The sequence below is a fragment of the Amycolatopsis sp. NPDC024027 genome (genome assembly GCF_040638975.1).
Lineage (GTDB): Bacteria > Actinomycetota > Actinomycetes > Mycobacteriales > Pseudonocardiaceae > Amycolatopsis.
Genome location: NZ_JBEZYY010000015.1, coordinates 1 through 55548 on the forward strand (window position 1 = coordinate 1; position 55548 = coordinate 55548).

The window sequence follows — 55548 nt, forward strand, 5'->3', positions numbered from 1 at the left end:
GGCTGCGGGCCCATCGAGTCCAGCGAACCGGGCGCGGACCCCTGCGGCAGCTGCGAACACGCCGGGCCGAACACGTCGGCGTTGGTGGTCACGCCGTTGGCGGCACCGGAAGCCATGCTGGACGACGGCGCCGGCACCGAGGACGACGGCATCGAGCTGCTGGAACTGCCCGACGAAGCGGTGTCGCTACCGCTGCACGCGGTCAGCGAAAGGGCGGCGACGGCGGCAACGCCGATACCGGCGACACGGAGCTTGGTCACAAAAATCACTCCCATAAAGCGGCTGAGAACTGCTTCTTACTTTGGATTCGGAACTACGGAGAAACCGGATTGCCCCCATTCGGGTGATCCGGGTCACCGGGCTGTGAAAGCGATCTTGTGCCCAGCCGATGGCGCCGTCGGGGACGGTTCCGACCCGCATTTCGACCTGCGTGTAAACGCTTTCCAGCCGCCTTTCAGCCAATACGCCTGCCGCGCCCCCAGGGGCGACTTCGAGGTGGCTCGCGAACGCACCGAGATCGGGCCTGCCAGCGACCCCGGCAAGCGCCTGCTAGGCAAGGGAAATCCTGGTGATGGCGGGGGTCGTCGGGCCGGCCGAACCGCCGGCGGGCTCGACGGTGATCCCGATCCGGTCGACGTCGGACGGGAGCTCGGCCACGAGCATCCGCTGCGACGCCTCGGACGTCATCAGCCCGGCCGACCGCGCGCCGCCGCGGCCGATCAGCCACACCTGGTAGACGTGGCCGGCGTCGAGGGCGGGCAGGTCCGACGCGAGCAGCACGGCCTGGTTCCGGCTGCGCGAGACGACGAGCGTGGCGTGCCCCTCGCCGGCCCCCTGGATCGCGGACGCGTCCGGCGCGCTCAGCACCGAGTCGACGGGCGCGGGCGTCCTCGCGACGCCGAGCACGACCGCCGCCACGGCCGCGGCGGCCGCACCGGCCAGCGAGATGCGCAGCTGCCAGGTCTTGGCCCGGCTCAGCCGGCGGACGACCGGCAGCTTCGGCGGCAGCTGGCGGGTGCGGGCCACGTCGGCGAGCACCACCAGCTTCAGCTGCGGCGGCGGCTCCACCGCGGCGGCCACGGCCAGCCGTGCGCCGGTCGCCCGCAGCTCCGCCACTTCTTCCTGGCAGGCGGCGCATTCGCCGAGGTGGCGTTCGAATTCGGCGCGGTCCACATCGGACACCGCGTCCAGGGCGTATGCCCCGGTCAGCATGTGCAGCTCGGCGGTCATCGGTCCACCCCCAAGCAGTCGCGCAGGCGGATCAGGCCGTCGCGGATGCGGGTCTTGACGGTGCCGGGCGCGACCTTCAGCACCTCGGCGACCTCGGGGTAGGTGTAGCCGTTGTAGTAGGCCAGCACGATCGACTCGCGCTGCAGGTCGGTCAGCGCGGCCAGGCACTGCCGCACCCGCTGCTGCTCCAGGCCGGCCAAAGTGGACTCGGTCACCTCGTCGAACGGCCGCCGCACGTCCATCAGGCCGGCCCGCTCTTCCCGGTCGACCCCGGCCTGGTGCGAGCGCACGCGGTCCACGGCCCGGCGGTGGGCGATGGTCAGCACCCACGACAGGGCGCTGCCGCGGTCCGGCTCGTACCTCGTGGCCTTGCGCCACACCTCCACCAGCACCTCCTGCGCCACTTCCTCGGCCTGCGCGTGACTGCGCAGCACGCGCGTCGCGAGGCCGAGCACCGGACCGGCGACGAGGTCGTAGAGCGACGCGAACGCCGTCTCGTCGCCCGCAGCCACCCGCCGGAGCAGTTCTTCGGCGCTCGGCGCGAGCGCCGGCGCCTCGTCCGGTTGCAGCCGCAACCGCCCACGCTCACCCATGCCCGGCAACCCTCCACCTCATCCCGTTTCCCATCCGGGGTTCGAGGCCGGACGGGGCACCGGACTGGTGTGCGGTGCCCCGTCCCACCCGGACGGCGCAACTCCGGGGCCGGGACCCATCCGGCGGCGCCGCGGCTCCGAAATCCCCGCCCGAAGGTCGCGAATGACTCATTCGGGACCTCGGAGGTCCCGAATGAGTCATTCGCGGCAGCCGCGGCCGCGGTGCTCAGTGACGAACGCTCACCATGCGTGAGGAGACTGCCCTTTCGGCCACGCGGAAGGTGACCTCGGACACTTCTTGATCACCCTGGCGTGTGAAAGTTTTTCGGATCGCTGGGCGTTGAACTCACCATGGGTTATCCCTGGAACGAGAGCGAACCCGACCGACGAGTAGCAAAGGGGCCACCATGGCCGACCCGAACACCGTGACCACCGCCCGCATCGACTTCGCCCTCCGCACCTTCGGGGCCGGACCGCGGCCGGTGCCGGCCGAGCTGGAGTACGACACCCTCGACCCGTACGCGGTCGCCGTGGTGCTGCACGCCGGCCCGAGCGCGGTGCGGTGGCTCTTCGGCCGCGACCTGCTCGCCGACGGCCTGCTCGCCCGCTGCGGCGACGGCGACGTGCGGATCGGGCCCGCCGGCGACCCCGCGCTGGTCGTCGTGGAGCTGAGCTCCCCCGACGGCGCGGCGGTGCTCGAAGCGCCCGCCAAGGAGATCGCGGCCTTCCTCGACCGCACGTACGACGTCATCCCGGCCGGGAGCGAGAGCGACTGGTTCGACTTCGACGAGGAATTGGCGAAGCTTTCCTACCAGGACTGAGTACCGTCCCGGAGCGTGAGCTTCTTCCTGACGAAGGTCCTCGCCGCGCTCGACGACGGCGGTGACCGCGTCCTGTTCCACTCCGGCGACGGCGTCACCACCAGCTACCACCAGGCCCGCGACCAGCTGCGTCGCCTGCACGGCGGGCTGGGCGACGTCGAAACGCTCGCCGTCGACCTGCGCAACCGGCCCGAGACGGTCCTCGTCCAGCTGGCGGCCCTCCTGCGCGGCGCGACCGTGCTCATGGTCCCGGCCTCGGCGCCGGCCCGCGACCGGCTCGCCGCGGCGAGCGGCGCCACCGTCGTCACCGACCGCCCGCACGATTGGCCCGCGGGTGACGTCCGCACCCTCGAGGACCTGGACGGTGTCCCCGAGCCGCTGAACCCGCCGGAGACCGTCCGCCTGCTCTTCCCCACCGGCGGCACCACCGGCACCCCGAAGCTGATCCGCCACAGCGGCATCTACGACGGCATGGCGTACATCTTCACGCCGTCACCGGACGGCCCGGGCCGCACGCTGCTGGTCGCCCCGATGACGCACATGACCGGCAACGCCACCGTGCTCGGCGCGCTGCTGCGGCTGGACACCGTGGTGGTCCACGACGGCTTCGACGCAGGAGCCGTCCTTGACGCGATCCAGGCGCACCGGATCGACACGCTCTCGCTGACTCCGCCGCGGCTGGCCGCGCTCCTCGACCACCCGAAGCGCCCGGAAACCGACCTCGGCAGCGTCCGTTCGCTCTCCCTCGGCGCCGCGCCGCTGCCGCCGCACCGGCTCGCGCAGGCCCTCGACGTCTTCGGCCCGGTCGTCGGCCAGGGTTACGGCCTCACCGAGGCGCCGATGATCGCGAGCATCTCCGCCGCCGAGCTGCTCGACCGGCCGGAGCGGCTGGGTTCGGTCGGCCGGATCGTGCCGGGCATGGAGGCGCGCATCACCGACGGCGAGGTCGAGGTGCGCGGACTGTCCATGATGGACGGCTATCTCGGTGGCCCGGAGGTCGGCGCGGGCTGGCTGCGCACCGGCGATCTCGGCCGCTTCGACGACGAGGGCTACCTCTACCTGCTCGACCGCGCGGACGACGTCGTCGTGGTCGGCGAGCACGGCACGAAGGTCGCCACCACCGCCGTCGAACACGCCCTCGCCACGCACCCCGCGGTGCGGAGCGCGGCCGTCTTCGGCGTCCCGAGCGAGGACGGCCGGCTGCTGCACGCCGTGGTCGTCACCCGTGCGCCACTGACTCCCGAAGAAGTCCGCGAGCACGCGCGAAACGCCTTCGGCCAGGAGCACTACGTCCCGGCCGGTGTGGACTTCGTGGAGGCGTTGCCGCTCACGAGTGTCGGGAAGATCGACAAACGCGCGCTGCGAGCCGCGTTCAGCTCGTGACAGCGCCGTCCGAAGACGACTTCACGAGCTTCACGTACTTGCCGAGCACGCCCTCCGGGAACTTGGTCGGCAGCGGCTCCCAGCCCGCCCGGCGGGAAGCCAGCTCGGCCGCGTCGACCAGCAGGTCGATGCTGCGCGCCTTGATGTCGACGGCGATCCGGTCGCCGGTGCGGACGAACGCGATCGGCCCGCCGTCGACCGCCTCGGGCGCGACGTGGCCGATGCACAGCCCGGTGGTGCCGCCGGAGAACCGCCCGTCGGTCAGCAGCAGGACGTCCTTGCCGAGCCCGGCGCCCTTGATCGCCGCGGTGATCGCGAGCATCTCGCGCATCCCCGGGCCGCCCTTGGGCCCTTCGTAGCGGATGACGACGACGTCGCCGGCCGAAATCCAGCCTTCGTTCAGCGCGGCCATCGCCTCCTGCTCGCGCTCGAACACGCGCGCCGGGCCTTCGAAGTTCGCCGTGTCGAAGCCCGCGGACTTCACGACCGCGCCCTCGGGCGCGAGCGAGCCGCGCAGGATGGTGATGCCGCCGGTCGGGTGCAGCGGGTTGTCCAGGGTGCGCAGCACTTCGCCGTCGATCGGGTCCGGGTCGAGCGCGGCGAGGTTCTCGGCCACCGTCCGCCCGGTCACCGTGAGCGCGTCGCCGTGGATCAGCCCCTCGTCCAGCAGGGCCTTCATCAGCACCGGGATGCCGCCGTGGCGGTCGATGTCGTTCATGACGTACTTGCCGAACGGCTTCAGGTCGCCCAGGTGCGGGACGCGGTCGCCGACGGTGTTGAAGTCGTCGAGGGTCAGCTCGACCTTGGCCTCGTGCGCGATGGCCAGCAGGTGCAGCACGGCGTTGGTCGAACCACCCAGGGCCATGACCACAGTGATGGCGTTCTCGAACGCCTCCCGCGTGAGGATGTCCCGCGCGGTGATGCCCTTTTCCAGCAGGCCGACGACGGCTTCCCCGGACAGGTGGGCGTAGTGGTCGCGACGGCGGTCCGCGGACGGCGGCGCGGCCGACCCCGGCATGCTCATCCCCATCGCTTCGGCCGCCGACGCCATCGTGTTCGCGGTGTACATCCCGCCGCAGGCACCTTCGCCGGGGCAGATCGCACGTTCGATCCGGTCCAGGTCGTCGGTCCCGAGCTTGCCCGCCCGGCACGCGCCGACCGCCTCGAAGGCGTCGATGAGCGTGACGTCCTTCTCGGTGCCGTCGGTGAGCTTCACCCAGCCGGGGGCGATCGTGCCCGCGTAGAGGAACACCGACGCCAGGTCGAGGCGCGCGGCGGCCATCAGCATGCCCGGCAGCGACTTGTCGCAGCCGGCCAGCAGGATCGAGCCGTCGAGCCGCTCGGCCTGCATCACCGTCTCGACCGAGTCGGCGATGACCTCGCGGGAGACCAGCGAGAAGTGCATGCCGTCGTGGCCCATGGAGATGCCGTCGGACACCGAGATGGTGCCGAACTGCAGCGGGTAGCCGCCGCCGGCGTGCACGCCCTCCTTGGCCGCCTGGGCCAGCCGGTCCAGGGACAGGTTGCACGGCGTGATCTCGTTCCACGAACTGGCGACGCCGATGATCGGTTTCTTCCAGTCGCCGTCGCCCATCCCGACGGCGCGGAGCATGCCGCGCGCGGGCGCGGCCTCGATCCCGTCGGTCACCGTGCGGCTGCGGGGCTTCGGGTCGATCGTCATCGCGGGCCTCCGGATTACGACGTTCGGGCGCTGGTCATGTTACCAACGGGCGCGCGGTCCGCTGGCCGGAACGGTTTCCTGTCCGCGCCCCGGGCGACCGGCGAAAACTCGGCCGCATGATCGCCACAGTGGTGTGGGGCACGGGCAACGTCGGCCGTGCGGCAATCCGGGCCGTCGACGCCCACCCGGCGCTGAAGCTCACCGCGGTGCTCGTCCACGACAGAGCGAAGGTCGGCAAGGACGCCGGGGAGCTGGCCGGAGCCGGTGTGCTGGGTGTCGCCGCGACGGACGACATCGACGCCGTCCTGGCCGCGAGCCCGCGCGCGATCGTGTACGCCGCATCAGGGGACGTCCGGTTCGACGACGCGCTCGCCGACATCGTGCGGGCGGTCCAGGCGGGCGCGGTCGTCGTGACGCCCGCCCTGTACCCCCTCTACGACCAGCGGAACGCGCCCCCGGAGCTGCGCGACCCGGTGCTCGCCGCGATCAAGGAGGGCGGCGGCTCGCTGTTCGTCTCCGGCGTCGACCCCGGCTGGGGCAACGACGTGCTGCCGCTGCTGATCAGCGGGCTCGGCACGGACGTCGACGTGGTCCGCTGCCAGGAGATCTTCGACTACTCGACGTACGAGCAGCCCGACGCCGTCCGGTACCTGGTCGGTATGGGCCAGCCGATGGACTACGCCCCGCCGATGCTGATGACCGGCGTGCCGTCGATGGTCTGGGGCGGCCAGGCCCGGCTGATCGCGCGCGGCCTCGGCGTCGAAGTGACCGAGCTGCGCGAGACCCTGGAGCGCCGTCCTTTGGAACACTCCGTCACCACTCGGACCATGGGCGAGTTCGAACAGGGCACGCAGGGCGCCGTGCGGTTCGAGGTGCAGGGCATCGTCGACGGAGAGCCGCGGATCGTCATCGAACACGTCACCCGCATCCACCCGTCGTGCGCGCCGGACTGGCCCACGCCGCCCAGCGGTGACGGCGCCCACCGCGTGATCATCGAAGGCCGGCCGCGCATCGAAGTCACCGTCGAAGCGACCGACGAAGGCGAAAACCGGTCGGCGGGCGGCAACGCCACCGCCGTCGGCCGCCTGGTCGGCGCGATCGACTGGCTGGCCGCGGCGGAACCCGGCCTCTACGACGCACTCGACGTCCCGCTGCGCCCGGCAGCCGGCAAGCTCGGAAGGAGCCGTTCGTGAACATCGACATCCCCGCGGGCAAAGACCCGATCGGGTACGTCTGGGGCGAGATGGTGCCCGGCATCGGCATCGCCGCGTCGAAGTTCTCGCTGGCGGTGTACGAGCACACGACGCTGGGGCTGCGGGAGTTCGAGGCCGCGCGGCTGCGGATCGCGCAGCTCAACGGCTGCGTCTTCTGCCTCGACTGGCGCACCGAACGCGACGGGCAGAAGGTCGAGGCGGAGTTCGCCGACGCCGTCCTCGACTGGCGCACGACCGACCGCTTCGACGACCGCACGCGGCTGGCGGCGGAGTACGCCGAGCGGTACGCGACCGACCACCACAATCTCGACGACGAGTTCTGGAAGCGGATGGCCGAGCACTACACGCAGCAGGAAGTCGTCGAGCTCAGCATGAGCCTCGGCGCCTGGCTGGCCTTCGGACGGCTCAACCACGTCCTCGGCCTCGACACCGCCTGCGTGCTGCCGTCCCACCGGTAGTGAGGGGCGGACGCGCCCCTCACCACCCGCGGGCTCAGAAGTCCTGCGCGATGATCTTCTCGATGTTGCGTTCCGCCAGTGCGGTGATGGTGACGAACGGGTTGACGCTGGTGTTGCCCGGGATCAGCGAGCCGTCGATCGCGTACAGGCCCTGGTAACCGGCCAGCCTGCCGTAGTTGTCGGTCGCCTTGCCGAGCACCGCGCCGCCGAGCGGGTGGTAGGTGAGATGGTCGCCCCAGATCTTGTACGTGCCGAAGAGGTCGGTCCGGTAGATCGTGCCCTCGGTCGAGTTGATCTTGTCGAAGATGGTCTTCGCCATGTCGATCCCCGGCTGCTTCCACGCCGTCTGCCAGTTCAGGTCCACCGCGCGCGACGCCGGGTTCCAGGTGAACTGCGCGCGGTTCGGGTTCTTCGTGATCGACAGGTAGAACGACGCCCACGTCTCGATCCCGGTCGGCAGCGGCGCGACCTCCGCGAAGGCACCGCCCGCGGCCCAGTTGTCGATGCCGCCGCACGGGATGGTCGACTGGGAGGCTCCCGTCGGGTCCCAGATCTGGTTGGCGCGCCCGACCATCACGTTCCCGTTGTCGCCCCAGCCCTTTCCGACTTCGCCGTTGAGGTTCGGCAGCGCGCCGGTCGCCTTCAGCTTCACCAGCAGCTTGCTCGTGCCGACGCTGCCCGCGGCGAAGAACACCTTGTCCGCCGTGACGGTCTTGATCGCGGACACCGCGCCGTCGGTGGTGAGCTGCTCGATGGTCACGGTGTAGCCGCCGCCGGACGCCGGCACCACCTGCGTCACGCGGTGCAGCGGCGAGATCGTGACCCGGCCGGTCGCGGCGATCTTCGGCAGGTAGGTCTTCTGCAGCGACTTCTTGCCGTAGTTGTTGCCGAACAGGATTTCGCCGCCCAGCGCCGACTTCGTGGCGGTGCCCGCCGCCTCCCGCTCCATGTAGTCCCAGTCGTACACGTCCGGCACGAACACGAACGGGAAACCGGACCGCTGGGCCTGTTTCCGGCCGACGCGGGCGAACTGGTACCAGTCGGTGCTCTCGAACCAGGCCGGGCGGATGCCGGCGACGCCGAGCCCGGCGTTGGCGCGCGGGTAGTAGACGTCGTACATCTCGTTCGCGTCGACCGTCGGCAGGATCGCGCCGAAGTTCTCCCGCTTCGGCGTGACGGCCATGCCGCCGTTGACGAGCGAGCCGCCGCCGACGCCGCGGCCCTGGTACACGGTGATCCCGCTGAACTCCTCGGCGTCGAGGATGCCCGTGTAGCGCGGGATGTCCTTGTCGATCGGGAACCCGAGGAAGTTGGACAACGGCTGTTTCGTCCGGGTGCGCAACCAGAACGACCGCTGGTCCGGGTTGGGCGTGGTGCAGAAGATCTTGCCGTCCGCGCCCGGGGTGTCCCAGGCCATGCCCATCTCGATCATCTGCACGTCGACGCCGGCCTGGGCGAGCCGGAGCGCGGCGACCGAGCCGCCGTAACCGGAGCCGATCACCAGCGCGGGCACGCGGGCGCCGTCGGCGACGGCGGCCTGCCGCGGCGACGCGGCCGTGGCCCGCCCGGCCAGCGCGGCACTCGCCAATATAGAACCAGTTCCAGCAATGAAGAGACGACGGGATACGGAGCCAGAAGTTGTTCTCCACACGGGTTCGTCACTCATTTGGTGTTCCTCACCGTTGAGGTATTTAGAACAAGTTATAGCTGCGTGGTGCAGACAAGTCGACAAGTACTCACGAGTAACCTGGCGGGGTTGCGGGCCAGTGCCGCTGAATGGGCCATGATGGACGACTGTGGAGTCCACCCGAGTGGACCGCTGGCTCTGGGCGGTCCGGCTGACGAAGACGCGCCCGGACGCGGCGGCGGCCTGCCGCGGCGGCCACGTGCGCGTCAACGACAAACCGGCCAAGCCGGCGACCACGGTCGTCCCGGGCGACGAAGTGCGCTACCGCGTCGGCGGGACGACGAAGGTCCTCGACGTGGTCAGGGTGATCCAGAAGCGCGTGGGCGCCCCGGACGCGGCGACGTGCTACGTGGACCGCACCCCGAAGCCGCCGCCCGAAGCGGCGATCCCGGTCGCCCGCCGTGACCGCGGCGCGGGCCGGCCGACCAAAAGGGAGCGTCGCGTGCTGGACGCGTTCCGGTCCTCGCCGGAGCCTTAGGCCTTCAGGCAGCGTGCCCGCCGCCTTCCCCGCGTCCAGCAGCAGCGTGATGGCCGCACACACCGGCTCGTAGTACTCACCGGACAGGTCGGCGCGGGTGGCCGCCTCGACGGCCTGGGCCACGCCGTGCTTGATGCGGCCGTACGCCGCCAGGCGCTCGAACCACCGGCGGAGCGCCTCTTCGGGCGCGTGTTCACCGAGCAGCACCGGTGCCGCGTCGACGAGTTCGTCGAGGTCGTGGCGGTAGAGCGTGCCTGGCCGAACCCGGCCGCCTTCGCGATCGACTGCAGGGCGCCGGCCAGTTCGTGCAGACGGACTCGACCGCGGCGTACCGGACCGCGCCGACGATGGCGGTGTACGCGACCACGAAGACGGCGGTCCGCACGATCTCCGAAGGACTGCGCCAGGAGGCGGGCCCGGACCTGCGGCTGGAGTGGGGACGGCAGCTGCGATCAGCCGTCCCGGCCGCGCCTTCGCAGCGGTCGCGATCGGCCCGTTTGCGAGCGGTTTGATGGCGACCCGGCGCAAGGCCGGCCCGGACCGAACCGCGACCGGCGCCGAGCAGGCAGGCGGTCCCGGGCCAGGCCGCGGCCGGCGGGGCACCTGGACCCGCCGCCGCCCGCCGCACCGGCCACCCGTCTTCGACGACCCGGCGGGCCGGCCGCACAGGCCTGGGTCATCCGCCCCGTCGATCAACGGATCGTCGCCCTCCGCACGCCCTCCCCGGAAATAGCCGGGAATCCGCCGCGGGCAGGTCGGTCCGGGCGGAATGCGGGTAGTCCCCTGCCCGGAGGGAAGCCATGACGACCAGCACCACCCCGGACCACCTGCTCACCGCGGCGCGGCCACTCGTGGAGCGCTACTGCCGCGACCGGCTGGACCCGGACTCGGCCGACGATGTCGCCCAGGACGTCTGCGTGGCGCTGCTCAAGGCCCTGCCGCGGCGGCCACCGGAACGGCCCTTCCCGGACTTCGTCTGCGGCATCGCCCGTACCAAGGTCGCCGCCGCGCGGAAGGCGGCCGCGCGGCAGGACGAGCCGGTCGCCGAACTGCCCGACGAGCCCGACTCGTCGCTGGGGCCGGAACACCAGGCGCTCCGGCGCGAACTCCGCGAGCGGGTGGCGGAGCTGCTGCGGGTGCTGCCGCGCAAACAGCGGGAAATCGTGGTGCTGCGGGTGGTCGTCGGCCTGTCGGCGGAGGAGACGGCGGCCGCGGTGGGCTCGACGCCGGGTGCGGTGCGGGTGGCCCAGCACCGGGCGCTCGGCCAGTTGCGCAAGGTCGTGACCAGCGCGTAACGGCTACCCTGGCCAGGTGAGCGACAGCGAGAATTTCGAAGGGCGCGACGTCGGGTCCGGAGTCTCGGTCATCCGCGAAAGCACGGACGTCGTCGGCTCCGGGCCGCGGCTGCACCGGCATCCGTACACCGAGACGTTCGTCATCATCCGCGGGCGGGCGCGGTTCACCGTCGGCGACGAACAGCGCGACGGCGGCGCCGGGGACGTGCTCGTCGTCCCGGCCGGCACGCCGCACAAGTTCGCCGTGCTCGGCCCCGGGGTCTACGAGGCCGTGCACATCCACGAAAGCGACCACTTCATCACCGAATGGCTGGAGTGACGCTTCAGAGACCACCGGCCCCGATCATGCCGCGCAGCTTCGTCAGCGCGCGGTACTGCGTGATGCGGACGTTGCCGGCGGAGATGCCCAGCGCCTCCGCCGTCTCGTTCGCCGACAGGCCGGCGACGATCCGCAGCGACAGGATTTCCTGGTGCAGCGGCGGCAGGGACGCCAGCAACCGGCCCAGGCGGGCGCCGAGGTCGAGTTCGAGGACGTGGTTCTCCGGCTCGTTGCCCCCCAGCGGCCGGTCCGGCAGCTCCGGCACCGGCTTCGACCGGTCCCTGGCCACCGAGCGGAACGCGTCGGCGACCTTGTTCGCCGCGATCGCCCGCACCAGGTACAGGAACGAGCCCCCGCGGTCCTGGTAGTTCGGCAGCACCTTCAGCACCGCCAGGCACACCTCCTGGGCGACGTCGTCGGCCGAGAGGTACGACAGGTCCCGGCCGCCGATCCGCGCCCGGCAGTAGCGCACGACCGTCGGCTTGATGAGCCGCAGCAGCGCCTGGACGGCGTCGGGGTCGCCGTCGCGCGCCGCCGCCACCACCGGGTCGAGCTGCTCCTTCGCCAGGCCGCCTTCCGGCCTCGGCGAATCCGCCGGCACGGTGTAGCCGTCGACGGCCGCCGACGCCTCCGCGATCATGGTCTCCACGGGCCCTCCTCGTGTCCGCCACCGGGGCCGACGTCCGTCCACAACGGACAGTGTGGTGCCTCGACGTTCCCGGTTCGACATAGGCGTTATCGAGGTGCTGACCAGCAGCGTTGCAGCATGGTGTGGGTTGTCCAGCTATTGTCCGTTAACCGTTCACGACCCGACCGGAACAGCCGCCGGGCACCGGCGGAAGGCCGGACAAATCGTGGACAGATCCGGGAAAATCAGGTCCAGCGGATTCCGTACGCGAAGCCGGGAGCGAGGTTCCGGAACCGGACGTGCACCTCGCCGGCGTCGTCGGCCACCAGTGCGGTCCCGGTTCGCGACCGGTCTTCCACGCCGGCCGGGGAAACCTTTTCCTGGCGCACGATCCGATTCGGCACCCGTTCACCGAACCGGACGTGCAGATCGAAAAAATCGCACGGGTGCCGCGGTACGCAGACGTAACGGTGTTCGCGCAGGTTCGCCCGGAATCTCAGCCCGACCTCGTGCCGCGCGCCCCGGCGCAACGGCTCCGGCAACCGCAACGCGAGCCCGATCCGGTCACTCGATTCCCGCACCCGCCCGGCGAGCACCCCGCCGTGGAACACGTCGACGCCGAGATCCGGCTCGCGCGCCGAATCGCCCGATTCGCCGGTGACCGGCAACGTCAGCGCCAGGTCGAGCACGGCGATTTCGTCGGCGTCGGCGACCACTCGCCGGAATTCGAACGCCTCCGGCACCGGCTGGTCGAGGGCCAGCGTGACGCGCAGTTCTTCGGTGTGCCAGCCGCGCCCCGGATACAGCCGGGGCGCCGGCACGGCCGCCGCGACGGCCAGCGCGGCGATCTGCTCGATCCCCTCGTCGATCCGCCGCCGGACCGTCCGGTCGTCGCGGTCGAGCGTGATCGCCGCCCAGTGCACCCGCTCCTGGTAGAACGGTTTCCGCGCGCGCTCGTCGAGCGCGAATGCGGCGAGCAGGGCGATCTTCAGATCGTCCGGCAACGACTCCACCAGCGGGCGCAATCGATCGGACAGCTTGCGCCGCATCTCCACGGTTCCGTCTTCTTCGACAATGCCGCAAGCGGAACGCAATGCGGGGCCGATCCGGTCCGCGAGCGGTGTCGTGAAAATTGCCCTCCCTTTGCGCAGGGCCTTGAGTTCGCCGACCACGTCCGCCGCACTGAGACTCACCATCCCCTCCCCTTCCACGCACGGGGGTCAATGTTCGTCAGCGCCACCGCCGATGTCCAGTCGATCACGCTCCGGCAAACGGATCGTTATCCCGCGGTTTCCTTTTCCGCCATTCGGGTAATCGCCGATACTTGTTGGCGTTGTGTTGACAACGACCGCATTGCGCCGCAACGATTTCGCGCCGGAAACTCACGCGACGCAACCTGTCGAACGTGTCGAAATGACGAACGCGGGTTCGCCGCCGCACCGCGCTTTCCGGCGCGGCACGTTCACCCGGGCGGCGCACCACTCCCGCGGGTGAACGTGCCCGGGCCGTGGCCCGGCACGGGTTGGCGGCGGCCCGCCGCGGGTACTTGTTGATCATGAGCCCGAGGATGTGGCGCCTGCTGATCTCGGGGTCGCTGCGGCTGTTCCTGATCAGCGCCGTGCCGGCCACCGTGCACCTGTCCGTGCTCGCCGGGCTGGCGGCGGGGGTGATCGCGTTCCTCGTGCCGGCCCCGCGCAGCCGGCACGACGACCGCGCCGGCCCCGGCGGTTAGCGACCCCTCACCCGTCCTGCCACCGGTGGAGCTTCTCGGGGTTCCGCACCGCCCAGATCCGCCGGACCGAGTCGCCCGCCACCTCGAACGCGATGACGGCCACGACCGCGCCGCCCCGCCGCGCGAGCAGCCCCGGCCGCCCGTTGACGGTGGTCTCCTCGAGCGTCAGCGCCGGGATCCGGCCCGTCAGGTCCACGGCGTAGCGCGCTACCCGCTCGCCTCCCTCGATCGGGCGGCGAACCGCACTGGCGAGCCCGCCGCCGTCCGCGACGACCGTCGCTTCCGGATCGAGGATGCCGACCAGCCGCTCGATGTCCCCCGCCTCCCAAGCCAGCTTGAAGGCGCGGACCACCTCGGTACTCACCCGGGCCGGCGCCGGGGCGCGGGCGGCCCGGACGCGGCGCCGGGCGGAGGACGCCAGCTGGCGGCACGCGGCGGACGTCCGGCCGAGGACCGCCCCCACCTCGGCGAAGGGGTAGCCGAAGACGTCGTGCAGGACGAAGGCCACGCGCTCGGCCGGCGTCATGGACTCCAGCACGACGAGGAACGCCATCGTGATCGACTCGTCCCGCGTGACGCGGTCGGCCGGGTCGGCGAGCGCACCCGCCGCCCCGGGCAGTGGCTCCGGGAGCCACTCGCCGACGTAGCTTTCCCGCCGCACGCGGGCCGAGCCGAGCAGGTCGAGGCAGATGCGGCCGGCGACCGTCGTCAGCCACGCCCCCGGCGACTCGATCGCGTCCCGTTGCGGCCCGGACAGGGCGTACCACCGGCCGTACGCCTCCTGGACGACGTCTTCGGCGTCGCTCATCGAGCCCAGGAGCCGGTAGGCGAGGCCGGTCAGCTGCCGCCGCTCGGCCGTGATCGTGCCGGTCATGATCCCCCTCGGTCCGCGTTCGTCACCCCGGTGACGAATCCCGGGGGCGGACTGTGACACCTCGTGCTCACCCGCGGCGCCGCACGCACCGGCCGCGCAGCACCACCGCCGCCGGATCGGCCAGCTGGTCCGGGTCCGCCCGGGGATCCCGGTCGTAGACCACCGCGTCCGCCGGCGCTCCCGGCTCCAGACCACCCAGCCCCAGGTACTCCCGTGCGCTCCACGACGCCGCCGCCAGGGCTTCGTGGGGGCGCACGCCCGCGGCCACCAGCGCCCGGATCTCGGCGACGATTCCGCCGTGCGGCAGGGAATCCGTGCCCGCCAGCACGCGCACCCCGGCTTCCGCCGCGGCCGCCGTCAGCGCACCGTGCACCCGCGCGCCGGTCAGGTACCACGTCCGGGCCGGGCTGTCGGGCTCCTGTTCCCGGCGCCGCAGGCCTCCGGTGATCACCGACAGCGTCGGGGTCAACGCCGTGCCCTGGACGGCCATCCGCGCCAGCAGCTCCGGGTCCAGGCACATGCCGTGCTCGAGGGAGTCGACACCCGCCGCGACCGCGGCCGCGCCGCCCTCGGGGTGCTGGCTGTGCACCGCGACCCGCCCGCCGGCCGCGTGCACCTCCCGCACGACGGCCCGCAGCACGTCCACCGGCACCGCGGAATCCCCGACGCGCCAGTCCGCGATGATCTTCGCCCAGCCGGTCCAGGCGGCCTGCGCCGCCGCCAGCGCGGGCAGCTCGTCGTGAGCGGCGCGGCGGCCCCAGCCGTCGAAGAACTGGCCGTGCTGCGCCAGCCACGGCCCCGCGTGCCGGGCCCGCGGCACGTCGGGGTCCTCGCCGAACCACGGCGGCGGCTCGCCCGGCAGCCCGGGTGACCGGATCAGCGTGACCCCGGCGTCGACGTGCTGGTGCAGCTGCTCCCGGAGCAGTTCCGGGTCCATCGGCTGCCCCGGTTCCGCGGCGCCGGGGTGGGTGTGGGCGTCGACCAGGCCGGGCACCAGCCAGCCTTCGCCCACCAGGGTCGCGCCGGGTACCGGATCGGTCGTCCACCGGTCCCCGTCGGCGTAGAGGTCGGCGTATTCGCCGCTCGGCAGCGCGTACCCCCGGATGCGCGTGATCACCACGCCGACCGTACCCGCGGACGCGGCCGGCGGTGGTGCCGGTGCGCTTGTGCGTGATCACACCCGGTGTACTGTTTGCCGGTCCGACCGGCGTGCGTGACCGCGTGAGGTGCCATGACAGTGCGGCGGTACCCAGTCGCCATCCTGCTCGTCTTCGTCGTGGCGGCCCTGGTCGTGGTCAACGGCTTCGCCTTCTGGGGCGACACTTTCGCCCTCTGGGTCGACGACGCGATGCAGCTCAGCGCCGGGATCACCGGGGTCGTCTGCGGCATTGTCGTCGGGCGCCGGGTCCGCGCGCACCAGCGGTGGTGGCGGGTGCTGGTCGCGCTCGGCATGATCGGCTGGTCGCTCGGCCAGTGCGTCTGGTCCTGGTACCAGCTGATCGACGGCCGCGGGCTGCCGTCGCCGTCGCTGGCCGACCTCGGGTACCTGAGCTTCCCGGTGTTCGCCCTCGCCGCCCTCTTCGTCCTCGCGCACGCCCGGTCCCGGCCGGAGCGCGAACGCTGGCAGCCGGCCCAGTGGTTCGGCGTGGCGGTGGTGCTCGACGGGCTCGTCGTCACCGGATCGCTGTTCATCCTCACCTGGACCGCGGCGCTCGGGCAGGTGGTCCGGGCCACCGGGCCGGACGCGCTGACCTGGGCCGTCGCCATCGCCTACCCGCTGTCGGACCTGGTGGTCGTGGTCGTCGCCGTGCTGCTGGTGGTGTTCGACCGGGTCGACCGCCCGTACCGCGCGAACCTGCTGCTGGCCGCCGTCGGGATCGTCGCGCTGGCCTGCTCGGACAGCGTGTTCGCCTACCTGGTGAGCATCGGCGCGGAGAGCATGAAGCCGTGGTCGGACGCGGGGTTCGTGCTCGGCCCGCTGTTCATCGCTTTCGCCCTGCTGGTCACGCCCGCTACGCGGCGGCGTGACGACGCGGGCCAGCCGGTCGGCGTCGACTGGTGGCAGGTGGCGCTGCCGTACCTGCCGGTCACCGCGGTCGCGCTGCTGATCACCGTGCAGATCGTGGCGGGGGCGGGCCCGGACGGCGTCGAGGTGTTCGTCGGCGCGCTCGTGGTCTTCCTGGTGCTCGCCCGGCAGCTGCTTTCCTTGCTGGACAACCGGTTGCTGCTGCGCCGGGTGTACGAGGGCCAGCAGCAGCTGACCCACCAGGCCTACCACGACCCGCTCACCGGGCTGGCCAACCGGGCCCTGTTCGCCGACCGGCTGGACCGGGCCGTCGAGCAGGGCGCGGAGGGCGGGCACGGGCCGCTCGTGCTGATCTTCGTCGACCTCGACGACTTCAAGGAGGTCAACGACCGGTTCGGGCACGCGGGCGGGGACGTCCTGCTGCACGCGGTCGCGCAGCGGCTGCTGAGCTGTGTGCGCGCGGGCGACACCGTCGCGCGGCTGGGCGGCGACGAGTTCGCGATCCTGCTGGAAGGCGAGGTCGACACGCCGCAGGCGGTCGCCGACCGGATCCAGAGCGCGCTGCGGCGGCCGTTCGCGGTGCACGGCACGCTGGTGCCGGTCCGCGCGAGCATGGGCCTGGTCGTGCCGGACCCGGCCGAGCCGGCGATCACCGCCGACGTGCTGCTGGGCCGCGCGGACACGTCGATGTACGCGGGCAAGCGGCTCGGCAAGGACACGACGGTCGTGTACCACCCGTCGCCGGACGGGCCGCCCGACTTCCCGTCGGCACTGCGCCGCGCGGGCGGCGGTCTCCCGGAGGGCTTCGCCCTGGTGTTCCAGCCGATCGTCCGGCTGGCCGACGAGCAGCCGGTGGCGGTGGAGGCGCTGGCCCGCTGGACCGCGCGCGACGGCACCGCGGTGTCGCCCGAGACGTTCGTCCGCGCCGCGGAAGGCGCCGGTCTCGGCGCGGAACTGGACGCGCTGGTGCTGGACCTGGCCTGCCGCGAGATCACCGCGGCCGGGATCGACCTCACCGTGCACGTCAACGTGTGCGCCAGCCGGCTCGGTGCCGCCAGGCTGGAACAGAGCGTCGAGGCCGCGCTGGACCGGTACGGCCTGCCGGCCGAACGCCTGATCGTCGAGATCACCGAGACGGTGCCGGTGCCGGACCTGGCGGCGGGCGCGGCCGCGATCCGCCGCCTGCAGGACCTGGGCGTGCGGGTGGCGCTCGACGACTTCGGCGCGGGGTACAGCTCGCTGACGGTGCTGCACGCGCTGCCGGTCGACCTGATCAAGCTGGACCGCGCGCTGACCACGGGCGTCCGCCCGGACCGCGACGCGGCGCTGTGCCGGTCGCTGGTCGGGCTGTGCGCGGACTTGGACGTGGCGGTGGTCGCGGAGGGCATCGAGACGGCCGAGCAGGCCGAACTGGTCACCCGCGCGGGCTGCACGACGGCCCAGGGCTACCGCTTCGGCCACCCGGCCGGGCTGGCTTCCCTGCGGCTCTCGACGCTCTCCGCCGGCTGACCGCTGCCGCGAATGACTCATTCGGGACGTCCGAGGTCCCGAATGAGTCATTCGCGACGTTCGGGCCGGGCTAGCTCGCCTGGACCCCCGGCGGCAGCACGCCGAAGATCGTCGCCGTCGACCCCGCGCCGTTGCGGTTGATCGGGCCGCCGGCCAGCACCCAGGCGCCCGTCGTCGGCAGGGCCTTGAGGTTCGCCAGGATCTCCAGGCTGATCCGGTGACGGCGGTAGACCAGCTTGGACACCGTGTACGTCTCGTCGGTGCCGACGTCCGGGCTGAACGTGTCGGTGCCGGTGCCGCCGCGGCGGCCCAGCCGCCCGGTGTCGATCAGCCACTGCACCGCGGGGATCGAGAACCCCGGCTGGTGCAGGACGCCGTCCGCGCCGGTGTTCGGGTAGGCGGGGGTGCCCCACTTGGCGTCCCAGCCGGTCCACAGCACCACGACCGACTCGTCCGGGATCCGGCCGTGGCGCTTCTCCCACGCCTTGAGGTCGTCGATCGTGACCGCGTAGTCCGCGTTCGCCGCCGCCTTCGCGCGCACGTCGATCTTCACGGCGGGGCGGAACAGGTCGGCCGGGTCCATGTCGTCGGCCAGCGGTTCCCCGGTGTTGAAGTGCCCGGGCGCGCCCCAGTGCGTCCCGGTGTGCTCGCCTTCGCGGACGAACTGCAGGTAGTAGCCGTCTTCGGGGATGGTGGCGATGGTCTCCAGCTCGAAGGCCGGGTCGCCGGGGAAGACGTTGGTCGTGGCGGGGTCGTTGACGTGCGACAGGTTGACCAGGTTCAGCTGGTCCAGCCGCACGGGCGGCGCGGCTTCCGCGGCCTGGGCCGTCCGTCCGGACAACGCGGCGCCGAACACCCCGGCCAGTCCCGCGGCCAGCACCCTGCGTCTCATCGGCATGGCACTGTCATATCACCCGGGCTGGGCGCGGCCAACGAATTGCGCGAAGATGGGGCCGTGGACGACGACATCGAAGACAACGCCGACAACGGCATCCTCGACCCCGAGGACACTTTGGACGACCGCGACGAGCTGGCGGAGGGTTATTCACCGCCGGAACGCGCGCAGGCGACCGAAGGCTGGGGCACCACCGCGCACGAAACGGCGGAGGGTGAGAGCTGGGCGGGCCGGCTCGCCCGCGAGGTCCCCGACCTGGCCGACGACGTCGACGACGACGGGCTGGGCGACACCGGGGACACCGACGGCGAACTGGTCGACGACGAGGTCGGCGACCTCCGCGCGGGCCGCCTGGTCGCGACGGACGAAGGCTTCGGCGAAGACTCCGACGAAGAGCTGTACGCCTCGGACGCCGGCATCGACGGCGGCGCGGCCTCGGCGGAGGAAGCGGCCGTCCACGTGATCGACCCGTCCCGCCGCTGGTGAGCCGCGGTGGCTCCGGGTCAGCGGCCGGCCGGGTCGTACTCGCGGACCGCGGCCAGGTACTCGCTGATCGCGTCGCGGTTGCGCAGCAGGCATTCCGCTCGCCGGGTCATCCGGTCGCGCTCCGCCTCCAGGGTGGCGATCATCTCCGGCGTCGCGTCCGGGAAGTAGATCGTCCGGGGTTTGTCCAGGCAGGGCAGGATCTGCTTGATGATCCGGGTCGGCAGGCCGGCGTCGAGCAGGCCGCGGACCTGGATCACCCGGTCGACCGACGGCTCGTCGTAATCGCGGTAGCCGTTCGGGCCGCGGCTCGCGATGATGAGGCCCTGCTCCTCGTAGTACCGGAGCAGCCGGCGGGATGTGCTCGTGCGCTCCGAAAGTTCGCCGATGCGCATGTGTGCCACCTCACAGTCGCCGCGGTAGACCTTCACATCAATGTGAGGGTTCGAGCATAGCGGCATGACCGGCCTCCGCACCCGCACGCTGCCCCTGACCACCCTGCTCGCCTTGACCACCGCCGCGTTCGTCACCGTGCTCACCGAGGCGCTGCCCGCCGGGGTGCTGCCCGGGATGAGCGCCGGCCTCGGCGTCGGCGAATCCACGGCCGGCCAGGCCGTGACGATCTACGCGCTCGGCACCGCGCTCACCGCGATCCCGCTGTCCGCCGCCACCGCGAACTGGTCCCGCAAACGCTTGCTGCTCACCGGGATCGCCGGCTTCGCCGTGGCCAACACGGTCACGACGCTGTCCCCGGACTACGCGCTGACGATGGTGGCGCGCTTCGTCGCCGGGGTGGCCGCGGGCGTCGTCTGGGCCCTGCTCGCCGGCTACGCGCGCCGGCTCGTCCCGGACCACCAGGGCAAAGCCATCGCGGTCGTGATGGCCGGCATCCCGCTGGCGCTCTCGCTCGGCATCCCGGCCGGGACGTTCCTCGGCGGCCTGCTCGGCTGGCGCTGGGCGTTCGGCGTGATGTCGGCGATCGCGGCCGTGCTGCTCGCCTGGATCGCCGCGGCGGTCCCGGACCAGCCGGGACAGCCGGCCGGCCGGACGCCGGTGCGGCGCACGCTCACCGTCCCCGGCGTCGTCCCCGTGCTCGCCGTGACGCTCGTGTTCGTGCTGGCGCACACCGTGCTCTACACCTACGTCGCCGCCTTCCTCGGGCACGCCGGGATGGGCGATGCGGTGGACGTCGTCCTGCTGGTCTTCGGGATCGCGTCGATGGCGGGCATCGGCGTCGTCGGCGCCCGGATCGACCGCGCGCTGCGGACGCTGACGGTGCTCAGCACCGTCGGCGTCGCGGTGGCCGCGACGCTGCTGGCGGTGTTCGCCGGCAGCCCGGCGCTGGTCTACGTCGCCGTGGCGCTGTGGGGACTCGGCTGGGGCGGCGTCCCGACACTGCTGCAGACGGCGGCCGGGAACGCCGGCGGCGAAGTGGCCGACAACGCGCAGGCCATGCTCGTCACGCTGTGGAACGCCGCGATGGCCGCGGGCGGGGTGGCCGGCGGGCTCCTGCTCGACGCCGCCGGGCCGGCGGCGTTCCCGTGGACACTGCTCGTACTCCTGCTGCCGGTGCTCGCCGTGGTGCTCGGCGCCCGGCGGCACGGGTTCCCCGCTCGCTCCTAAGTGGACGAAGGGCCCGGACGCGGCTCGCGCCCGGGCCCTCCAGTTCGGGGGTTCAGCAGCGGCCCGCGATGGCCCGCAGCAGCTCGGCGTTCGCCGTGTCACCGGACAGCTCCCAGGCGAACACGCCGCCGAGCCCCTGCGACTTCGCGTAACCGGCCTTGGCCGACGCCGTCTCGGGCGTGTCGTAGCTCCACCACTGCGAGCCGCACTTCGCGTACGCTGTGCCCGCGACGCGGCCGTTGGCGGGGCACTTGGTCTTGAGGACCTTGTAGTCCTCGACGCCCGCTTCGTAGGTGCCGGGCGCCGGGCCGGTGGCCGTGCCGCCCGGCTGCTTCTGCGTGACACCGTCCCAGCCGCGACCGTAGAACCCGAGGCCCAGCAACATCTTCGCCGACGGCACACCCTGGCGGCGCAGCTTCTGGATGGCCGCGTCGGCGGAGAACCCGGCGGTCGGGAGGCCCGGGTAGGCGCGCAGCGGGGAGTGCGGCGCGGTCGGCCCGTTCGGACTCGCGCCGGCGACGAAGTAGTCGTAGGTCATCACGTTGTACCAGTCGAGGTACCGGCTCGCGGCGCCGTACTCGGTGGCGTCGATCTTGCCGTCCTTCGATCCGTCCGCGGTGATCGCGGCGGTGACCAGCTGGTGCCCGAACTTCGCCCGCAGCGCCTTGACCAGCCCGGTGAACGCCTTCGGCCCGCTCGTGTCGCAGGTGTTGCCGCAGGCGTTCGGGTACTCCCAGTCGACGTCGATGCCGTCGAAGACGCCCGCCCAGCGCGGGTCGTTGACCAGGTTGTAGCAGGAGTCCGCGAACGCGGCCGGGTTCTTCGCCGCCTCGGTGAACCCCGCCGACCAGGTCCAGCCGCCGAAGGACCACAGCACCTTGAGCTTCGGGTGCAGCTTCTTGAGCTGGAGGAGCTGGTTGAAGCTGCCGTGCAGCGCCCCCGGTTCGGTGCTGTCGGCCTGGCCGTTGACGCTCGTGGCGGCGTCGTAGGGCATGTCGTGGTCGGCCCACGGGTCGCCGACCGCGCAGCCGCCGCCCGTCACGTTGCCGAACGCGTAGTTGAGGTGGGTCAGCTTCGCGGCCGACCCGGACGTCTCGATGTCCTTGACGTGGTAGCCGCGGGCGTAGACGTCCCAGTCGGCGAAGTAGGCCATCACCTTGCCCTGGCCCTGCCCGGCGTCCGCGGGTGGCGCGACGACCGAGGCACCGGCGAGCGCGAGCGCGACGACGGCGATGCGTTTTCTCATGCGGAGCACGGGATTCTCCTCACCGGCCGGACAGGCGGACGTGCCGAGGCTAATAGGTCCAGACCACTGCGGACCAGAGGGAATCCGGGGTGGTCAGCGGGTTTCGGTGTACCTCCGCAGCCGGGTCCGGATTCACGCGTGCGATGATCGGCCGATGACCGAGTTCGGCTGCGCCCGCTGTTCCGGCGAAGACGCCCTGACCGCGCTGGCGTTCTGCACGACCCGGCTGAACAAGACCCATCGCCTCGTCGAGCGGTCGCACTTCAGCATTTCGCTGCGCCGGTGCCCGGAGTGCGGCCAGTCGTTCGCCGCGATCTTCACCGAGTTCGTCGACACCTCAGGCGGCGAAGACGCGCAGTACTTCGACTTCGTCCCGCTCACCACGGCCGAGGTGTCCACGCTGTCGGCGCAGGGCGCCCGCATCGACCTGGCCGAACTGGGCGCGCTGGGCAGCGTCCGCCGTCGCCTGTCGTCGAGCTGGCCCACCGGCGGCGAGAAGGAAATCGCCTGGCGGACGGACTCCCTCTCGGTGCGCGAAGGTCACTGACCGGCGCATCGACCGGCCAGGCGCAGGATCGCCGCGGCACTGCGGTCGACGTCGGCTTCCGTCGTCGACCAGCCGGACACCGAGATCCGCAGGTAGCGACGGCCGCGCCAGGTGGTGCCGCCCAGCCAGCAGGTGCCGTCGTCCTGGATCTTCCGGATGAGGGCGTCGGTGTCCCCGCCGAAGGACACGAGGACCTGGTTGAGGACGACGTCGTTGGCGATCTCGGCACCGCCTTCGGCGAGTTTCCCGGCGAAGCGGCGAGCCAGCCGGCAGCAGCGGCCGACGAGCTCGGCGACGCCGTCGCGGCCCAGTTCGCGCACCGCCGCCCAGACGGCGAAGCCGCGGGCGGCGCGCGAGGACTCCAAGGTCAGGTCGCCCATGCCGCCGACCTCGCCGGCGCCGGTGAGGTAGGCGGCCCGGTAGGCGATCGCCGCGGCGTGGACCTCCGGGCGGGCGCAGAAGACGAAACCGGAGTCGTACGGCACGTTGAGCCACTTGTGCCCGTCGCAGGCCCAGGAATCGGCGAGTTCGACGCCGTCGAGGAGCGCGCGGGTGCCCGGATTGGCGGCGGCCCACAGCCCGAAGGCGCCGTCGACGTGGATCCAGGCATCGCCGACGGCTTCCCGGGCGGCGCGCAGGTCGTCGCACGCGCCGGTGTTCACGTTCCCCGCCTGCAGGCAGACGATCAGCGGCCCGGTCCCGGCTTCGCGGACTTTCCGGAGGTCTTCGACGTCGATCGCGCCTTGCGGGCCGGCTTTGACCGGCTCGACGGCCCGGGTGCCGAAGCCGAGCAGCCGCAGAGCGCGGTCGATCGTGGCGTGCCGTTCTTCGCTCGCGACGACCCGGACACGCGGGGCACCGGCGAGTCCATCGCGTTCGACGTCCCACCCGGCTTCGGCGAGCACGTGGTGACGAGCGGCGGCGAGGCCGGCGGTGTTCGCGGCTTGCCCACCGGTGACGAACCCGGTGGAGGCACCGGCGGGAATGCCGAGCAGTTCCTTGAGCCACGCACCGGCAACGTCTTCGGCGGCGGCCGCGGCGGGCGAGAGGACGGCGTTGAAGCCGTTCTGGTCCCAGCCGGCGGCCAGAACATCGGCCGCGGTGGCGGCCGGGAGGGCACCGCCGATGACGAACCCGAAGAACCGCGGCCCGGCGGTGGCGACCAGCCCGGGCCCGGCGGCCCGGGCGAGCTGTTCGAGCACATCGGACGGTGGCGTGGGGTGCGCGGGGAGCGGGCCGCCGAAGGCTGATCGCAGGGCGGCGTGGTCGACGGGTGGGGCGACCGGCCGGTCCGCGAGAGTGGCGCGGTAATCGGCGGCGAGTTCGGCGGCGCGGGCCAGGAGGGGGTGCATGTCGTCCACGGAACCACTGTAGGCCGGGTTCTCGCCGGAGGTCGCGAATGACTCATTCGGAACACCAGAGGTCCCGAATGAGTCATTCGCGGCATCGCCGCCGGCGCCGTCCCGGGTGTGCCGGCTCGCTAAGCCGCCTTCGGATGAGCGGCCCGGCGGTTCTCCCGCGCCAGCTCGACCGTCGTCGCGATGCGGCGACGGCGGGTCTCGGGCCGCTTGGCCTTCGCGATCCACTCCAAGATCAACCTCCGCGACGAAGGCGGAAACCCCTCGAAACACCGCCAAGCCACGGCCTCCCCCGCGAAGGCACCCCGCAGCTCCGCCGGCACCACCCCGTCCTGCGCTTCGGCCAGCACGTCCCAGGTCCCGGTCCGCCGGGCCAGATCGACCGCCGCCTGCCCGGCCGGCGTCATCGACCCCGCCGCGGTCAGCCGCAGCACCCGCTCCCGGTTGACCCGGCTCCACGTGCTCCCCGGCTTCCGCGGCGTGAAGCACAGGTACGTGCTCTCGGCGTCCCGCCGCAGCGCCTTGCTGTCGATCCACCCGAAGCACAGCGCCTGCTCCATCGCCTCGTGGATCCGCACCCCCGGCGCCGCACTCCCCTTGCGCCGGATCACCAGCCACACCGATGTCCCGCCCGGCGCCGCCAGCCACGTGCGCCACTCGCGGGCCGATGTGACCTCCAGCACGGGGATACCTTCGATCTTCTCCATGTCCTCATCGTCCGCACCTAAGTGCTCATCTTCTGAGCACTTTCGCCCGGGAACAATCACCGGCCTCCCGGCGTAGCGTCCTGGTATGGAGACCCCGTTGAGCACCGACCGGCTCGTGATCCGGGACTGGACGGTGGACGACGCCGAAGCCGCGTTCGACATCTACGGCGCGGAAGACGTCACGCACTGGCTGACCCCGGCCATGGACCGCGTCGGCGACGTCGGCGCGATGCGCGCGGTCCTGCACGCCTGGCAGGAAACCCAGCCGAACCTGCCGCCGCCGCGCGGCCGGTGGGCCATCGAACGCAAGGAGGACGGCGTCGTGATCGGCGGCCTCGGCATCCGCCTGCTGCCGCCGTTCGAAGAGGACCTCGAACTGAGCTGGCAGCTCAGCCCCGGCGTCTGGGGCCAGGGCTACGCGTCCGAGGCGGCCACCGCGCTGATCGAGTGGGCCTTCACTCAGGACACCGAAGAGCTGTTCGCCGTCGCGCGGCCGAACAACACGCGGGCGATCGCGGTCGCCAAGCGGCTCGGCATGAACTGGGTCGGCGAGACCGACAAGTACTACAACCTGCGGCTGCAGGTGTACCGGCTCCGGCACACCGACCTCATCGGCTGACCGGCTCCAGCAGGAAGACGCGGATTTCGCGGTGCTCGGCCCGCAGGGCGTAGCGGTCGTACGCGGGCCAGTACGCCGCGACCGCGTCCCACATCTCCTGGCGCTCGTCCCCGGTCAGGAGCCGTCCGGTGACGTCGATGGTGCGCCCGTGCACGGCGATCGTCGCCTTCGGCTGAGCCAGCAGGTTCGCCGACCAGGCCGGATGGGCTTCGCCGCCCCAGTTCGAGGCGATCACGACGTACCCGCCGGCACGCTCGACGTAGAGCAACGGCACCTGCCGGGGCTCACCGCTGCGCCGCCCGATCGTCGTGAGCAGCAGGGTCCGCAGCCCGACCGCCGTGCCGACGCCGACCCGGCCGCCGCTGATCCGCAGCAGCACCCGGTCGGCGGGCACGAGCGCCCGCCCCAGCACCGCGAACGCCCGGCTCTTGCCGAACCCGGCGAAGACGCCCCGCAAACCAGTCACGGCGAGATCCTAGGTCTGGCAAGGTCTGCGAGCATGACCCGCCCCGAAACCGCCGCCGAGGTCTTCGACGCGCTCGGCACGGACTACGAACACGCCTTCCGCACCGCGACCGCCCAGCGCGCCGCGCTCACCGACCTGCTCGCCGCCCTCCCGCCGGAGGCGAAGGTGCTCGACCTCGGCGCCGGCACCGGTCGGCCGACCGCGGAACTGCTGGTCGCCGCCGGCCACGACGTCACCGGTTACGACGTGGCGCCGAAGATGGTCGAGATCGCCCGGAGCCAGGTGCCGGCCGCCCGGTTCGAACTCGGGGACATGCGCGAACTGTCCTTCCCGGACGGCACCTGGGACGCCATCACGGCCTTCTTCTCGATGCTGCAGCTCGCCCGGGCCGAGCAGGAAACCATGATCGGCCGTCTCGCGACCTGGCTGAAGCCCGGCGGCCTGCTCGTCTTCGCCACCGTGCCCGCCGACGTCGACGGAGTGGACATCGTGTTCATGGGTCACCCGGTCCGGGCGTACAGTTTCGCCACCGGTCCCCTCAAGGAGCGGCTGCGGGCGGCGGGCCTCGAAATCGTCCAGGAGGACGAGGCCGAGTTCGTCCCCGACCACCCGGACGCCGGCCCCGAGCCGCACGTCTACCTGACCGCCCGCAGACCGGCCTGAGCCGGCCGGCCCGCACGACGTCGATCCCCCGACGGACATGAATTTTGCTCAACTTCGTGCGTGTGCCGCGGTGGACCCGGGCTAAAGTGAGGAATGGGCATCGAAGCTCTGGCCAGGCCGGTACCTCGCGAACACCGCGAGCTGCTGCGCGAGATGCTGGCCAGGCTCCCCGAGTTCGCCGATCGCCTGGCCCGGCTGCTCAGTGAGCAGGACGAGTTCTACCGGCAGGTCGAGGACGTCGCCCCCGGCGAGCTGCGGCAGGTCTGCCGGGCCAACCTCGAGCGCGCGCTGACGGCGCTGGCCGAAGGCCACGGCCTCGCCCTCGACGCCGCCCGCAAGACCGGGCTCACCCAGGCGCGCCAGGGCATCCCGCTGCCCGCGGTGCTGCGCGCGTTCCGGATCGGCGGCACCTTCGTCTACGAAGGGCTCCTCGAGCTCGCCGGCCCGGAGTTCCTCAACCCGACCCGGACGATCGAGATCAACTCCTACGTCTGGAAGGCGATCGACCTCTACTCCGACGCGCTGACCACGGCGTACGAGGAGGTCGCGGCCGAGCCGTCGCACGCGAACGCGCGGCTGCTGGACGACCTCCTGCGCGGCCGGCTCGCCGGCCAGGCGGACATGGAGGCCGCGGCCCGCGACCTGGGCCTGCCGACCGCGGGGATGTTCGTCGTCGTGGTGACCGAGCGCATCGAGCCGGACGAGCACGACTCCGTCGAGGCGCTGCTGCGGGCGCGGCGCTGGCGCTCGGCGTGGCGGCCCGGCGGCGAGGCGGGCCTGGTCGCGATCGACCGGATCGAGGACGTCCGGCGGCTGCGCGAAGTGCTCGGTTCCCTGCCCGTGGCGGCCGGGATGAGCAAGCCGTTCACCGGGTTCCCCGACGTCCCGGACGCCCTGCACCGCGCCCGCATCGCCCGCCGCTCGCTACCGGCGGCGACCGCGGGTGTGGTGGTGTTCGGCGACTCGCCGGTGACGACGCTGGTCGCGGCCGCGCCCGGGATGGCCCGCGACGTCGTCCGGTCGGCGTTGGCCGGGGTGCTCACGTTGCCGCCCGCGGAGCGCAAGGTCCTGCTCGACACGCTGCTGGCGTGGTTCGCCGGCCACGGTTCGGCGAAGGAAGCCGCGGACCGGTTGTTCGTGCACCCCAACACGGTCCGGTACCGGCTGCGCCGCGTGCAGGAGCTGACCAAACGCGACCTCACCGACCCGGTCGACATCGGCGAGCTGTACGTCGCACTGGAGTCGGTACGCCTGGAGCCCGAGCCCGGGTGATCGTCTTTCGATCACTACCGATTGACTTTCGATAGGAAGAGCGCGATAGTCGGCGCATGGTTACCGAGAAGTGGGCCGTCGCCGCGCTCAGAGTCTTCCTCGTGGTGCTGTTCGGCGTCCTCGTCGTGTTCCAGACGCTCTCGCTGCCGGGCGGCATCGCCTACCACACGCAGCAGAACCCGCACGACGCTCCGCTGCGCTGGCCGTTGACCGCCATCGCGGTGTTCCTGGTGCTGTGCGTCCAAGTGGTGGTCGTCGCGACCTGGAAACTGCTGACGCTGGTCAAGAAGGACCGGATCTTCACCACCGCGTCCCTGAAGTGGGTCGACGCGATCGTCTGGGCCGTGGCCGCCGCCTGGCTGGTGGTCGCCGGCATGCTGCTCTTCGTCGGGTTCAACGCGGACGACCCGGGGATGCCGATGCTGCTGTTCCTGGTGACCGTGGCGATCACGGTGATCGGCCTGCTGATGGTGGTCATGCGCGCGCTGCTGCGCCAGGCCACCACCCTCCGGTCCGACATGGAAGCGGTCATCTGATGCCGATCGTCGTGCGCATCGACGTCGAACTGGCCAAGCGCAAGATGAGCGTCGGGGAGTTCGCCGAGAAGATCGGCCTCACGCCGGCCAACGTCGCCGTACTGAAGAACGGCCGCGCCAAGGCGGTGCGCTTCAGCACCCTGGAAGCGATGTGCCGGGTGCTCGGCTGCCAGCCCGGCGACCTGCTCGAGTGGGTCGAAGACGAGGTTTAGCCCAGGTCAGCGGCCCGGCACGCGACTTGCCGATGGCCAGGCCCTGCCCCTGCCCAGCCTGCCGCTGCCCGCCCCAAGCGAGTGGCGGGCAGCGGGCGGGTAGCGGCTGCAGCGGGCTGCGGGCTGCGGGCTGCGACGGGGCCGGCGACGGCGGGGCGGGCAGCGACTGCGGCGGGCGGGCTGCGGCGGCCGGGCCGCGGCGAGGCGGGTCGCGGGCCGGGCTAAGCCGCGTCGGTGTCGACCACTCGGGCCAGCTCCAGCAGCGTTGCCTCGAAACCCGGGCCCGCCGTCAGCGCCACCGTGAGCGGCCCGCCGCGCCGGTCCCGGCCCACCGGGAGGGTCACCGCCGGTTCCGTCCACTGCGGACGGTCCACACCGGCCGAAACCACCACGTCCGGGCGGGCCGGGCGATGCCGGCGGCCGCCCGCGTCGAGGTCGAGGACCACGTTGCCGTGCAACGAGAGCAGAGCCGCGACGTCCGCCACCGCGTCGCGCAGCTCGCGGTCGGCGATCGAGTCCGAATGGGCGCCGATCGCCGGGCGGGGTGGGTCGTTGTCGCGGGCCAGGCGGGGCACGATCGCGCCGAGGTCGCCCGAGGCGCACCTCAGCACCCGGATGCCGGGCACGCCCGCCTGGGGGTCGGCGATGCTGATCCCCGCGCTTGCGGCGGCCGCCACGATCCGGGCCCGCCAGCGCGCGGTCGCCGCGATGGCGACCATCGATGGGTCCTGGAGCAAAAGGGGAGTTCTCCTTCGCGGTCCGGCGCGGCGGCAGGGGGATCGTCCGATGGTGAGGCCGTGCCCGTTGTGCCCGGGAACAAACATGTTTGGTCGCTTGGTCCGAACGGCCGTGCCCATGCCGCCTTCCGGTCGCACCGGACATCTGTGACCGCCGGTCACACTTTGACGCGCGACGTGGCGCGGGCCACTATCCGTGCACCTGATTACCGCCGGGTAATTTGGGTGTCCGGAGTACGACCCAGGAGGACCGTTGCGACGAGCTTTGGGCCTGATCTTGCTGGCGCTGGGGGTCTTCGCGGTCGCCGGGGCGGTACTGTTGCCGACCTACGTCTACCCGAAGCTCACCAAGGTGCCGCTCGACCAGGATTCGACGTCGGTGCTGGAAGGCACCGCGAGCAAGGTCCTCGCCGTGACCGACAAGGGCACCGGCCCGGTCACCGAGATCCGCGAGAACCGGAAGCTGACCGCGACCGGCCACGTGCAGGCGAACTTCGCCCGGCCCGAGATGCACGAGGGCACCGACTACGCGGTTTGGCTGCTCGCGGTGCAGGTCAAGGACGACGAAGACGGCACGGTGCTCACCGCGAGCAAGCGGCAGGTCTGCTTCGACCGGCACACCGCCGAGGGCTACGACCCGCGCGGGGACGCCGACCCGAAGTGCACCAAGGAAAGCAGCTACGTCACCCAGCTCAAGGACAAGGCCGACAAGGACGGCGAAAAGCCGCCGGAGCAGAACATCTACAAGGCCCAGCCGGGCCTGAACTTCAAGTTTCCCTTCGGCACCGAGCAGAAGGACTACCAGGTCTACGACGACAACACCGGCACCGCCGTCACCGCCCGGTACACCGGCACCGAGGAGGTGAACGGGATCGAGACCTACAAGTTCGTCCAGAACATCCCGGACACCAAGCTCGAGACGAAGTCGGTGCCCGGCTCGCTCGTCGGCGTCGCCGACTCGAGCGTCGACGCGGACCTGTACTACCGCGGCGTCAACACGATGTGGGTGGAGCCGGTCACCGGCGTCGAGGTGAAGCAGCAGCAACAGCAGCACCAGGAACTGCGGCCCACCACCGGCAACCCGACCGTCGTGTTCGACGGGACGCTCGCCTACAACGGCAAGACGATCGCGCAGATGGTCGACCAGATCGACGAGAACAAGGGCAAGCTGGAGTTCCTGTCGAGCACCGGGCCGCTCTGGCTCGGCATCGGCGGCGGGGTGCTGATCCTCGTGGCGATCTACCTGCTGGTCCGCCGGCGCCCGGCCGCCCCGCCGGCCCCGCCGCGGCGGCGGCAGCGGGTGCCGGTCGGCGCCGACCGCTAAACCTTCCGCAGGACCAGAACGAGATTCCAGGACGCAATTTCACGAAGGCCGGGAATCCGCACGATCCACCTCGCCCAGCTCGGGTGGTACCGCGGGTACCCGGCCACGAAATCGGCGAGCGGCGTCGCCTTCGCCCAGCGAAGCGCGGCGCCGACCGAAACCGGGAACAGGCTCTCCCCGAATTTGTTCTTCGGCTGCTTCCCGAGTTTCCGCGCATAACGCTGCCGGGCGTAGTGGCCGCCGAGGAAATGCCACGGCGCGGTCTCGTGGCCGCCCCACGGCGAATACCACGGCGTGAACGAGGCGAAGACCGTGCCGCCGGGCTTGGTCACCCGGCACATCTCGGCGAGCATGACCCACGGCTCGGACACGTGCTCCAGCACGTTCGACGAGTAGCAGACGTCCACGGATCCGCTGCGCACGGGCAGTTCCGTGCCGCTGGCGCGGATCATGTTCTCCCCCGGCTCGCCGCGGGCGGAGAGCTCGCCGACGTCCGGGTCCAGGCCGAGGTAGACCGCGCCGGCCGCGCGGAAGGCGTCGGAGAAGTAGCCGGGGCCGCCGCCGACGTCGAGCACCGTGCGGCCGGACAGCGGAGTGTGCGCCGCCAATTGCCGGACGGAGTCGGCGGCGAGCGTGGAATAGAAGCCGTCCGGATCGGTCTGCTCGGTGAGGAATGTCCGGAACAGGGTCACCGAGCGGCGGAGCGTGGCGCGATGCGGCTGCGGCGTCGCGACGATAACCGGATTACCTACCATTGAACCGTCGCTTTCCCGAATACGTTCATCTAGGGTGTACGCACCAGTAACCTAGCACCGTCGCTACAGTTTGGATAACCCGATGGAACGTCCTCGTGTGCTCCTCCTCAACTGGCGCGACACCCGCCACCCCGAAGGCGGCGGCTCGGAGCGGTACGTCGAGCGGATGGCCGAAGGCCTGGCCAGAGCGGGGTACCGGGTCGAGATCCAGTGCGCCGCGTACCCGGGTGCGACGGCGGGCGAGTGGCGTGACGGGGTCCGCTACCGGCGGCGCGGCAACAAGTTCGGCGTCTACGCGCACGCGCTGCGCGCCATCCGCCGGGCCCGCGCCGATCTCGTGGTGGACGTGCAGAACGGCATGCCGTTCTTCGCCCGGCTGGTCGCCGGCTGCCCGGTGCTGGTGCTCGTGCACCACGTCCACAAGGAACAGTGGATCAGCGCGCTCGGCGAAACGCTGGGCCGGGTCGGCTGGTGGATCGAGTCGCGGCTGGCGCCGTGGCTGTTCCGCCGGTGCCGCTACGTCACGGTTTCCGAGGTCACCAAGGCGGAACTGGCGGAACTGGGCATCGGGCGCGAGCGCGTGACGGTGGTCCCGAACGGTCTCGACACGCCCCCGCCGTGCGCGTCCGAACGCGACCGCGAGCCGACGCTGGTCGCGGTGAGCCGGCTGGTGCCGCACAAGCGGATCGAGCACGCCATCGACGTCGTCGCGCGGCTCGCGCGGCGCTGGCCGTCCCTGCGACTGGAGGTCGTGGGCCAGGGACCGTGGGACGAGGTGCTGCGCGCCCACGCCGCTTCGCGCGGGGTCGCCGACCGGGTCGTCCTGCACGGCTGGGTCGACGAGCAGGCCAAGCACGAGATCCTCGCGCGCTCGTGGCTGCACCTGTGCCCGTCGGTCAAGGAAGGCTGGGGCATCGTCATCATGGAGGCCGCGGCGCACGGCGTGCCCTCGGTCGCCTACCGCGCCGCCGGCGGCGTGACGGAGTCCATTGTGGAAGGCCGGACCGGCCTGCTGGCCGACGACTTCGACGATTTCACCGCGCAGGTCGACGGCCTGCTCGCCGACGGCCTGCGGCGCGCGGAAATGGGCTTGGCGGGCGCCGAACGGGCCGGCAGGTACAGCTGGGACGTCAGCGTCGGCCAGTTCGAGTCACTGGTGCGGGACGTCTCCGGGCGGCCGGTCCCCCGGCCCCGCACCCTGGTCCCGGCGCTCGCCGAGCAGCCGACCTGATGCAGTGAATGACTCATTCCTGGCGTCCGACGCCAGGAATGAGTCATTCATGTCATTGCTGCGCCGCCTGGTCCCGTACCGCATCCCGGAACTCGCCCAGCAGCCGGGCGGCGGCCGCCGCGTCGAAGTCCTTGCGGCGGGCGCGCACGGTGACGGTGGTGGCCCCACCGGTCGTCGCCGCGCCGAACGCCACGCCTGAGCGGCCGCTCGCCGCCGGGTAGAACGCCAGCGTCCGCACGGTGTCCCCGGTGGACACCACGCCGAGGTTCGAGACCAGGAACGTCGAACCGAGCCTGCTCGCCAGCAGCCGGGTGCCCAGGCGGGCGAGACGGCTGCTGCGGGCCGGGAAATCCGGCTCCGGCGGCTGCGCCTTCAGCACTTCGGCGACGTCCGCGCCGCGGCTCAGCCGCAGCCGGAAGAACGCGCTGTCGTGCACCGGTTCCGGCGCGGCACCCGGCCGGCGCGACGCGCCCAGTGCGGCCACGACCCGCGCGGTCCGGGCCCCGCGCGCACGGTTCCAGCGTTCGGTGGCGCCGGCGGCCGCCGCGACGAACCCCGCGGCCCCCAGCCGCAGCCGCGGCTCGTGGCAGGCCACGAAGACGTCTCCCACGCCCCCGCGCCCCCGGTCGGGGGTGATCCGGCCCGGCGGCGCGAAAAGCGCCTCAGCGAGCCGCTGGAGGGCCGAAACCGCAAAGGGTTTGCCCCCCGCCCGCTCGCCGATCCCGCGCGCGGCCGAAGAAACCGGGACGTCGAGGAGGATGCCGAGCAGGGCGAGCAGGCCCAAGCCGTCGAGGGCGCCGTGGTGCGCGGCGATGAGGAGAGCCGGTTCGCCGACGGCGACGCGCACCAGCGGCGCGCCGCGTTCGTAGGGCGCCGCGGCGAAGCGGTCCCGGACGCCCGCGAGGTCGGTGATCCGCTCGATCTCGGGCACCGCACCGAGGTGCGGGTGCTGCTGGATCGCGGCCGCCAGCCGGGCGCGGAGCTTCTCCGGTTCCGGTGCGGCCGCGCCGAGTTCCGCTTCGAGGAGGATGCTCCAGGAAACGGTGGGGTCGCCGTAGAGCCCGACGACGCGGTGGGCGTGGTCGGAGGCGAGCCGGGTCACGCGCCTCAGCGGTCCCCGTAGAGCTTCAGCGGGTGGTCGGCAGGGTTGAACTTCACCTGCGCGTTGAGCTTCTGCTGCACCGGAGCGGCGGTGTCCGGGTCCGCGCCCTGGATGAGGGCGAACCCTCCCGCGGTCGCCGCTCCGCCGCCGATGATGACGGCGACGATCGCGCCGATGACCGTGCCCACGAGTCACTCCTTCCGCGGCGGGAGAATCCTGCCGCGGCCCAATGTACGCATGGGTAACATGCGGCACAACACTGCGACGCACAGCAATGTGAGCGCTACTCCGTTCGCCAACAAGACGGGCGTCCACGAGATCGCTTTCACCGCGGGCTCACCCGGGGTCCGGTACAGCGTCAGCCACTCACCCGACCACACCCGCGTCGCGCCGGCGAGCAACCGCGGGTCGACGTAGCCGGGTGTCCCGTGCTCGACGAGGATCCAGCCGATGCCCGCGTCGGTGAGCTCCTGCGCGGACGTCGCGGCGCGGACGTCGCCGATCCTCGGGTCCTCACCGGCGATCCGCTCGGCGCCGACCTGCAGGGTGTCGTCCATCAGCACGGGTTTCGGCAGCGCGCGCGGCGCCGGGTCGAGCTGGGTGCGGTCGTCGTTCCACGCGAACCCGCGGAACGCCGAGAGCGGCAGCGCCAGCACGTCACCGGGCCGGTCACCGAGCTTTTCGGACACCGCCGGCCAGTCGGCCGGGTACTGCGCGGTGCCGAGCCGTCCCCAGCCGCCCCACGCGAGGTCCGGCATGGTCAGCAGCGGGAAGACGACCGCCGCCGTCACCAGCCCGGCGCGTCCCCCCGCGGTCTTCAGCTTCCCCGCGGCGGCTTCGACGGCCAGCGCGAAGCCCACGGCGAGCGGCACCGCCCACCACGCCACCCATTTCTGGGCGTCCCGCAGCAGTCCGGCGCCGGGCACGTACCGCGTCGCGGCGGTGAGCACCCAGGCCCCGCCCGGCAACGTCGCCAGTGAAGCCAGGAGAACGCCCAGGACGCCGAGCGCGGTCAAGGAGCGCACCGGCGCCGTCCCCCACCGGCGCGCGAGCGGCCAGAGCCCGGCGATCGCCACGGCGACGATGACGAGCGTCAGCACCGGGACCAGCGGCACGGCCCGGCTGCCCGGCACCGTTTCGGCGTTCCAGATGCCCCCGAGGCCCAGCACGCTCAGCAGCGCGGGGCCCCAGCTTTCGGCGCGGGCGCTGAACGCCGTGACGCCGCCCGGGTCGGAGAACGCGCCGCCGGCGTTGAGGAACGTCGGGACCAGCCACGGCAGGTTGAGCACGAGCGCGAGCGGGACCGTCTGCCACAGCCGCCGCGAACCGGCGGCCGCGACCATGACGGCGGCCGCGAGGACGCCGCCCGGCGGGGTCAGCACGGCCGGGGCACAGGCGATCACCAGCTTCGGCAGGGCACGCGGTTCGTGCGCCCGGACGGCGAGCCCGGCGCCGACGATCCACGGCAGGGCCGCGTACGTCAGCAGCAGCGGCCAGTGCCCGATGAACAGCCGTTCGGCGAAGTACGGCGTCCAGGCGTAGGCCGTCGCCGCGACGAGCCGGGTGCCCAGGTGCTCGGTGGGCACGAGCCGTCCCGCGCCGAAAGCGGCGAAGAAGATGGCCAGGAGCAGGACGATCTTCTGGACGACGTCCCCGGGCAGCACGGTGGTGGCGAGCGCGACGGCGGCGTCCGCCGGGACGGACCGCGGCAGCGTGCTGCCGACCCCGAAGGCGTCCGGCACGAAGTACTGCCGAGGCGCGAACACCATGTCGTAGCTCAGGACGAACCCGCGCCCGAGCAGGGGCGCGCAGACGGCGAACGCCAGCGCGGCCGACAGCACGGGGAGGGCCGCCCGCCTGCTCGGTGCGTTCACGGCCCTTCCTTTCCGTTGCGCGCGCGGTTATGGTCCCTGGTCATTACCCGCCGGTAATGGGAGCCCGCCGTTGAGCGTAGACACCGAAGTCCCGGCCCGGACCGGCAACCGGGTCGCGGCGATCCTCGTCTCGCTCGCGCTCGCGGGCAACAACGCGGCCAGTTACGTGCTGAGCCTGGCGGCCGCGCGGATCCTCGCGCCCGCCGCGTTCGGGGAGCTGAGCTCGCTGCTGGCGGTGCTGGTGATCGGCGTCGTCCCGGCGATGGGCCTGCAGACGGTGGTGGCGCTGCGGGTGGCGCGCGCCCCCGGGCTTTCGCAGGGTTCGCTGTTCGCGCTCGGCCTGGTGACGAGCGCGATCGTCGCGACGACGGCGTTGACGCTGAGCCCGTTGCTGGTCCTCCTGCTGCACCTCGGTTCGCTGGCCCCCGCACTGCTGGTGACGGCGGCGCTCGGGCCGTTGACGCTGCTGGGCGTGTTCCACGGTCTCCTGCAGGGCAGCCACCGGTTCGCGGTGCTGTCCGGCCTGATCGCGCTGGAGGGCCTGGGCAAGGTCGGCGGTTCCCTGGTGGGGCTGGTGATCTCGGGGTCACCGACGGGGGCGCTGGCCGGCGCCGCGGCCGGGTCGCTGGCGGTGGTCGTGGCGGGCTGGCAGATCTGCGGCCGCCCGCGTCCCCGCTGGGCCGACCGCCACGGCGGCGAGGTGCTGCACACGGCGCAGACGATGCTCGCGCTGGTGCTGCTGGTGAACCTGGACCTGGTGCTGGCCCGCCACACGCTGCCGTCGTCGGAGGTGGGCGAGTACGCGCTGGGCGCGATCGTCACGAAGATCGCGTACTGGCTGCCGCAGGCGGTGGGGGTGCTGGTCCTGCCGCGGTTCGCGGTGTCCGACCGCCGCCGCCGGGTGCTGCCGGTGGCGCTGGCGGTTTGTGCTTGCCTGGACGCGGTGGTCCTGCTGATCTCGCTGGTGCTGGGGCCTTCACTGCTCGCGGTGATCGGCGGCGCCAAGTACACGGGGAGCACGATGCCGGTGTGGCCGTTCGCGCTGGCGGGCTCGATGCTCGCGCTGGTCCAGATCCTGCTGTACGCCCGCTTGGCCGACGGCGACCGCCGCGTGACGGTCTTGATGTGGTCCGCGGTCGGCGTGGAGGCACTGCTGATCACGACGTGGCTGCACGGCTCACCCACCCAGGTGGTCACGGCGGCGGTGTGCACCGCCGGCGCGTTGGCCGCGGCCGGCGCACTTCTCGAGCTCCGGCCCCGACGCAGGGAATCCCACCGCGGTGAATGACTCATTCCTGGCGTCGGACGCCAGGAATGAGTCATTCACTGCATGCGTGCCGGGAGGACCGGGCGGGTCAGGGGGCTGGCTCGGTGGGGTTTTCCTTGCGGGTGAACCAGTCCACGCACGTGGCCACCATCGCGGCCGCGGCCAGCAACAACGCCGCCTGGGTCACCGGGCCGTACGCCCAGTCCTGGCCGTGGCCCAGTACGCGGCCCGTCACCGATACGCCCGCCGCCACCGCCGTGCCGCCGAAGGCCAGGAACCTCGGTGCGCGCTCCGAGAACTGGCGGGCCAGCAGGCACGCGATCAGCAGCACCACCGGCAGCATCCCGCCCAGCGCGACCAGCAGCCCGATCAGCACGACCGGTGTCCAAGCACCGCCCGGGGAGATCGTGAACCGGCGCCGGTGCGCCGGCCACGCCACGCCCACCAGCAGCACCAGCACCGCCGCCGCGCCGATCAGGAGGCTCAGCCGGTAGTTCGCGTCCGGGGTGAACGCCAGCGCCACCACGCCGCCCGCGCCCGCCGGGACGATCCACGCCTGCTGCCAGCCGTCCACGCGGGTGCGCGTCAGCTGCTGACCGTCCAAAGTGGCCGTCCAGCCCGCGTTCGCGTTCTCCGGGACCGCCAGCACCGCCTCCGCGCCCGGCCCCACCGTCACCGACCGCGACGCCGCGTCCCAGCTGCCCACCTGGACCGCGCGGTGCACCGGCGGCGCGGTCGTACCGGACGGGCGCAGCCACAGGTCCTGGACCACGAACGACTCCGACCGGTCCGTCCGCAGCTCGTGCCCGCCCGCGGGCAGCGCGATGCCGCCCTCCGAGTCCCGGCACATCCCCAGCGCCAGCGGCCGGTGCGCGGTGAGGTCGGACAGCTTGCCCTGCACCGACGTCCGGTAGTCGAGCCCATCGAGGTGGACGTTCGGCCCCGAGCCGCACGGCACCGTGAACGCCGGGTCCGGCGCCGGGAGCAGGCCGTCGCTCCCGGACAGCGTCAGGCTGCCGATGCCCACCACCGCGCGCGCCGCCGGATCGTCGTCGTCGCCCGGCAGCACGATCTGCAGCTGGTCGGTGTCCAGGGGTTCGAAGGACGCGGACCCCCCCGCGTCGAGCTGCACCGGCCGCGTCCCCGACCGGCCCACCAGCTCCACCTGCCGCGGTGCCTTGGCCCCGCTCGACGGGGAAACCTCGAGGTGCAGCCCCGAAATCCGCTTCGGCGACGACCACCCCAGCGTCAGCGCCGGCCGCAGGTCGGTGACGTCCGGGCGCCACGTCGTGCCCGGATCGCCGTCCACGGCCGCCAACCCGGCGGCCGCCGGGTCGCCGCCCAGCTGGGACGTCGACGCCACGGTCACGCCGGGCAGCGACACCGGGTTGCGGCCGCCGCCCGCGGGCAGCACCGTGCCGCCGACCAGGTACGTCTCCTCGGCCGGGGTGCTGAACAGCCGCCGGATCCCGTCGGGTTCCTCGCCGTCGCGGGCCGCGGCGGCGTCACACCGCACGGCGGCACCGAGTGGCAGGCACGCGTACCGGGGCTGCGGACCGCGCGTGAACGCGAACCCGGGCGCCGGCCCGGCCGGCAGGTCCGCGGGCACTTCCAGGGCGCGCTGCGGCTCGGTGTCCGGAATCTTCAGCTCCGCGATGCCGACGTTCCCGTCCTGCCGCCCGACCACCAGCGACAGCAGCGTGATCCGCACCGTGCGGGTGACACCACCGGCGACGGAGTACTCGTGCGGCCCGGCGCCGCGGATCACCGGCTGCTCGACCGAGCCGTTGTCGGTCGTGATCCGGATCCGGGTGGCCGGCCAGCCCACCCGCAGGTCGTCGACCATCTGCAGCTCGACCGAGTTCACCAGCCGAGGGGTGTCCAGCTCCACCTCGAGCCACTGGCCGATCGGCCCGGTGAACGACGACGAGTGCCACGCCGTGCGCGGATCGCCGTCGATCGCGGCGAACGGCTGGTGCGACGGATCGGACCCGCCGAAGGCGTCGGCGAACGACGCCGCCGTCGACGCCGTCACCGAGCGGATCCCCCGGTAGGCGGCCACGGTCTGGTGCTCCTGGCCCGGGAACGGCAGCAGGTCGCCCGCCGCGCGCTGCTGGCGGTAGGCCTCGCCGGCGGTCAGGGTCTGGCTGAGGTTGTCGCGGACGCCGCCGACGTTCCGCTCGGCCCGGCGCAGGCCGTCGGTCACCAGCCGCGGGCCGCCGGGCGACCCGCCGTCGCCGGTGAGCACGGTGGGCGTCGCCGGGTCGAGCTGACCCGAGTCGATCAGGGGCAGCAGGTTCTCCGGACCGCCGCTCACCGTGGGGACGTCCGTTGTGGACGTCGCGGTGGCCAGCGGCACCGGCTTCCCCACTTCGTAGACCTCGAGGGGCCCGAACTCCGCGGCCTTGGCGATGCCCGGCGACCCGGCCAGACCGGCCCGCAGGGTCGCGATGGGGGGTGCGGTGTTCCGTTCCCGGTCGATGTCGTTGCGCAGCAGCAAGAACCGGTATCCCGAACGCGCGAGCAGCGCGGCCAGGCCGGGGTCGCCGCGGCCGTCGGCGAGCGCCGCGTCCACGGAGTCCATCAGCCGCGTGTTCCCTTCGGACCCCAGCGGCACCTGGTTGCGGACCGCCCACGGGCTCCGCGCGATCGCCTGCGCGGGCTCGTCGACCGTGCGGCCCCAGTCGTACTCGCCGAACCCGGTGGCCGGCAGCAGCAGCGTCCGCGCGTTCGGATCGGCCTTGCCGACGTAGGCGAAAGCGTCGTACCAGTAGCCGGGCACCGCGTCCCAGCCCGGGCCGGACCGCAGGTTCAGCAGCCACGCCGGTGCCGCCATCACCAGCACCAGCAGCAGGCCCAGCGCCGGGCGCAGGAACCGGCGCGCGGACGTCACCCTGGCCGGACTCGAGATGCCGTGCGCGAACGCCAGCATCAGCGGCAGCCGCAGCACCGGCTCGAACTTGTGCACGTTGCGCAGCGGCGCGAGCGGCCCGTCGAGCAGGTGCCGGACCTGTTCGGCCAACGGGCTGTCGAGCGTGCCGACGTAGCCGATGGTCAGCAGGGTCAGCCCGGTCACCACGCCGAGCACCAGGAACCGCCGCTCCGGCAGGCCCCGCCGGGTCAGCCCGAACAGGCCGACGCCGGCGACGAGCCCGGTCGCGAGCATCAGCACCGGGTTGTCGATCAGCGACCAGCCACCCGGCCACCACGGCGTGCCCTGCACGACGTAGGCGACCCACTGGTTGGTCCCGCGCAGCACCTCGAACAGCGACATCGGCGCGGTCGTGTTCGTCGCGGACTCGATGTAGTCCAGGAACGGCAGGCTGTATTCGCCGAGCAGCAGCAGCGGCAGGATCCACCACAGCGTCGCGCCGACGACGAAGACGAACCACCACAGCACCAGCTCGACGTGCGCCCGCGTCCAGCGGCGGGTGAGCAGCCACAGTCCCGGCAGGACGAGCGCCATCACGACCATCGCGCCGTTGACGCCGCCCATGCACAGCACGGCCAGCGCGGACAGCCCGGCGGCCCGCCGCGGCGAGCCGATCGCCCCGGCCCGCACCAGCGGCACCAGCACCCACGGCAGCAGCACCGCGGGCAGCATTTCCGCGGACAGACCGCCGATTTCGGTCAGCATGCGCGGCGCGAGCGCGTACCCGAGCGCGCCGATCAGCCGCGTGCGCTCGGTGCCGATCTTCATCGCCCGCGCCAGCAGCAGGGCGCCGCCGAACGCGGCCGACAGCAGCACCGCGCCCCACAGCCGTTGCGCGATCCACGCGGGCACCCCGGCGGCCTGGCACAGCGCGAAGAACGGGCCCATCGGGAACAGGTAGCCGTACGCCTGGTTCTGCAGCTCCCCCGCGGTGGCCTGGGGGTTCCACAGGTGCAGGGCGCGCCCGAGGAAGGCGAGCGGGTCGACGGCCAGGTCCAGCTTGGTGTCGAACGTCGTCTTCCCCGGCATCTGCAGGAACGACAACGTGGTCAGCGCCAGCACGATCCAGGTGCTCGGGCGGCGGAGGAACGCGCCCGGCGAGAACTTCCGGCCGCCGCCGGAGGGCGGGGCGTCGTCCCGGGTCCGTTCGCGGGTGGCGGTTACCATCCGGTAGATACTAGGCCGAAACCTGGCTACCATGTGCCGACGATTTTCCCCGGCCCCCGACTTCCCTGGGCAGGTGCGCCATCACTACCGAACTGAGCACGAACGGCTTCGCCGACGCGTGGGCACTGGCCGAGCCGGTCAAGGGCTGGATGACGCGCGCGCAGGGCGAAGCGCTGTGGCAGGCCGCGTGCCGCCTCGAAAAGGGTGACGTCATCCTGGAAATCGGCAGCCACCAGGGCCGATCCACGATCGTCCTGGGCGCCGCCGCCCGCACGGTCGGGGCCACGGTGATCGCCGTCGACCCCTTCGTGGACGGCCGGTTGTTCGGCGGATCGCCGACGCGGCAGCTGTTCGAGCGCAACATCCGCCGGGCCGGGCTGGACGACGTCGTGGAGCTCGTTGCCGGTTACAGCACGAAACTGCGCCCTGACTGGGATCGGGCCATACAGCTGCTTTACATCGACGGCAAGCACGACTACTGGACCTACACCGACGACCTGCGCTGGTCGGCGCACCTGCCGCCGGGGGCGGAAATCCTGGTCCACGACTGTTTTTCCTCCATCGGCGTCACGCTCGGCACGATCGCGAAGGTCCTCTTCGGACGGCGGTACAGCTATCTGGACCGGGCCACGTCGCTGGCGCGGTTCCGGCTGGCGCCACCGTCCACGGCGGACCGGCTGCGCGTGCTGGCGCAGCTGCCGTGGTTCGCGCGCAACGTCGGGATCAAGGTGCTGCTGCGGCTGCGGTTGCGGCCACTGGCCCGGCTGCTCGGCCACGACAGCCCCTACGACCCCTACTGAGTCACCGGCTTCCCGACCTCGACCCTGGGGACGCACACGGGTGCGCCCGGGCTCGACAGCCGTACGCCGATGTGGTCGAAGAGGCCGTCCACCGGCAGGTACAGCGAGTGCAGCCCGGGCTGGAACCACACCGGTGTCCGGTCGACCAGGCCTTCACCGCCGTCGCGGGTGAAGTAGTCGATCTTCAGCAGGTGCCGGCCGAGCATCGGTTTGTCGAGCGGGATGCTGAGCGGCGTTTCGCCGACCGTGTACCCGCAGTCCGCCAGCGGCCCCGCCGCGCCGCGGGACTCCGCGGCCACGCCGGTGATCAGGTGGGGCGTGCCGGTGGCGTCGAGCAGGTGCATCCGGTTCGTCGGCTGGTCGAAGTGCGTGCCGGGCACCAGGCCGGCGACCCGGGACGCCTGTGAATCCGCGCCGAACCATTCGTGGACCACATCGGACGGCACGAACGTGTCGTAGAAAACCAGATCCGGATCCGCCGCGACGGCCGCGCGCACATTGGCGAGGTATTGCCCGGAATGGTCGAACCGCATCGCGGGGGCCAGCCGGGAAAAAGCGATCGCGGAACTGGCGAGCAGAAGCACGCAGACGATTAGGGCGATCGGCCGCTCGCGAGTGACTCCGGATGGTCCAACCCCATCAGGCGTGAGGAAAGCGAACGCTCCGCAGAGGGCGGCCACGAACGCCAGCTCGGCGAGGTACCTCGGGTCGTCACCGGCGGCCGGGCCGACTTCGCGCAGCCGCGTCAGCGCCAGCAGCCCGACGTCCACCGCGAACAGCAGCCCGAGCAGCGCCCACGCCCGCCAGGCCCGGCGGCCGCCCACGCGCGCGCCGGCCACCAGCAGCGCCACGGCCGCGGCGAACAGGAGGACCACGACCGCGAACGGCGAGGGCGCCCAGGTCGCGCCCGGGCCGGGTCCCGACCACGGCCCGCCGGCCAGGCCGGGCAGGAAGGTGTCGCCGAGCATGCGGCCGGTGAGGTCGGCGACGGTGCCGGCGGTCATCGGCGGACCGCCGGGAGCCACCTGGCTCGACGTCAGCGCGAGGTAGCCCGCGACGAACGCGGCGAGCAGCGCCGCGTGTCCCGCCCAGTAGCGCCACCGGTCGCGGAAGGACTGTCCGAGCAGGACGGTCACCCCGGCCAGCAGCACCGGGACCACCACGGCCTTCTCGTAGAAGGCGAGCCCGAAGAGCGTCCAAGCGAACGTGCCGATCCACCACCGGCCGCCCTCGCGCAGGTAGCGGACGTGCCAGTACAGGGCGCCGGCGGCCGCCAGCACCACCGGGACGACCTGGGAACCGTAGGCCCACCACAGCGGCGGGACCAGCAGCAGCGTCGAGGCGGTGAACACGGTGAACGGCACCAGGATCGCCCAGCGACGGCCGAAGCAGCGCACCAGCAGGCACCAGAACAGCACGGTCGCCACGGCCCGCATCAGCAGCAGCGGCAGCATCATGAGCGGGAAGTTCAGCGGCGCCCACCAGGTCATCACGGCCGCGAGGAGGAACCCGCCGGGCATCAGGTGCCCGTGGTAGTCCTGGAAGAGGTAATCGAGGTCGAACGGCCCGGCGAAGGCGGCCCGGTAGGTCATGACGAAGTCGTCCTGGGCGAAGTTCCCGTGCAGCGCCGCCCAGGTGTGGAAGGCGAACGGCACCACGCCGGCGACGAACGCGGCGAGCACCAGCGCCGACGGTCTTCGGGTCACCCGGGGCGCGGGCTTTTCGATCTGCACCAACACGGGCGTCCTCACTTCTTGCAGGCGGGCGGCTGGCACATGAGCTTGCTCAGTGCCTGGTAGAAGACGTCGGAGATCTTGCGCGGGTCGGGCGTGGTGAAGGACTCGCCGCCGGTCGCGGCCGAGACCTGCCGCAGCTCGCTCGCGTCGATGTCCGGGCCGATGCCGATCCCGATCACGGGCAGCGGTTTCCGCGGGTCCTGCAGCCGGCCGAGCTCGGCGAGCAGGCCGGGCAGCCCGATCGAGTCGTCGTCCTCGTTGCGGCCGTCGGTGAGCACGACGACGACGTTGATCCGGCCGAGCTGCCAGCTCTGCCGGGCGTTCTGGTAGGCGGCGAGGATCGAGTCGTACAGCCCGGTCGCGCCGCCGGGTTTCGGCTTGACCGCCTGCAGCTTCGCCACCCCGCCCCCGGCGAGCTGCTGGGAGATCGGCAGCATCGGCAGCAGTTCCTTGTAGTCCTTGGCGCCGTCCAGCTTGGTCGAGAACAGCCAGAGGCCGATCTCGGTCGTCGGCTTGAACAGCCCGAGCCCCTGCGTCGCGGCTTCGAGCGTGAGCGCCATCCGGCTGCGGCCGGTGCCGGGCACGGTGGCGGCCATCGAGCCGGAGACGTCCAGCAGGACCTGGACGCGGGCGCTGAGGTTCGCCCCGGCCCAAGCCTGCAGCACGCCGTACATCGCTTCGGGCGCGGGCGGCCCGGCCGGGCGCGGTGCGGCGTTCGTGCGGGTGTCGCGCGGCCGGTCGCCGAGCAGCTGCCCGGACGGCGTCCGGAACCCGCCGTCCGCGAACGCCTTGGTGGCGGTCTGGTCGAGCAGCAGCCGCAGGAACCGCTCGGCCGCCGAGCGCGAGGCCTCCGAGGCCCGCGGCAGCACGACGTACGGGTAGTCGAAGCTCGGCACGCCGGCGGCGGGGTAGGCGGCGACGAGCTTGCGGGCCAGCACCGACTGCTCCGACGCCGGCCACGCGGTGAACGGCTGCTTCACCGCCGAAAGCCTGCGGATCTCCTCGGTGAAGGCGGCGGCCGGGTCGGGCGCGTCCTTGGTGACCTGCTGCAGGCCGATCAGCGCGCCGATGGCGGCCGGGTCCCGGCTCGGATCGGGCAGCCCGACCGGGCTCGCGGCGAGCACGTCCGACCACGACGGCGACTTCCCCGGCCAGCCGGCCTGCTTCGCGACGTCGTCGGTCAGCGCCAGCACCACCGGCGAGCTCGCCACCGGCTGGCCGGACTCGGGGAGGTTCCACGCGCCGCCGTCGCGGGCCTGCAGCAGCCAGGTGCTCGACTCCGGCACCCAGACGTCGGGGCCGTTCGCGCCGTTGGCCTCCAGCGCCGTCGCGGTGGCCGTCGAGGGGCTCGCGGTGACCTCGACGGAGTAGCAGTCCCGCTCCGGGACGGTCCGGGCGAGCCCGGTCAGCACCGGCGCGATGTCCGGCGCGGCCGTGACGCGCACCGCGGTGGTGGTGTCGCAGCCGCTGCCGGCCAGCCGGTTCTTCAGGTAGTCGAACCCGGCCCAGGCGAGCAGCGCGACCACGAGCAGCGCGCTCAGGACGATGACCCGGGCGTCGATGCGCCGGGCCCGCGCCGGGTGTGCCGCCAATGCACGTCCTTCCCTCGTGAGGTGCTGGCAGCTTGCCAGCCGGGTGAGCGGGAAGCCAGTACCGGAAGCAGAACGTCACCATCGGCGCGTGAGCCCGCGGTGAAGGGCGGCCCGGGTGCGGCCGTTTTGGTGATTCACCCTACGGCGTCGCGCTTTTCGCTTGACGACCATCCCACGCGGGTAATTGCACGATGACGGCTCGTGAAAACGATTCCGCCGTCCTTTCCCCGGCGATACGGCACCGAACGGAGGCCGAACCCGTGCGCACGATGTACGACGCGGTGACGGCCGCGAACATCCCCGCGGACGCCCGGATGGTCGCCGGCTACATCGACCGGATCAAGCTGGCCCCCTGGACGGCGGCGGACTGGGCACGGTTCCCCCACGCGGTCAAGGTCACCATCGCCAAGAAGGCCGGCACGAACGACGGGCACGTCCTCGACGTCGAGCCCGGCGACGCCACCCCGGCCGAGGCACCGGGCTGGGTCCGGATGCGCCGCGCGGCGGGCGCGGACCCGACGATCTACTGCAACCTTTCGACCTGGCCGTCGGTGCGGGCGGCGTTCTCCGCCGCCGGCGTCGCCGAGCCGCACTATTGGATCGCCCACTACGACGGCGATCCCGCCATCCCCGCCGGCGCGGTCGCCAAGCAGTACCGCGGGAACGTCGCCCCGGGCTACGACCTGTCGTCCGTCGCCGACTACTGGCCCGGAGTGGACGGCCCTTCGAGTGGAGTGGAGATCATGGAGCGCATCACCGTCACCCCGCCGAACGCCGCGGAGAACGCGGTGCGGGTGTTCCTGTCCGGCAGCCCCGCCGCGGCGGTCATCATCCGCCCCCGCCTCGGCGGCGACGGCTTCGCGAACCCGATGTGGGTGGGCGACATCTACGCCTGGGGCAGCGACCACCGGGGAGTCGGCCACAACCCCACCCAGACGGGCGGGTACGACTCGAAGCTGACTTCGCACCGGCGCTACGACCTGCCGGGCGCGGTGTGGGCCGACATCAACTACAGCGCGGCCGAGCCCTTCGAGATCGACATCGTCGGGTAGGTGCCAGGCGGGCGGGAGCGCGCGGCACAACGCATCGAGAGCCGCGGGCGCGCAAGGTGTGCCGCCGACACCACCCGAACTTGCGGCGGGAGCCGACCAAGCCGCCTCACGCGGGCGGGAGCGCGCGGCACAGCGCATCGAGAGCCGCCGGGTAAGCGTGTTCCGGCGGGGTCGCGTAACCGACGACCAAGCCGTCCATTGTGGACATCGTGCTGTCCGGGTGCCGGAACGCCGCCAGGCCGTCCAGGGCCAGCCCCTGCCAGGCCGCCGCCTTCAGTGCGGCCTTCTCGGTGCCCGGCGGGAGCCGCAACACGGCGTGCAGGCCGGCGGCGATGCCCGTCGGTGTCACGTGGGGTGCGCGCTCGGCGAGGGCCGCCACCAGCTGGTCGCGTCGGCGGCGGTAGCACTGGCGCATCCGGCGGATGTGCCGGTCGTACGCGCCGGACGTCAGGAACTCGGCCAGGGTGAGCTGGTCGAGCACGCCCGCCCACGCCTCGCGCTCGCCCTTCACCGCCAGCACCGGGTCGACGAGGTGCCCGGGCAGCACCAGCCAGCCCAGGCGCACCGCGGGCGAGAGGCTCTTGCTGACCGAACCGGCGTAGACGACGTGTTCGGGGTCGAGGCCCTGGACCGCGCCGACCGGCTTGCGGTCGTAGCGGAATTCACCGTCGTAGTCGTCCTCGATGAGCACGCCGCCGGTCGCGCGGACGTGCCCGACGACCGCGGTGCGGCGGTCGTGGTGCAGCGGGCCGCCGGTCGGGAACTGGTGGGCGGGCGTCAGCAGCACCGCCGGGACGTCGAGGTCTTCGACGCGCGCGCCGTGTTCGTCCAGGGCCAGCGGGATCGTCGGCACGCCGGCGGCGGCGAAGATGGAGCGGTGGAACGCGAGGCCGTAGGACTCGACGGCGAGCGGTCCCCGCAGCACGGCCGGGAACAGCAGCCGCAGGGCGTGGGCGAACCCCGAGCACACGACGATCCGCTCCGGTGAGGTCCGCACGCCACGGGCCCGCGCGAGGTACTCGGCGAGGGCTTCCCGCAGTTCCAGGCGGCCGTGCGGGTCGCCGGGGCCGAAGGCGTCGTGCGGGGCCACGTTGAGCGCGCGGCGCGCGGCGGCGAGCCACTCGGTGCGCGGGAACGACGTCGCGTCCGGCTGGCCCTGCCGGAGGTGGTACGCCGGTTTCGGTGCCGGTGGCGTCCGAGCCGGTGCCCGGACCGGCTTGAGGGGTTCGGCGCGCTCGGCGACGCGGGTGCCGGAGCCCTGGACGGCGGTGAGCCAGCCTTCGGCGACCAGCTCGGCATAGGCGTCGGCGACGGTGTTGCGGGCCAGGCCGAGGTCGGCGGCCAGCGACCGGTAGGGCGGCAGCCGGGTGCCCGGGGCGAGCCGCCCGGCGCGGACGGCGTCCCGCAGGGCGGCGATGAGCGCGGCGCGCTTGCCGCCGGGCCCGGTCAGCTCCAGGTGCAGGTCGGCACCGAGCCGCTCCCCCGAATTGACCCACGCTTTTGCCATGAAAATGCACCCTACACGGAGGTCAAACCGGCCTTAGATTTCTGGTCATGACGAACTCCCGCATCAACTTCGCCAAGACCGCCCCGAAGGCCTTCAAGGCCCTGATCGGCTTCGACGCCGCCGCCCGCGCCGGGCTCGACCCCGCGCTGGTCGAACTGGTCCAGATCCGCGCGTCGCAGCTCAACCGCTGCGCGTACTGCCTCCACATGCACACCTCCGACGCCCGCAAGGCCGGCGAGAGCGAGGAGCGGCTGCACATGGTCGCCGTGTGGCACGAAGCCGGGCACTTCTTCAGCGAGAAGGAGCGGGCCGCGCTGGCGCTGACCGAAGCGGTCACGCTCATCCACGAAGGTGGCGTCCCCGACGACGTCTACGCCCAGGCGCTCGCGCGGTTCGGCGAGGAAGAACTGGCCCAGCTGCTCGCGCTGATCTTCACCATCAACACGTGGAACCGCATCGCCATCACCACGGCGAAGGTGCCGGGCACCGACGAGCGAGTGGCCCGATGAGCCGCCGCCCGGGCGCGGTGCTGGCCCTGCTCGCCTTCGCGCAGCTGATCATCTCCCTCGACTACAACATCGTGTACGTGGCACTGCCGGACATCGGCCGTGACCTCGGGTTCGGCGCCCAGAGCCTGCAGTGGGTGGTGAGCGCCTACGCCGTGGCCTTCGGCGGGGCGCTCCTGCTGGGCGGGCGGGCCTGCGACCTGTTCGGCCCGCGCCGGGTCTTCGCACTGGGGTGCGCGCTCTACGCGGGTTCGTCGCTGGCCGGCGGGCTGGCCGGGGACCCCGGCCTGCTCGTCGCGGCCCGCGCCGGCCAGGGCCTGGGCGGCGCGCTGCTCTTCCCGGCGACGCTGACGCTGGTCAGCACTTCGTTCGCGGCCGGTCGCGAACGCAACCGCGCGTTCGCGGTGTGGGGTACCGCGGGCGGCAGCGGCATGATCCTCGGCTCGCTGCTGGGCGGGGTGCTGACGCAGGCGTTCGGCTGGGCGGCGGTGTTCTCCGTGAACGTCCCGCTGGCCGCGGCCGCCGCGGCGCTCGCCTTCCCGCTGCTGGCCAAGGATCCGGCCCGGGAGCCCGGCCGCCGGTTCGACCTCGCCGGCGCCCTGACCGCGACCCTCGGCACGACGCTGGTGGTGTTCGCCCTGGTCGAAGGCCCGGAGCTGGGCTGGACGTCGGCCGTGGTCCTCGGGACGGCGACGGCGGGGCTCGCGCTGCTGGCCGCGTTCGCGGCGATCGAACGCCGGGGCCGCGACCCGCTGCTGCCGCCACGGCTGCTGCGCGACCGCAACCTCGGCACGGGCGTGGTGGTGACGTTCCTGTACATGGGCACGTTCGGCACGCTGCTGTACTTCCTGACCGGGTACTTCCAGGGCGTGCACGGCTACGGCGCACTGGCGACGGGCCTGGCGTTCGGCGTGCCGATGGTGGCGATCGCGGCCGGCTCCCAGGCCGCGGGCCGGCTGGCGACGCGCTACGGAACCCGCGCGACGCTGGTGGGTTCCCTGGTCGTCGGCGGCGCCGGGGCGGTGGCGCTCGGGCTGTCGATGACGCTGGAGGCGTCCTACCTGGCGCTGGTGCCGGCCCTGGTCGTGCTGGGCCTGGGCCAGGGCGCGGGCTACACGCTGATGTTCAGCGCGGCGGCGGCCGGGATCCCGGCGGCCGACCGGGGAGTGGCGTCCGGAGTGGCGTCGACGGCCCAGCAGGTCGGCGGCTCGGTGGGCTTGGCGGTGTTCGTGGCGGTGGCCAACGCGGGCACGCACGGGCTGTCGAGCGAGGCCCTCCGAGTGGCCACAGTGGACGGTCTCCGCGCGGCGGTGCTGCTGGCGGCGGCCGGGATCGCGGTGACGGCGGTGGCGGCCCTGCGCTTCCACGGCCCACGGCACGCGGTGGCCGTCCCGGCCTGAGCAGCCCCCGATTTCCACGCTGAGAGCTGTCCCGTGACTGCATGCGCCGGCCACGACGACAGCGGTCAGTAGAAGCTCCCGGGGACGGCAGGACATGGCGACACTCCGACGGCCGGAAGTACCGTCGGTGACGGGCGAATCGGCTACTCGACCAGATGTCGGTGCGCCTTGCTCCAGTCGATTCTGTGGTCGAGTTCGGTCAGCAACCCGTCGGCGGCCCACGTGGCCTGGGGCTCGTGCCCCTGCTCGGCCAGCCGGCGCACGAGGTCGGCATTGTCCTGCTGTCCGGCTATGACGGCGTCGATGATCCCCACGGTCGAGTCAAGACCGTACGCACTGCAGAAGTGCTCCAGCCGCAGGCGGCGGTCGGGCGGCGCCGGGCAGTGCAGCCAGCGCAGGCACTCGGCATCGTCGCGGAACGGGGCAACGTACTCCAGCGCGTAGGACACGTCGTGCAAGCGTGGCGCCGGGCGGGCGAAGTCCCAGTCGATGATTCCCACCGGTTGGTTGCCCTGCCAGCCGACGTTCCAGGGGCCGAAGTTCCCATGGCAGACAACCTCGTCGTCGCCGGAGACACCTGCGTCCGTGGACCAGGTCGCGCCTGGCGGAGGTGAAAAGCTCTCGCAGGCATCGTGGTAGGCGCGCAGAAGTCGGGCGAAATTGCCCAGGCCGGGGTCGTCCACGACCTTGGCCCAGCCCGACGCTCCGGAGTCACCGTCGATGTAGGTGAGGACCCCGCGACCCTCGTCGTCGATTCCCAGCGGTCGGGGCGCACAGGCAAACCCCACATCCTCCAGGTGCCGCAGCAACGCATGGACGGTGGGCGTCCAGGGCTGGGCGGGCTGCGGACGGTGTTGCCGATCCGCACCACCCGGCGGTGGGCGCCGTCCTGCATCACTTCCTCGCTCGGCACCCGGTTCACGCTACCCAGCCGCCGAACACGCGTCACCTCGATTGCCGTCAGCGACGATGGAGGCCAGTTACCTCCCTTGGCGGAGGGCACCGACAGATTCCCGCGCCGCTCGCACGCGGAAGGACCACCATCCCCGACGATGGTGGTCCTTCCGCGTTTCGGCGATCAGTCCGCGAGAGCGAGCAGATCTTCCTCGACGACCGGTTCCTCGGCCGGCCGCTTCCGAGCCACCAGGCCGCTCGCCGCGACCAGCAGGCCCAGCACCGCGATCCCGGTGACCACGCTCAGCGCCGGCGTCAGGCCGGTCAGCAACGCCGCCGGTGAAGCCTCGCGGCCGCCGTTGGCGGTCAGGACCGCCGTCACCACCGCCAGGCCGATCGCCCCGCCCACCTGCAGCGACGTGTTCAGCAAGCCGCCGGCCAGGCCCTGCTCGTCGTCCGAGATGCCCGCGGTGGCCTGGATGTTGAGCGACGAGAACGCCAGCGTGAAGCCGATGCCGAGCAGGATCATGCTCGGCAGCACACTGCCCGCGTAACCGGAGTGCTCGTCGATGCGCAGGAACAGCGCGTAGCCGATGACGTGCGCGACCACGCCCGCGAAGATCGTGCGGGGCGTGCCCAGCCGGTCGATCAGCGGCTCGATGCGCGGGGAACCGAACGCCACGATCAGCGCCGCCGGCAGGAAGCCCAGCGCCGTCTGCAGCGCCGACCAGCCCAGCACCCGCTGCAGGTACAGCATCACGACGAACTGGAAGCCGATGTACGCGCCGAAGAACAGCGCACCGCCGAGGTTGGCCCGGGCCAGCGGGCCGGACTTCAGGATGCCCAGGCGCAGCAACGGGTGGCGGCTGCGCTTTTCGATCACCACGAACGTCACCAGCAGCGCCAGCGCGACGGCGAAGGTGATCAGCGTGCGCGGGGCCGCCCAGCCGACCTCCGGCGCCTCGACCACGCCGAACACGAGCAGCAGTGAACCGGCCGCGCCGGTGATGGCGCCCGGGAAGTCGTAGCCGCGGCCTTCCTCGGCGCGGTACGACGGGATCAGCTTCCACGCGGCGACCAGGGCCACCAGGGCGATCGGCGCGGGCAGCAGGAACGTCCAGCGCCAGCCGACCTCGGTCAGCAGGCCGGAGAACACGAGACCGGCCGAGTAGCCGCTGGCGCCGAACACGGCGAAGATGCTGATCGCCTTGTTGCGCGCCGGGCCTTCGTGGAACGTCGTGGTGATGATGGACAACGCGGCCGGTGCGGTGAACGCGGCGGCCAGGCCCTTGATGAACCGGCTCGCGATGAGCAGCGCGCCGTCGTCGACGAGGCCGCCGAGCAGGGAAGCCAACGCGAAGATCGCGACGGCGACGAGGAACACGCGGCGGCGGCCGAGCAGGTCGGCGGTGCGGCCGCCGAGCAGCAGCAGCCCGCCGTAGCCGAGCACGTAGCCGCTGACGACCCATTGCAGCGCGTTGGTGGACAGGCCGAGGTCGGCCTGGATGGCCGGGAGCGCGACCCCGACCATCGACACGTCGAGTGCGTCGAGGCCGATGACGATCGAGACGGTGAGCAGGACACCCCAGAGACGTGCGTCCCACCGGGTCGAGGTGGTGGACAAGGACACGGAAGAACTCATGGCGGCGACATTACATGCACGCGCATCTAATGTCCAAGCATTTAATGTGTTTGCATCTGATGCCTGTGCATGCTAAGTTGGTCGCCGTGAGCGACGTCGCCGAGAAGGAACTGGTCCAGGAGTGGCACGAGCTGCTGGCCCGCTACTCGGCCGTGTTCAGCACGCTGGAGTGCCGCCTGCAGGAGCGCCACGGCATCGGCGCGAACGAGTTCGAAGCGCTGGAGCGGGTCGCGACCGGCGAATCCAAGTGCCGGTCGGCCGACCTCACCGAGGCCATCCACCTCAGCCAGAGCGCCACGTCCCGGCTGGTCGCCCGCCTGGAGAAGGAGGGCCTGGTCGAGCGCGCGCTGTGCGAGGTGGACCGGCGCGGCATCTTCGTCACGATCACCGACGCCGGCCGCGAGAAGTACCTCGCGGCCAAGCAGACCCACCGCGAAGTGCTGCAGGAAACCCTGCGCTAGCTGTATTGCCCTGGGAGGTTGCGATCGTGGAGACACGTGATCGGATGATCTTGGTGTGAGGGAGGGCCTCCGGGTTCGGTGTGGATTGCGACATCTGCACCGACTGTCCTGGAGGCCCTCGTGACCCACGCTAACGCACCCCTGACCCCGACCGGGAGCCTGCGCCTGCCCCGTTGTGTCGTCGAGGAGGGCTGGCCTCTGCGGCGGGCCGCGAAGCGGTTCCAGGTGTCGGTCTCCACCGCTGCCCGGTGGTCGGCCCGCTACCTCGACCTGGGCGAGGCCGGCATGGCCGACCGCTCGTCACGGCCGTGGACCAGCCCGAACCGGACTCCCACCCGGACCGAGCGGCGGATCATCAAGGTCCGGGTGCTGCGCCGGTGGGGACCGGCCCGCATCGCCTACCTGCTCGGATTGAATCCCTCCACGGTGCATCGGTCCTGACCCGCTACCGGCTGGCTCGCCTGAGGCATCTGGATCGGGCCACTGGCCGGCCGGTGCGCCGCTACGAGCACGCCGCTCCTGGTCATCTGGTGCACGTGGACATCAAGAAGCTGGGCAACATCCCCGGCGGCGGCCACCGCGTTCACGGACGCGCCACCGGCGGACGCAACAGCTCAGCCCACCGCGACCCCGCCCGGCCCCGCAAGCTCAGTGGCCGCGCCAACCTCGGCTACCACTATCTGCACAACGCCGTGGACGATCACTCCCGCCTGGCCTACACCGAAATCCTCCCGGATGAAACCAAGGAAACCGCGGCGGCGTTCTGGGTGCGGGCTCAGGCGTTCTTCACCAGCTGCGGAGTCACCGTCGCGCGGGTCCTGACCGACATTCAAGCTTGGTGATGGCCTTGGGATGCTCGCTTGGCGCGGCCGGCTGGGCGAGAATCCGGGGTTCCGGTGCCCGCTTGCCACCGCTTGTTGACCGAGTGGGGGTGTGACCTCTTGCCTGTTGATCGTGGGGCAAGCGGGGCCATCGCCGGGTGACGCGTCCTGTTAGGAACCCGGTGACCACCGGCTTCAGTGTGGATCCCTGTTAGCGAATGTCTGGTACGGCGTCCCCGCAACCGATGGCGGCGCCGGTGGTGATGTCCGCGAGCAGACAGGAGCTCAGACGGTGCGCATGTGGTTGGGAATCGACGTGGCCTGCCGAGCCGCACATCAAGCCAGTCTCACCGATGAGCGTGGCCGGTTCACCTGGTCGGGCCGAAAGTTCCGCACCACGGTGGAGGACCTGCATCGGTTGTGGGCCATGCTGCCCGCCGGCATCGAACCGGCCGCGGTCACGGTCATCATGGAGCCGACGCGCAACGCATGGGTGCCGCTGGCGGCATGGTTTCGCCGCCAGGGCGCCACCGTGGTGATGGTGCCACCCGAGCAATCGGCTGACCTGCGGTCCTACTACGCCAAGCACACCAAGTCCGACCGGCTGGACTCGAAAATTCTGGCCAAGCTGCCGTTACTGCATCCCGACGGCCTGCACACCGCCGCCGGCCTCGGCCCGGGAGAATCGCTGCGGCGGGCGGTCAAACTGCGATCCAACCTGGTCAAACGACGCACCAGCGTCCTCGCCCGGCTCGACGCCCTCCTGGAGCTGCTCGGACCGTCCTGGCATGCGGCACTGGGAGCAGACCTGGCCAACAAGACCCCGCTTCGTTTTCTGGCCCACTACGCCGACCCACACCAGGTCCCCCGGCTGGGCCGGGCACGCCTTGCCCGATTCCTGCACCGCCATTCCCGTGGCTCCTGGGGCGAAACCCAAGCCGACGGACTACTCGCCGCGGCCGACGAAACGCTCGCATTGTGGGCAGAGGAGCTCGACTACCCCGACCTGGCAGACGACATCGCCATCGAGGCACGGCTGGCTCTACACCTCACCGAGGAGATCAAGGATCTCGAGGAGCGCATCAAGGTACTGCTGGCCAGGGCCGACCCTGCAGGCATCGTCCAGTCAGTTCCCGGAGTCGGTCCCATCCTGGCCGCGCAAATCCTCGGCAGACTAGGCGACCCGAGCAGGTTCACCTCGCTGGCCGCTATCCGCTCCTACGCCGGGCTGGTCCCCGGCCTGAACTCTTCCGGCCTGAGCAGTCATCACAGCGGCCCCACCAAGTCCGGTGACGCTTGCCTGCGCGAAGCATTGTTCCTGGCCGCGCAGCACGCCCGCCGCACCGACCCCACTCTCGCAGCGAAGTACCACCGACTGATGACCGTGTCCGGCAAGCACCACAACTCCGCGCTCTGCCACATCGCCACGACACTGCTCACCCGCATCGCTGCCTGCTGGAGACGAGGTGAAACCTACCAGCTCACCGACATCGACAACGCACCGATCTCCATCGTCGAGGCTCGTCGCCTCATCACCGACCGCTACACCGTCCCCGCCGAACTCCGCGCCGCTCGACGCGCCACCCAGCAGCAAAAACGGACGGACCGACGACACAAGGAGTCGCACAGCGCTCCGACGAACGGTCCGTCCACGACCCAGCCTACGGACACCCACGCTGCTTGACATCCGTTAGGAACTCAACGGGTCCTGCTACCGCTCACGACTGTGGCGCGACACGCTGCGCGACGCGCAGGTCACCCACAAACGCACCCGGCCTTACCGGCCACAGACCAACGGCAAGGTGGAGCGGTTCAACCGCACCCTGCTCGACGAATGGGCCTACAACCAGCCACCGCACCGAGACCGAACGCCGCGCAGCGCTACAGGGCTGGCTGCACACCTACAATCACCACCGCGGCCACACCGCACTCAACGGCAAACCACCCGCCAGCCGCATCCCCAACCTCCCTGAACATCACAGCTAGCCGACGGGCCCTTCGATGGCCTTGACCTGGAGCTGCCGCTGACCGCCGGCGGCGCCGGTCACCGTCAACGTCAGCTGGTCACCCGGGTGGTGGGTGTCCATCACGTTCGTCAACGCCGTCGCCGAGCCGGTCGGCTTGCCGTCGATCGCCGTGATCACGTCGCCCGCCGCGAGGCCCGCCTTCTGCGCCGGCCCGCGCTGGACGACC

General features: G+C 72.0%; 54 protein-coding genes and 3 pseudogenes (1 of these 57 only partly in view). 29 read left to right on the forward strand and 28 right to left on the reverse strand.

Going from position 1 to position 55548, the window contains the following annotated elements:
• From AB0F52_RS31340 to sigK, 3 genes and pseudogenes are all read right to left on the reverse strand, one after another.
• A pseudogene (locus AB0F52_RS31340) lies at positions 1 to 260 on the reverse strand (fasciclin domain-containing protein); the annotation flags it as partial.
• 289 nt (positions 261 to 549) lie between these two features.
• Positions 550 to 1230 carry an anti-sigma factor gene (locus AB0F52_RS31345; RefSeq protein WP_360178965.1) on the reverse strand — a complete coding sequence of 227 codons (681 nt, stop codon included), beginning with the start codon at positions 1228 to 1230 and terminating at the stop codon, positions 550 to 552.
• On the reverse strand, positions 1227 to 1823 hold the full coding sequence (gene sigK, locus AB0F52_RS31350) for an ECF RNA polymerase sigma factor SigK (RefSeq protein ID WP_360178967.1): 597 nt from the start codon (positions 1821 to 1823) through the stop codon (positions 1227 to 1229). Before sigK ends, AB0F52_RS31345 begins: the two co-directional genes overlap by 4 nt.
• A 407-nt stretch (positions 1824 to 2230) precedes the next feature.
• On the opposite strand from sigK, the gene AB0F52_RS31355 reads away from it, so the two are divergent.
• Together AB0F52_RS31355 and AB0F52_RS31360 are read left to right on the forward strand one after the other, a co-directional pair.
• Positions 2231 to 2644: an SsgA family sporulation/cell division regulator gene (locus AB0F52_RS31355; protein ID WP_103338315.1), complete on the forward strand. Its 414-nt coding sequence runs from the start codon at positions 2231 to 2233 to the stop codon at positions 2642 to 2644.
• A 15-nt stretch (positions 2645 to 2659) separates the two neighbouring features.
• A complete protein-coding gene (locus AB0F52_RS31360; protein WP_360178970.1) occupies positions 2660 to 4027 on the forward strand; it encodes an AMP-binding protein in 1368 nt (455 codons plus the stop codon).
• Here the strand turns inward: AB0F52_RS31360 and ilvD are convergent.
• Positions 4017 to 5708, reverse strand: a complete 1692-nt coding sequence (gene ilvD, locus AB0F52_RS31365) for a dihydroxy-acid dehydratase (protein WP_360178973.1) — start codon at positions 5706 to 5708, stop codon at positions 4017 to 4019. The genes AB0F52_RS31360 and ilvD overlap by 11 nt on opposite strands.
• A gap of 116 nt (positions 5709 to 5824) precedes the next feature.
• Between ilvD and AB0F52_RS31370 the strand changes: the two genes are divergently transcribed.
• Complete coding sequence (locus AB0F52_RS31370) at positions 5825 to 6901, forward strand: dihydrodipicolinate reductase (protein WP_360178976.1); 1077 nt, start codon at positions 5825 to 5827, stop codon at positions 6899 to 6901.
• On the forward strand, positions 6898 to 7380 hold the full coding sequence (locus AB0F52_RS31375) for a carboxymuconolactone decarboxylase family protein (protein ID WP_360178979.1): 483 nt from the start codon (positions 6898 to 6900) through the stop codon (positions 7378 to 7380). Before AB0F52_RS31370 ends, AB0F52_RS31375 begins: the two co-directional genes overlap by 4 nt.
• 34 nt (positions 7381 to 7414) lie before the next feature.
• Here the strand turns inward: AB0F52_RS31375 and AB0F52_RS31380 are convergent, their stop codons facing one another.
• Positions 7415 to 8968, reverse strand: a complete 1554-nt coding sequence (locus AB0F52_RS31380; RefSeq protein ID WP_360178982.1) for a GMC oxidoreductase — start codon at positions 8966 to 8968, stop codon at positions 7415 to 7417.
• Positions 8969 to 9176: 208 nt separating this feature from the next.
• Between AB0F52_RS31380 and AB0F52_RS31385 the strand changes: the two genes are divergently transcribed.
• The 4 genes from AB0F52_RS31385 to AB0F52_RS31400 all read left to right on the forward strand — a co-directional run bounded on the left by AB0F52_RS31385 (position 9177) and on the right by AB0F52_RS31400 (position 11159).
• The gene (locus tag AB0F52_RS31385) at positions 9177 to 9545 is read left to right on the forward strand and encodes an RNA-binding S4 domain-containing protein (protein ID WP_360178985.1); all 369 of its coding nucleotides are present in this window, start codon (positions 9177 to 9179) and stop codon (positions 9543 to 9545) included.
• A 305-nt stretch (positions 9546 to 9850) separates the two neighbouring features.
• Positions 9851 to 10057, forward strand: a complete 207-nt coding sequence (locus AB0F52_RS31390; protein WP_360178987.1) for a hypothetical protein — start codon at positions 9851 to 9853, stop codon at positions 10055 to 10057.
• Between the two features lie 288 nt (positions 10058 to 10345).
• Positions 10346 to 10840, forward strand: coding sequence for a sigma-70 family RNA polymerase sigma factor (locus AB0F52_RS31395; protein ID WP_360178989.1), 495 nt, complete (start codon positions 10346 to 10348; stop codon positions 10838 to 10840).
• A 16-nt stretch (positions 10841 to 10856) separates the two neighbouring features.
• Entirely contained in the window at positions 10857 to 11159 is a 303-nt protein-coding gene (locus AB0F52_RS31400) for a cupin domain-containing protein (RefSeq protein ID WP_013229266.1), read from the forward strand.
• 4 nt (positions 11160 to 11163) lie between these two features.
• On the opposite strand, the gene shbA is transcribed toward AB0F52_RS31400, so the two are convergent.
• The 3 genes from shbA to AB0F52_RS31415 all read right to left on the reverse strand — a co-directional run bounded on the left by shbA (position 11164) and on the right by AB0F52_RS31415 (position 13344).
• Complete coding sequence (gene shbA, locus AB0F52_RS31405; protein ID WP_360179381.1) at positions 11164 to 11799, reverse strand: RNA polymerase sigma factor ShbA; 636 nt, start codon at positions 11797 to 11799, stop codon at positions 11164 to 11166.
• Positions 11800 to 12032: 233 nt separating this feature from the next.
• The gene (locus tag AB0F52_RS31410) at positions 12033 to 12983 is read right to left on the reverse strand and encodes a hypothetical protein (protein WP_360178991.1); all 951 of its coding nucleotides are present in this window, start codon (positions 12981 to 12983) and stop codon (positions 12033 to 12035) included.
• Between the two features lie 61 nt (positions 12984 to 13044).
• Complete coding sequence (locus AB0F52_RS31415; protein WP_360178993.1) at positions 13045 to 13344, reverse strand: hypothetical protein; 300 nt, start codon at positions 13342 to 13344, stop codon at positions 13045 to 13047.
• Here AB0F52_RS31415 and AB0F52_RS31420 point away from each other — a divergent pair.
• Positions 13343 to 13519, forward strand: coding sequence for a hypothetical protein (locus AB0F52_RS31420; RefSeq protein ID WP_158264122.1), 177 nt, complete (start codon positions 13343 to 13345; stop codon positions 13517 to 13519). The genes AB0F52_RS31415 and AB0F52_RS31420 overlap by 2 nt on opposite strands.
• 7 nt (positions 13520 to 13526) lie before the next feature.
• Here AB0F52_RS31420 and sigJ read toward each other — a convergent pair whose 3' ends face one another.
• Positions 13527 to 14393, reverse strand: a complete 867-nt coding sequence (gene sigJ / locus AB0F52_RS31425) for an RNA polymerase sigma factor SigJ (protein WP_360178995.1) — start codon at positions 14391 to 14393, stop codon at positions 13527 to 13529.
• Positions 14394 to 14460: 67 nt separating this feature from the next.
• Positions 14461 to 15510, reverse strand: a complete 1050-nt coding sequence (locus AB0F52_RS31430; RefSeq protein ID WP_360178997.1) for an amidohydrolase family protein — start codon at positions 15508 to 15510, stop codon at positions 14461 to 14463.
• Positions 15511 to 15630: 120 nt separating this feature from the next.
• Here AB0F52_RS31430 and AB0F52_RS31435 point away from each other — a divergent pair, with 120 nt between their 5' ends.
• Positions 15631 to 17928, forward strand: a complete 2298-nt coding sequence (locus AB0F52_RS31435) for an EAL domain-containing protein (RefSeq protein WP_360178999.1) — start codon at positions 15631 to 15633, stop codon at positions 17926 to 17928.
• A 70-nt stretch (positions 17929 to 17998) separates the two neighbouring features.
• Here AB0F52_RS31435 and AB0F52_RS31440 read toward each other — a convergent pair whose 3' ends face one another.
• Positions 17999 to 18826 (reverse strand): cyclase family protein, encoded by an 828-nt coding sequence (locus AB0F52_RS31440; RefSeq protein ID WP_360179000.1) that lies wholly within the window; start codon positions 18824 to 18826, stop codon positions 17999 to 18001.
• 57 nt (positions 18827 to 18883) lie between these two features.
• On the opposite strand from AB0F52_RS31440, the gene AB0F52_RS31445 reads away from it, so the two are divergent.
• Positions 18884 to 19309, forward strand: coding sequence for a DUF5709 domain-containing protein (locus tag AB0F52_RS31445; protein ID WP_360179002.1), 426 nt, complete (start codon positions 18884 to 18886; stop codon positions 19307 to 19309).
• A gap of 17 nt (positions 19310 to 19326) precedes the next feature.
• Here the strand turns inward: AB0F52_RS31445 and AB0F52_RS31450 are convergent, their stop codons facing one another.
• The gene (locus AB0F52_RS31450) at positions 19327 to 19701 is read right to left on the reverse strand and encodes a MerR family transcriptional regulator (protein WP_360179004.1); all 375 of its coding nucleotides are present in this window, start codon (positions 19699 to 19701) and stop codon (positions 19327 to 19329) included.
• 64 nt (positions 19702 to 19765) lie between these two features.
• Between AB0F52_RS31450 and AB0F52_RS31455 the strand changes: the two genes are divergently transcribed.
• Complete coding sequence (locus AB0F52_RS31455) at positions 19766 to 20929, forward strand: MFS transporter (RefSeq protein WP_360179006.1); 1164 nt, start codon at positions 19766 to 19768, stop codon at positions 20927 to 20929.
• A gap of 52 nt (positions 20930 to 20981) precedes the next feature.
• Here AB0F52_RS31455 and AB0F52_RS31460 read toward each other — a convergent pair whose 3' ends face one another.
• On the reverse strand, positions 20982 to 22175 hold the full coding sequence (locus AB0F52_RS31460; RefSeq protein WP_360179008.1) for a glycoside hydrolase family 18 protein: 1194 nt from the start codon (positions 22173 to 22175) through the stop codon (positions 20982 to 20984).
• Between the two features lie 154 nt (positions 22176 to 22329).
• Here AB0F52_RS31460 and AB0F52_RS31465 point away from each other — a divergent pair, with 154 nt between their 5' ends.
• Complete coding sequence (locus AB0F52_RS31465) at positions 22330 to 22722, forward strand: hypothetical protein (protein WP_360179010.1); 393 nt, start codon at positions 22330 to 22332, stop codon at positions 22720 to 22722.
• Here AB0F52_RS31465 and AB0F52_RS31470 read toward each other — a convergent pair.
• The gene (locus tag AB0F52_RS31470; protein ID WP_360179383.1) at positions 22716 to 24074 is read right to left on the reverse strand and encodes a pyridoxal-dependent decarboxylase; all 1359 of its coding nucleotides are present in this window, start codon (positions 24072 to 24074) and stop codon (positions 22716 to 22718) included. The two genes, AB0F52_RS31465 and AB0F52_RS31470, sit on opposite strands and share 7 nt — an antisense overlap.
• A gap of 128 nt (positions 24075 to 24202) precedes the next feature.
• A complete protein-coding gene (locus tag AB0F52_RS31475) occupies positions 24203 to 24787 on the reverse strand; it encodes a YdeI/OmpD-associated family protein (RefSeq protein ID WP_360179012.1) in 585 nt (194 codons plus the stop codon).
• Positions 24788 to 24872: 85 nt separating this feature from the next.
• Here AB0F52_RS31475 and AB0F52_RS31480 point away from each other — a divergent pair, with 85 nt between their 5' ends.
• Complete coding sequence (locus AB0F52_RS31480) at positions 24873 to 25406, forward strand: GNAT family N-acetyltransferase (RefSeq protein WP_360179014.1); 534 nt, start codon at positions 24873 to 24875, stop codon at positions 25404 to 25406.
• On the opposite strand, the gene AB0F52_RS31485 is transcribed toward AB0F52_RS31480, so the two are convergent.
• Positions 25396 to 25863, reverse strand: coding sequence for a nitroreductase family deazaflavin-dependent oxidoreductase (locus AB0F52_RS31485; RefSeq protein ID WP_360179385.1), 468 nt, complete (start codon positions 25861 to 25863; stop codon positions 25396 to 25398). The genes AB0F52_RS31480 and AB0F52_RS31485 overlap by 11 nt on opposite strands.
• A 42-nt stretch (positions 25864 to 25905) precedes the next feature.
• Here AB0F52_RS31485 and AB0F52_RS31490 point away from each other — a divergent pair, with 42 nt between their 5' ends.
• From AB0F52_RS31490 to AB0F52_RS31505, 4 genes are all read left to right on the forward strand, one after another.
• A complete protein-coding gene (locus AB0F52_RS31490) occupies positions 25906 to 26535 on the forward strand; it encodes a class I SAM-dependent methyltransferase (protein ID WP_360179016.1) in 630 nt (209 codons plus the stop codon).
• Between the two features lie 93 nt (positions 26536 to 26628).
• Positions 26629 to 27807, forward strand: coding sequence for a helix-turn-helix domain-containing protein (locus AB0F52_RS31495; RefSeq protein WP_360179018.1), 1179 nt, complete (start codon positions 26629 to 26631; stop codon positions 27805 to 27807).
• Positions 27808 to 27863: 56 nt separating this feature from the next.
• On the forward strand, positions 27864 to 28343 hold the full coding sequence (locus tag AB0F52_RS31500; RefSeq protein WP_360179020.1) for a DUF2975 domain-containing protein: 480 nt from the start codon (positions 27864 to 27866) through the stop codon (positions 28341 to 28343).
• Positions 28343 to 28555 (forward strand): helix-turn-helix transcriptional regulator, encoded by a 213-nt coding sequence (locus tag AB0F52_RS31505; protein WP_103338337.1) that lies wholly within the window; start codon positions 28343 to 28345, stop codon positions 28553 to 28555. The genes AB0F52_RS31500 and AB0F52_RS31505 overlap by 1 nt, the downstream gene beginning before the upstream one ends.
• A 221-nt stretch (positions 28556 to 28776) precedes the next feature.
• On the opposite strand, the gene AB0F52_RS31510 is transcribed toward AB0F52_RS31505, so the two are convergent.
• The gene (locus AB0F52_RS31510) at positions 28777 to 29274 is read right to left on the reverse strand and encodes a hypothetical protein (RefSeq protein ID WP_360179022.1); all 498 of its coding nucleotides are present in this window, start codon (positions 29272 to 29274) and stop codon (positions 28777 to 28779) included.
• Between the two features lie 271 nt (positions 29275 to 29545).
• Between AB0F52_RS31510 and AB0F52_RS31515 the strand changes: the two genes are divergently transcribed.
• Positions 29546 to 30616, forward strand: coding sequence for a DUF3068 domain-containing protein (locus AB0F52_RS31515; RefSeq protein WP_360179024.1), 1071 nt, complete (start codon positions 29546 to 29548; stop codon positions 30614 to 30616).
• On the opposite strand, the gene AB0F52_RS31520 is transcribed toward AB0F52_RS31515, so the two are convergent.
• Positions 30613 to 31308 (reverse strand): class I SAM-dependent methyltransferase, encoded by a 696-nt coding sequence (locus tag AB0F52_RS31520; protein WP_360179026.1) that lies wholly within the window; start codon positions 31306 to 31308, stop codon positions 30613 to 30615. The genes AB0F52_RS31515 and AB0F52_RS31520 overlap by 4 nt on opposite strands.
• A 160-nt stretch (positions 31309 to 31468) precedes the next feature.
• Here AB0F52_RS31520 and AB0F52_RS31525 point away from each other — a divergent pair, with 160 nt between their 5' ends.
• Positions 31469 to 32602, forward strand: a complete 1134-nt coding sequence (locus tag AB0F52_RS31525; protein ID WP_360179387.1) for a glycosyltransferase family 4 protein — start codon at positions 31469 to 31471, stop codon at positions 32600 to 32602.
• A 52-nt stretch (positions 32603 to 32654) separates the two neighbouring features.
• Here AB0F52_RS31525 and AB0F52_RS31530 read toward each other — a convergent pair whose 3' ends face one another.
• Genes AB0F52_RS31530 through AB0F52_RS31540 form a run of 3 tightly spaced genes read right to left on the reverse strand, consistent with a single transcriptional unit; the run spans position 32655 to position 35578 of the window.
• Positions 32655 to 33704, reverse strand: coding sequence for a hypothetical protein (locus AB0F52_RS31530; RefSeq protein ID WP_360179028.1), 1050 nt, complete (start codon positions 33702 to 33704; stop codon positions 32655 to 32657).
• A 5-nt stretch (positions 33705 to 33709) separates the two neighbouring features.
• Positions 33710 to 33892, reverse strand: coding sequence for a hypothetical protein (locus AB0F52_RS31535; protein WP_013229289.1), 183 nt, complete (start codon positions 33890 to 33892; stop codon positions 33710 to 33712).
• Positions 33893 to 33895: 3 nt separating this feature from the next.
• Positions 33896 to 35578 carry a hypothetical protein gene (locus AB0F52_RS31540; protein WP_360179030.1) on the reverse strand — a complete coding sequence of 561 codons (1683 nt, stop codon included), beginning with the start codon at positions 35576 to 35578 and terminating at the stop codon, positions 33896 to 33898.
• Positions 35579 to 35648: 70 nt separating this feature from the next.
• Here AB0F52_RS31540 and AB0F52_RS31545 point away from each other — a divergent pair, with 70 nt between their 5' ends.
• Positions 35649 to 36866: a polysaccharide biosynthesis protein gene (locus AB0F52_RS31545; RefSeq protein WP_360179032.1), complete on the forward strand. Its 1218-nt coding sequence runs from the start codon at positions 35649 to 35651 to the stop codon at positions 36864 to 36866.
• A 67-nt stretch (positions 36867 to 36933) separates the two neighbouring features.
• Here the strand turns inward: AB0F52_RS31545 and AB0F52_RS31550 are convergent, their stop codons facing one another.
• Positions 36934 to 40944, reverse strand: a complete 4011-nt coding sequence (locus tag AB0F52_RS31550; RefSeq protein ID WP_360179034.1) for an alpha-(1->3)-arabinofuranosyltransferase — start codon at positions 40942 to 40944, stop codon at positions 36934 to 36936.
• A gap of 149 nt (positions 40945 to 41093) precedes the next feature.
• Here AB0F52_RS31550 and AB0F52_RS31555 point away from each other — a divergent pair, with 149 nt between their 5' ends.
• Entirely contained in the window at positions 41094 to 41744 is a 651-nt protein-coding gene (locus tag AB0F52_RS31555) for a class I SAM-dependent methyltransferase (RefSeq protein ID WP_360179036.1), read from the forward strand.
• Here AB0F52_RS31555 and AB0F52_RS31560 read toward each other — a convergent pair.
• Both AB0F52_RS31560 and AB0F52_RS31565 read right to left on the reverse strand, forming a co-directional pair.
• The gene (locus AB0F52_RS31560; protein ID WP_360179038.1) at positions 41738 to 43480 is read right to left on the reverse strand and encodes a hypothetical protein; all 1743 of its coding nucleotides are present in this window, start codon (positions 43478 to 43480) and stop codon (positions 41738 to 41740) included. The two genes, AB0F52_RS31555 and AB0F52_RS31560, sit on opposite strands and share 7 nt — an antisense overlap.
• Before the next feature lie 11 nt (positions 43481 to 43491).
• Positions 43492 to 45072: a substrate-binding and VWA domain-containing protein gene (locus AB0F52_RS31565; RefSeq protein WP_360179040.1), complete on the reverse strand. Its 1581-nt coding sequence runs from the start codon at positions 45070 to 45072 to the stop codon at positions 43492 to 43494.
• Positions 45073 to 45332: 260 nt separating this feature from the next.
• Between AB0F52_RS31565 and AB0F52_RS31570 the strand changes: the two genes are divergently transcribed.
• Complete coding sequence (locus tag AB0F52_RS31570) at positions 45333 to 46124, forward strand: hypothetical protein (RefSeq protein ID WP_360179042.1); 792 nt, start codon at positions 45333 to 45335, stop codon at positions 46122 to 46124.
• A gap of 106 nt (positions 46125 to 46230) precedes the next feature.
• Here AB0F52_RS31570 and AB0F52_RS31575 read toward each other — a convergent pair whose 3' ends face one another.
• Positions 46231 to 47631 (reverse strand): PLP-dependent aminotransferase family protein, encoded by a 1401-nt coding sequence (locus AB0F52_RS31575; protein ID WP_360179044.1) that lies wholly within the window; start codon positions 47629 to 47631, stop codon positions 46231 to 46233.
• A gap of 47 nt (positions 47632 to 47678) precedes the next feature.
• On the opposite strand from AB0F52_RS31575, the gene AB0F52_RS31580 reads away from it, so the two are divergent.
• Positions 47679 to 48140 carry a carboxymuconolactone decarboxylase family protein gene (locus tag AB0F52_RS31580; protein ID WP_360179046.1) on the forward strand — a complete coding sequence of 154 codons (462 nt, stop codon included), beginning with the start codon at positions 47679 to 47681 and terminating at the stop codon, positions 48138 to 48140.
• Positions 48137 to 49537 (forward strand): MFS transporter, encoded by a 1401-nt coding sequence (locus tag AB0F52_RS31585; RefSeq protein ID WP_360179048.1) that lies wholly within the window; start codon positions 48137 to 48139, stop codon positions 49535 to 49537. Before AB0F52_RS31580 ends, AB0F52_RS31585 begins: the two co-directional genes overlap by 4 nt.
• Before the next feature lie 143 nt (positions 49538 to 49680).
• On the opposite strand, the gene AB0F52_RS31590 is transcribed toward AB0F52_RS31585, so the two are convergent.
• Both AB0F52_RS31590 and AB0F52_RS31595 read right to left on the reverse strand, forming a co-directional pair.
• On the reverse strand, positions 49681 to 50346 hold the full coding sequence (locus AB0F52_RS31590) for a phosphotransferase (protein ID WP_360179050.1): 666 nt from the start codon (positions 50344 to 50346) through the stop codon (positions 49681 to 49683).
• A gap of 269 nt (positions 50347 to 50615) precedes the next feature.
• Positions 50616 to 52073, reverse strand: coding sequence for an MFS transporter (locus AB0F52_RS31595; RefSeq protein ID WP_360179052.1), 1458 nt, complete (start codon positions 52071 to 52073; stop codon positions 50616 to 50618).
• An 86-nt stretch (positions 52074 to 52159) separates the two neighbouring features.
• On the opposite strand from AB0F52_RS31595, the gene AB0F52_RS31600 reads away from it, so the two are divergent.
• The 4 genes and pseudogenes from AB0F52_RS31600 to AB0F52_RS31615 form a co-directional block, all read left to right on the forward strand.
• On the forward strand, positions 52160 to 52534 hold the full coding sequence (locus AB0F52_RS31600; RefSeq protein ID WP_360179054.1) for a MarR family transcriptional regulator: 375 nt from the start codon (positions 52160 to 52162) through the stop codon (positions 52532 to 52534).
• A 120-nt stretch (positions 52535 to 52654) separates the two neighbouring features.
• A pseudogene (locus tag AB0F52_RS31605) lies at positions 52655 to 53361 on the forward strand (IS481 family transposase); the annotation flags it as partial.
• A 292-nt stretch (positions 53362 to 53653) separates the two neighbouring features.
• Positions 53654 to 55039 carry an IS110 family transposase gene (locus AB0F52_RS31610; protein ID WP_360179389.1) on the forward strand — a complete coding sequence of 462 codons (1386 nt, stop codon included), beginning with the start codon at positions 53654 to 53656 and terminating at the stop codon, positions 55037 to 55039.
• Between the two features lie 16 nt (positions 55040 to 55055).
• Positions 55056 to 55341 (forward strand): annotated as a pseudogene (locus AB0F52_RS31615) (integrase core domain-containing protein); the annotation flags it as partial.
• Here AB0F52_RS31615 and AB0F52_RS31620 read toward each other — a convergent pair.
• Positions 55338 to 55548 carry the 3' end of a trypsin-like peptidase domain-containing protein gene (locus tag AB0F52_RS31620; RefSeq protein WP_360179056.1) on the reverse strand. 1163 nt of this gene lie beyond the right edge of the window, so 211 of the gene's 1374 nt are visible here — the last part of the coding sequence; its start codon lies beyond the right edge, outside the window; the stop codon is at positions 55338 to 55340. The pseudogene AB0F52_RS31615 and the gene AB0F52_RS31620 sit on opposite strands and share 4 nt — an antisense overlap.

What these genes read in the sequence shown, in the direction of transcription:
- AB0F52_RS31345 (WP_360178965.1), bottom strand. Translation starts at nt 1,230, where the DNA reads ATGACCGCCGAGCTGCACATGCTGACCGGGGCATACGCCCTGGACGCG.
- sigK (WP_360178967.1), bottom strand. Translation starts at nt 1,823, where the DNA reads ATGGGTGAGCGTGGGCGGTTGCGGCTGCAACCGGACGAGGCGCCGGCG.
- AB0F52_RS31355 (WP_103338315.1), top strand. Translation starts at nt 2,231, where the DNA reads ATGGCCGACCCGAACACCGTGACCACCGCCCGCATCGACTTCGCCCTC.
- ilvD (WP_360178973.1), bottom strand. Translation starts at nt 5,708, where the DNA reads ATGACGATCGACCCGAAGCCCCGCAGCCGCACGGTGACCGACGGGATC.
- AB0F52_RS31370 (WP_360178976.1), top strand. Translation starts at nt 5,825, where the DNA reads ATGATCGCCACAGTGGTGTGGGGCACGGGCAACGTCGGCCGTGCGGCA.
- AB0F52_RS31395 (WP_360178989.1), top strand. Translation starts at nt 10,346, where the DNA reads ATGACGACCAGCACCACCCCGGACCACCTGCTCACCGCGGCGCGGCCA.
- shbA (WP_360179381.1), bottom strand. Translation starts at nt 11,799, where the DNA reads ATGATCGCGGAGGCGTCGGCGGCCGTCGACGGCTACACCGTGCCGGCG.
- AB0F52_RS31410 (WP_360178991.1), bottom strand. Translation starts at nt 12,983, where the DNA reads ATGGTGAGTCTCAGTGCGGCGGACGTGGTCGGCGAACTCAAGGCCCTG.
- AB0F52_RS31420 (WP_158264122.1), top strand. Translation starts at nt 13,343, where the DNA reads ATGAGCCCGAGGATGTGGCGCCTGCTGATCTCGGGGTCGCTGCGGCTG.
- AB0F52_RS31415 (WP_360178993.1), bottom strand. Translation starts at nt 13,344, where the DNA reads ATGATCAACAAGTACCCGCGGCGGGCCGCCGCCAACCCGTGCCGGGCC.
- sigJ (WP_360178995.1), bottom strand. Translation starts at nt 14,393, where the DNA reads ATGACCGGCACGATCACGGCCGAGCGGCGGCAGCTGACCGGCCTCGCC.
- AB0F52_RS31440 (WP_360179000.1), bottom strand. Translation starts at nt 18,826, where the DNA reads ATGCCGATGAGACGCAGGGTGCTGGCCGCGGGACTGGCCGGGGTGTTC.
- AB0F52_RS31450 (WP_360179004.1), bottom strand. Translation starts at nt 19,701, where the DNA reads ATGCGCATCGGCGAACTTTCGGAGCGCACGAGCACATCCCGCCGGCTG.
- AB0F52_RS31455 (WP_360179006.1), top strand. Translation starts at nt 19,766, where the DNA reads ATGACCGGCCTCCGCACCCGCACGCTGCCCCTGACCACCCTGCTCGCC.
- AB0F52_RS31460 (WP_360179008.1), bottom strand. Translation starts at nt 22,175, where the DNA reads ATGAGAAAACGCATCGCCGTCGTCGCGCTCGCGCTCGCCGGTGCCTCG.
- AB0F52_RS31465 (WP_360179010.1), top strand. Translation starts at nt 22,330, where the DNA reads ATGACCGAGTTCGGCTGCGCCCGCTGTTCCGGCGAAGACGCCCTGACC.
- AB0F52_RS31470 (WP_360179383.1), bottom strand. Translation starts at nt 24,074, where the DNA reads ATGCACCCCCTCCTGGCCCGCGCCGCCGAACTCGCCGCCGATTACCGC.
- AB0F52_RS31475 (WP_360179012.1), bottom strand. Translation starts at nt 24,787, where the DNA reads ATGGAGAAGATCGAAGGTATCCCCGTGCTGGAGGTCACATCGGCCCGC.
- AB0F52_RS31480 (WP_360179014.1), top strand. Translation starts at nt 24,873, where the DNA reads ATGGAGACCCCGTTGAGCACCGACCGGCTCGTGATCCGGGACTGGACG.
- AB0F52_RS31490 (WP_360179016.1), top strand. Translation starts at nt 25,906, where the DNA reads ATGACCCGCCCCGAAACCGCCGCCGAGGTCTTCGACGCGCTCGGCACG.
- AB0F52_RS31495 (WP_360179018.1), top strand. Translation starts at nt 26,629, where the DNA reads ATGGGCATCGAAGCTCTGGCCAGGCCGGTACCTCGCGAACACCGCGAG.
- AB0F52_RS31500 (WP_360179020.1), top strand. Translation starts at nt 27,864, where the DNA reads ATGGTTACCGAGAAGTGGGCCGTCGCCGCGCTCAGAGTCTTCCTCGTG.
- AB0F52_RS31505 (WP_103338337.1), top strand. Translation starts at nt 28,343, where the DNA reads ATGCCGATCGTCGTGCGCATCGACGTCGAACTGGCCAAGCGCAAGATG.
- AB0F52_RS31510 (WP_360179022.1), bottom strand. Translation starts at nt 29,274, where the DNA reads ATGGTCGCCATCGCGGCGACCGCGCGCTGGCGGGCCCGGATCGTGGCG.
- AB0F52_RS31550 (WP_360179034.1), bottom strand. Translation starts at nt 40,944, where the DNA reads ATGGTAACCGCCACCCGCGAACGGACCCGGGACGACGCCCCGCCCTCC.
- AB0F52_RS31555 (WP_360179036.1), top strand. Translation starts at nt 41,094, where the DNA reads ATGACGCGCGCGCAGGGCGAAGCGCTGTGGCAGGCCGCGTGCCGCCTC.
- AB0F52_RS31575 (WP_360179044.1), bottom strand. Translation starts at nt 47,631, where the DNA reads ATGGCAAAAGCGTGGGTCAATTCGGGGGAGCGGCTCGGTGCCGACCTG.
- AB0F52_RS31580 (WP_360179046.1), top strand. Translation starts at nt 47,679, where the DNA reads ATGACGAACTCCCGCATCAACTTCGCCAAGACCGCCCCGAAGGCCTTC.
- AB0F52_RS31585 (WP_360179048.1), top strand. Translation starts at nt 48,137, where the DNA reads ATGAGCCGCCGCCCGGGCGCGGTGCTGGCCCTGCTCGCCTTCGCGCAG.
- AB0F52_RS31595 (WP_360179052.1), bottom strand. Translation starts at nt 52,073, where the DNA reads ATGAGTTCTTCCGTGTCCTTGTCCACCACCTCGACCCGGTGGGACGCA.
- AB0F52_RS31610 (WP_360179389.1), top strand. Translation starts at nt 53,654, where the DNA reads ATGTGGTTGGGAATCGACGTGGCCTGCCGAGCCGCACATCAAGCCAGT.